Annotated in this window: 61 protein-coding genes (2 of these 61 running past the window's edge); 34 read left to right on the top strand and 27 right to left on the bottom strand. The window is 41.7% G+C overall.

Annotated elements, in window-relative coordinates; translation table 11 throughout:
* Together C6Y03_RS05935 and C6Y03_RS05930 are read right to left on the bottom strand one after the other, a co-directional pair.
* On the bottom strand, window positions 1–475 hold the 5' portion of the coding sequence (locus C6Y03_RS05935) for a bifunctional glycosyltransferase family 2 protein/class I SAM-dependent methyltransferase (RefSeq protein ID WP_106038997.1). 923 nt of this gene lie to the left of the window's left edge; only the first 475 of its 1398 coding nucleotides appear in the window; it begins with the start codon at window positions 473–475; the stop codon falls past the left edge of the window.
* A 137-nt stretch (window positions 476–612) separates the two neighbouring features.
* Window positions 613–1977 carry a sugar porter family MFS transporter gene (locus C6Y03_RS05930; protein ID WP_095285705.1) on the bottom strand — a complete coding sequence of 455 codons (1365 nt, stop codon included), beginning with the start codon at window positions 1975–1977 and terminating at the stop codon, window positions 613–615.
* Window positions 1978–2248: 271 nt separating this feature from the next.
* Between C6Y03_RS05930 and C6Y03_RS05925 the strand changes: the two genes are divergently transcribed.
* Both C6Y03_RS05925 and C6Y03_RS05920 read left to right on the top strand, forming a co-directional pair.
* On the top strand, window positions 2249–3214 hold the full coding sequence (locus C6Y03_RS05925; protein ID WP_034660205.1) for an LCP family protein: 966 nt from the start codon (window positions 2249–2251) through the stop codon (window positions 3212–3214).
* 400 nt (window positions 3215–3614) lie between these two features.
* Window positions 3615–4496: a Cof-type HAD-IIB family hydrolase gene (locus tag C6Y03_RS05920; protein ID WP_106038996.1), complete on the top strand. Its 882-nt coding sequence runs from the start codon at window positions 3615–3617 to the stop codon at window positions 4494–4496.
* A gap of 56 nt (window positions 4497–4552) precedes the next feature.
* Here C6Y03_RS05920 and C6Y03_RS05915 read toward each other — a convergent pair whose 3' ends face one another.
* From C6Y03_RS05915 to pgsB, 5 genes are all read right to left on the bottom strand, one after another.
* The gene (locus C6Y03_RS05915) at window positions 4553–5776 is read right to left on the bottom strand and encodes a C40 family peptidase (protein ID WP_106038995.1); all 1224 of its coding nucleotides are present in this window, start codon (window positions 5774–5776) and stop codon (window positions 4553–4555) included.
* A gap of 106 nt (window positions 5777–5882) precedes the next feature.
* Entirely contained in the window at window positions 5883–6053 is a 171-nt protein-coding gene (gene edmS, locus C6Y03_RS19140) for an extrachromosomal elements maintenance protein EdmS (RefSeq protein WP_003213661.1), read from the bottom strand.
* Window positions 6050–7216, bottom strand: coding sequence for a CapA family protein (locus C6Y03_RS05910; protein WP_106038994.1), 1167 nt, complete (start codon window positions 7214–7216; stop codon window positions 6050–6052). The genes edmS and C6Y03_RS05910 overlap by 4 nt, the downstream gene beginning before the upstream one ends.
* An 18-nt stretch (window positions 7217–7234) precedes the next feature.
* Window positions 7235–7684 (bottom strand): poly-gamma-glutamate biosynthesis protein PgsC, encoded by a 450-nt coding sequence (gene pgsC / locus C6Y03_RS05905; protein ID WP_012011488.1) that lies wholly within the window; start codon window positions 7682–7684, stop codon window positions 7235–7237.
* 15 nt (window positions 7685–7699) lie between these two features.
* Window positions 7700–8881, bottom strand: coding sequence for a poly-gamma-glutamate synthase PgsB (gene pgsB, locus C6Y03_RS05900; RefSeq protein ID WP_034660210.1), 1182 nt, complete (start codon window positions 8879–8881; stop codon window positions 7700–7702).
* A gap of 747 nt (window positions 8882–9628) precedes the next feature.
* On the opposite strand from pgsB, the gene C6Y03_RS05895 reads away from it, so the two are divergent.
* The 9 genes from C6Y03_RS05895 (at window position 9629) to rbsB (ending at window position 19080) form a co-directional block, all read left to right on the top strand.
* On the top strand, window positions 9629–11110 hold the full coding sequence (locus C6Y03_RS05895; RefSeq protein ID WP_106038993.1) for a spore germination protein: 1482 nt from the start codon (window positions 9629–9631) through the stop codon (window positions 11108–11110).
* The gene (locus tag C6Y03_RS05890; RefSeq protein ID WP_060597449.1) at window positions 11100–12197 is read left to right on the top strand and encodes a GerAB/ArcD/ProY family transporter; all 1098 of its coding nucleotides are present in this window, start codon (window positions 11100–11102) and stop codon (window positions 12195–12197) included. Before C6Y03_RS05895 ends, C6Y03_RS05890 begins: the two co-directional genes overlap by 11 nt.
* The gene (locus C6Y03_RS05885) at window positions 12187–13329 is read left to right on the top strand and encodes a Ger(x)C family spore germination protein (RefSeq protein ID WP_106038992.1); all 1143 of its coding nucleotides are present in this window, start codon (window positions 12187–12189) and stop codon (window positions 13327–13329) included. Before C6Y03_RS05890 ends, C6Y03_RS05885 begins: the two co-directional genes overlap by 11 nt.
* 117 nt (window positions 13330–13446) lie before the next feature.
* A complete protein-coding gene (locus tag C6Y03_RS05880; RefSeq protein ID WP_106038991.1) occupies window positions 13447–14433 on the top strand; it encodes a LacI family DNA-binding transcriptional regulator in 987 nt (328 codons plus the stop codon).
* On the top strand, window positions 14430–15308 hold the full coding sequence (gene rbsK, locus C6Y03_RS05875) for a ribokinase (protein WP_106038990.1): 879 nt from the start codon (window positions 14430–14432) through the stop codon (window positions 15306–15308). The genes C6Y03_RS05880 and rbsK overlap by 4 nt, the downstream gene beginning before the upstream one ends.
* Entirely contained in the window at window positions 15305–15697 is a 393-nt protein-coding gene (gene rbsD / locus C6Y03_RS05870) for a D-ribose pyranase (protein WP_060597455.1), read from the top strand. Before rbsK ends, rbsD begins: the two co-directional genes overlap by 4 nt.
* A 15-nt stretch (window positions 15698–15712) precedes the next feature.
* Entirely contained in the window at window positions 15713–17194 is a 1482-nt protein-coding gene (locus C6Y03_RS05865; protein ID WP_106038989.1) for a sugar ABC transporter ATP-binding protein, read from the top strand.
* 1 nt (window position 17195) lies between these two features.
* Complete coding sequence (rbsC, locus tag C6Y03_RS05860) at window positions 17196–18149, top strand: ribose ABC transporter permease RbsC (RefSeq protein ID WP_003215300.1); 954 nt, start codon at window positions 17196–17198, stop codon at window positions 18147–18149.
* A 13-nt stretch (window positions 18150–18162) separates the two neighbouring features.
* The gene (rbsB, locus tag C6Y03_RS05855) at window positions 18163–19080 is read left to right on the top strand and encodes a ribose ABC transporter substrate-binding protein RbsB (RefSeq protein ID WP_095285700.1); all 918 of its coding nucleotides are present in this window, start codon (window positions 18163–18165) and stop codon (window positions 19078–19080) included.
* A gap of 37 nt (window positions 19081–19117) precedes the next feature.
* Here rbsB and C6Y03_RS05850 read toward each other — a convergent pair whose 3' ends face one another.
* Together C6Y03_RS05850 and alsR are read right to left on the bottom strand one after the other, a co-directional pair.
* Window positions 19118–19720, bottom strand: a complete 603-nt coding sequence (locus C6Y03_RS05850) for a flavin reductase family protein (RefSeq protein WP_375567733.1) — start codon at window positions 19718–19720, stop codon at window positions 19118–19120.
* A gap of 66 nt (window positions 19721–19786) precedes the next feature.
* On the bottom strand, window positions 19787–20683 hold the full coding sequence (gene alsR / locus C6Y03_RS05845; RefSeq protein WP_060597460.1) for an acetoin biosynthesis transcriptional regulator AlsR: 897 nt from the start codon (window positions 20681–20683) through the stop codon (window positions 19787–19789).
* A 150-nt stretch (window positions 20684–20833) separates the two neighbouring features.
* Between alsR and alsS the strand changes: the two genes are divergently transcribed.
* From alsS to chrA, 5 genes are all read left to right on the top strand, one after another.
* Window positions 20834–22534 (top strand): acetolactate synthase AlsS, encoded by a 1701-nt coding sequence (gene alsS, locus C6Y03_RS05840; RefSeq protein WP_060597461.1) that lies wholly within the window; start codon window positions 20834–20836, stop codon window positions 22532–22534.
* Window positions 22535–22569: 35 nt separating this feature from the next.
* The gene (gene budA / locus C6Y03_RS05835) at window positions 22570–23340 is read left to right on the top strand and encodes an acetolactate decarboxylase (RefSeq protein ID WP_060597462.1); all 771 of its coding nucleotides are present in this window, start codon (window positions 22570–22572) and stop codon (window positions 23338–23340) included.
* Between the two features lie 153 nt (window positions 23341–23493).
* Window positions 23494–23970, top strand: coding sequence for a chromate efflux transcriptional regulator ChrS (chrS, locus tag C6Y03_RS05830; RefSeq protein ID WP_106036452.1), 477 nt, complete (start codon window positions 23494–23496; stop codon window positions 23968–23970).
* Window positions 23971–24016: 46 nt separating this feature from the next.
* Entirely contained in the window at window positions 24017–24544 is a 528-nt protein-coding gene (gene chrB / locus C6Y03_RS05825) for a chromate efflux transporter ChrB (protein ID WP_106039026.1), read from the top strand.
* A gap of 21 nt (window positions 24545–24565) precedes the next feature.
* Entirely contained in the window at window positions 24566–25099 is a 534-nt protein-coding gene (gene chrA, locus C6Y03_RS05820; protein WP_060597737.1) for a chromate efflux transporter ChrA, read from the top strand.
* A 35-nt stretch (window positions 25100–25134) separates the two neighbouring features.
* Here chrA and C6Y03_RS05815 read toward each other — a convergent pair whose 3' ends face one another.
* Together C6Y03_RS05815 and C6Y03_RS19135 are read right to left on the bottom strand one after the other, a co-directional pair.
* Window positions 25135–26454: a UDP-glucose dehydrogenase family protein gene (locus tag C6Y03_RS05815; protein WP_066031633.1), complete on the bottom strand. Its 1320-nt coding sequence runs from the start codon at window positions 26452–26454 to the stop codon at window positions 25135–25137.
* Window positions 26455–26570: 116 nt separating this feature from the next.
* Complete coding sequence (locus C6Y03_RS19135; protein ID WP_003214884.1) at window positions 26571–26714, bottom strand: YwzD family small protein; 144 nt, start codon at window positions 26712–26714, stop codon at window positions 26571–26573.
* Between the two features lie 186 nt (window positions 26715–26900).
* Here C6Y03_RS19135 and C6Y03_RS05810 point away from each other — a divergent pair, with 186 nt between their 5' ends.
* Together C6Y03_RS05810 and C6Y03_RS05805 are read left to right on the top strand one after the other, a co-directional pair.
* Window positions 26901–28508, top strand: coding sequence for an SWIM zinc finger family protein (locus C6Y03_RS05810; protein WP_106038988.1), 1608 nt, complete (start codon window positions 26901–26903; stop codon window positions 28506–28508).
* Window positions 28495–31272: a DEAD/DEAH box helicase gene (locus C6Y03_RS05805; RefSeq protein WP_034660231.1), complete on the top strand. Its 2778-nt coding sequence runs from the start codon at window positions 28495–28497 to the stop codon at window positions 31270–31272. Before C6Y03_RS05810 ends, C6Y03_RS05805 begins: the two co-directional genes overlap by 14 nt.
* Window positions 31273–31342: 70 nt before the next feature.
* On the opposite strand, the gene ytvA is transcribed toward C6Y03_RS05805, so the two are convergent.
* From ytvA to C6Y03_RS05790, 3 genes are all read right to left on the bottom strand, one after another.
* Window positions 31343–32131, bottom strand: a complete 789-nt coding sequence (ytvA, locus tag C6Y03_RS05800) for a YtvA family blue-light photoreceptor (protein ID WP_034660232.1) — start codon at window positions 32129–32131, stop codon at window positions 31343–31345.
* A gap of 152 nt (window positions 32132–32283) precedes the next feature.
* Window positions 32284–33144 carry a Cof-type HAD-IIB family hydrolase gene (locus tag C6Y03_RS05795; protein WP_223260734.1) on the bottom strand — a complete coding sequence of 287 codons (861 nt, stop codon included), beginning with the start codon at window positions 33142–33144 and terminating at the stop codon, window positions 32284–32286.
* 401 nt (window positions 33145–33545) lie between these two features.
* The gene (locus tag C6Y03_RS05790; RefSeq protein ID WP_034660233.1) at window positions 33546–33902 is read right to left on the bottom strand and encodes a hypothetical protein; all 357 of its coding nucleotides are present in this window, start codon (window positions 33900–33902) and stop codon (window positions 33546–33548) included.
* 117 nt (window positions 33903–34019) lie between these two features.
* Between C6Y03_RS05790 and C6Y03_RS05785 the strand changes: the two genes are divergently transcribed.
* Window positions 34020–34430, top strand: a complete 411-nt coding sequence (locus C6Y03_RS05785; RefSeq protein WP_003215215.1) for a YwpF-like family protein — start codon at window positions 34020–34022, stop codon at window positions 34428–34430.
* 27 nt (window positions 34431–34457) lie between these two features.
* Here C6Y03_RS05785 and mscL read toward each other — a convergent pair whose 3' ends face one another.
* Together mscL and fabZ are read right to left on the bottom strand one after the other, a co-directional pair.
* Window positions 34458–34853: a large conductance mechanosensitive channel protein MscL gene (gene mscL, locus C6Y03_RS05780; RefSeq protein WP_034660234.1), complete on the bottom strand. Its 396-nt coding sequence runs from the start codon at window positions 34851–34853 to the stop codon at window positions 34458–34460.
* 126 nt (window positions 34854–34979) lie between these two features.
* On the bottom strand, window positions 34980–35414 hold the full coding sequence (gene fabZ / locus C6Y03_RS05775) for a 3-hydroxyacyl-ACP dehydratase FabZ (protein WP_012011512.1): 435 nt from the start codon (window positions 35412–35414) through the stop codon (window positions 34980–34982).
* A gap of 218 nt (window positions 35415–35632) precedes the next feature.
* Here fabZ and C6Y03_RS05770 point away from each other — a divergent pair, with 218 nt between their 5' ends.
* Window positions 35633–36688, top strand: a complete 1056-nt coding sequence (locus C6Y03_RS05770; protein ID WP_106038987.1) for a tetratricopeptide repeat protein — start codon at window positions 35633–35635, stop codon at window positions 36686–36688.
* A gap of 14 nt (window positions 36689–36702) precedes the next feature.
* On the opposite strand, the gene C6Y03_RS05765 is transcribed toward C6Y03_RS05770, so the two are convergent.
* From C6Y03_RS05765 to spoIIID, 4 genes are all read right to left on the bottom strand, one after another.
* Window positions 36703–37521: a flagellar hook-basal body protein gene (locus tag C6Y03_RS05765; RefSeq protein ID WP_003215031.1), complete on the bottom strand. Its 819-nt coding sequence runs from the start codon at window positions 37519–37521 to the stop codon at window positions 36703–36705.
* Between the two features lie 30 nt (window positions 37522–37551).
* Complete coding sequence (locus tag C6Y03_RS05760) at window positions 37552–38391, bottom strand: flagellar hook-basal body protein (RefSeq protein WP_003215293.1); 840 nt, start codon at window positions 38389–38391, stop codon at window positions 37552–37554.
* Between the two features lie 124 nt (window positions 38392–38515).
* On the bottom strand, window positions 38516–39517 hold the full coding sequence (gene mbl, locus C6Y03_RS05755; RefSeq protein WP_012011515.1) for a cell shape-determining protein Mbl: 1002 nt from the start codon (window positions 39515–39517) through the stop codon (window positions 38516–38518).
* A 184-nt stretch (window positions 39518–39701) separates the two neighbouring features.
* Window positions 39702–39980 carry a sporulation transcriptional regulator SpoIIID gene (gene spoIIID, locus C6Y03_RS05750; protein ID WP_008343327.1) on the bottom strand — a complete coding sequence of 93 codons (279 nt, stop codon included), beginning with the start codon at window positions 39978–39980 and terminating at the stop codon, window positions 39702–39704.
* Between the two features lie 338 nt (window positions 39981–40318).
* Between spoIIID and C6Y03_RS05745 the strand changes: the two genes are divergently transcribed.
* From C6Y03_RS05745 to C6Y03_RS05735, 3 genes are all read left to right on the top strand, one after another.
* Window positions 40319–40732 carry a MarR family winged helix-turn-helix transcriptional regulator gene (locus tag C6Y03_RS05745; RefSeq protein ID WP_060597470.1) on the top strand — a complete coding sequence of 138 codons (414 nt, stop codon included), beginning with the start codon at window positions 40319–40321 and terminating at the stop codon, window positions 40730–40732.
* A 15-nt stretch (window positions 40733–40747) separates the two neighbouring features.
* Window positions 40748–41935: an MFS transporter gene (locus C6Y03_RS05740; RefSeq protein WP_060597471.1), complete on the top strand. Its 1188-nt coding sequence runs from the start codon at window positions 40748–40750 to the stop codon at window positions 41933–41935.
* 104 nt (window positions 41936–42039) lie between these two features.
* A complete protein-coding gene (locus C6Y03_RS05735) occupies window positions 42040–42639 on the top strand; it encodes an undecaprenyl-diphosphatase (protein ID WP_034660243.1) in 600 nt (199 codons plus the stop codon).
* Between the two features lie 37 nt (window positions 42640–42676).
* Here C6Y03_RS05735 and C6Y03_RS05730 read toward each other — a convergent pair whose 3' ends face one another.
* Window positions 42677–44065, bottom strand: coding sequence for an MFS transporter (locus C6Y03_RS05730; protein ID WP_106038986.1), 1389 nt, complete (start codon window positions 44063–44065; stop codon window positions 42677–42679).
* 177 nt (window positions 44066–44242) lie between these two features.
* Between C6Y03_RS05730 and C6Y03_RS05725 the strand changes: the two genes are divergently transcribed.
* The 5 genes from C6Y03_RS05725 (at window position 44243) to C6Y03_RS05700 (ending at window position 48367) form a co-directional block, all read left to right on the top strand.
* Entirely contained in the window at window positions 44243–45130 is an 888-nt protein-coding gene (locus tag C6Y03_RS05725) for a transporter substrate-binding domain-containing protein (protein ID WP_066031628.1), read from the top strand.
* Between the two features lie 40 nt (window positions 45131–45170).
* Window positions 45171–45848 (top strand): amino acid ABC transporter permease, encoded by a 678-nt coding sequence (locus C6Y03_RS05720; protein WP_106038985.1) that lies wholly within the window; start codon window positions 45171–45173, stop codon window positions 45846–45848.
* A gap of 10 nt (window positions 45849–45858) precedes the next feature.
* A complete protein-coding gene (locus C6Y03_RS05715) occupies window positions 45859–46599 on the top strand; it encodes an amino acid ABC transporter ATP-binding protein (RefSeq protein ID WP_106038984.1) in 741 nt (246 codons plus the stop codon).
* Between the two features lie 193 nt (window positions 46600–46792).
* Window positions 46793–48001 (top strand): ammonium transporter, encoded by a 1209-nt coding sequence (locus tag C6Y03_RS05705; protein WP_066031626.1) that lies wholly within the window; start codon window positions 46793–46795, stop codon window positions 47999–48001.
* A gap of 18 nt (window positions 48002–48019) precedes the next feature.
* On the top strand, window positions 48020–48367 hold the full coding sequence (locus C6Y03_RS05700; RefSeq protein ID WP_034660252.1) for a P-II family nitrogen regulator: 348 nt from the start codon (window positions 48020–48022) through the stop codon (window positions 48365–48367).
* A gap of 81 nt (window positions 48368–48448) precedes the next feature.
* Here C6Y03_RS05700 and spoIIQ read toward each other — a convergent pair whose 3' ends face one another.
* On the bottom strand, window positions 48449–49345 hold the full coding sequence (gene spoIIQ, locus C6Y03_RS05695) for a stage II sporulation protein SpoIIQ (protein ID WP_106038983.1): 897 nt from the start codon (window positions 49343–49345) through the stop codon (window positions 48449–48451).
* Window positions 49346–49461: 116 nt separating this feature from the next.
* On the opposite strand from spoIIQ, the gene C6Y03_RS05690 reads away from it, so the two are divergent.
* Window positions 49462–49971 carry a GNAT family N-acetyltransferase gene (locus C6Y03_RS05690; protein ID WP_060597476.1) on the top strand — a complete coding sequence of 170 codons (510 nt, stop codon included), beginning with the start codon at window positions 49462–49464 and terminating at the stop codon, window positions 49969–49971.
* Between the two features lie 32 nt (window positions 49972–50003).
* On the opposite strand, the gene C6Y03_RS05685 is transcribed toward C6Y03_RS05690, so the two are convergent.
* The 3 genes from C6Y03_RS05685 to C6Y03_RS05675 are packed head-to-tail and all read right to left on the bottom strand — an operon-like array spanning window position 50004 to window position 52886.
* Complete coding sequence (locus tag C6Y03_RS05685; protein ID WP_060597477.1) at window positions 50004–50534, bottom strand: TlpA family protein disulfide reductase; 531 nt, start codon at window positions 50532–50534, stop codon at window positions 50004–50006.
* Window positions 50531–51085: a MauE/DoxX family redox-associated membrane protein gene (locus C6Y03_RS05680; RefSeq protein ID WP_060597478.1), complete on the bottom strand. Its 555-nt coding sequence runs from the start codon at window positions 51083–51085 to the stop codon at window positions 50531–50533. Before C6Y03_RS05680 ends, C6Y03_RS05685 begins: the two co-directional genes overlap by 4 nt.
* Before the next feature lies 1 nt (window position 51086).
* Complete coding sequence (locus C6Y03_RS05675) at window positions 51087–52886, bottom strand: ABC transporter ATP-binding protein (RefSeq protein ID WP_106038982.1); 1800 nt, start codon at window positions 52884–52886, stop codon at window positions 51087–51089.
* Window positions 52887–52983: 97 nt separating this feature from the next.
* On the opposite strand from C6Y03_RS05675, the gene C6Y03_RS05670 reads away from it, so the two are divergent.
* Window positions 52984–53493, top strand: a complete 510-nt coding sequence (locus tag C6Y03_RS05670; protein ID WP_106030608.1) for a thioredoxin domain-containing protein — start codon at window positions 52984–52986, stop codon at window positions 53491–53493.
* A gap of 45 nt (window positions 53494–53538) precedes the next feature.
* Here the strand turns inward: C6Y03_RS05670 and C6Y03_RS05665 are convergent, their stop codons facing one another.
* On the bottom strand, window positions 53539–53943 hold the full coding sequence (locus tag C6Y03_RS05665; RefSeq protein WP_106038981.1) for a hypothetical protein: 405 nt from the start codon (window positions 53941–53943) through the stop codon (window positions 53539–53541).
* Window positions 53944–54470: 527 nt separating this feature from the next.
* Here C6Y03_RS05665 and C6Y03_RS05655 point away from each other — a divergent pair.
* From C6Y03_RS05655 to rpsN, 4 genes are all read left to right on the top strand, one after another.
* Window positions 54471–54893 (top strand): DUF5362 family protein, encoded by a 423-nt coding sequence (locus C6Y03_RS05655; RefSeq protein WP_034660265.1) that lies wholly within the window; start codon window positions 54471–54473, stop codon window positions 54891–54893.
* 143 nt (window positions 54894–55036) lie between these two features.
* Window positions 55037–55186: a 50S ribosomal protein L33 gene (gene rpmG / locus C6Y03_RS05650; protein WP_003214771.1), complete on the top strand. Its 150-nt coding sequence runs from the start codon at window positions 55037–55039 to the stop codon at window positions 55184–55186.
* Window positions 55187–55267: 81 nt separating this feature from the next.
* Complete coding sequence (locus C6Y03_RS05645) at window positions 55268–56464, top strand: GTP-binding protein (RefSeq protein ID WP_060597482.1); 1197 nt, start codon at window positions 55268–55270, stop codon at window positions 56462–56464.
* Between the two features lie 16 nt (window positions 56465–56480).
* Window positions 56481–56750 (top strand): 30S ribosomal protein S14, encoded by a 270-nt coding sequence (rpsN, locus tag C6Y03_RS05640; protein WP_025093900.1) that lies wholly within the window; start codon window positions 56481–56483, stop codon window positions 56748–56750.
* A gap of 254 nt (window positions 56751–57004) precedes the next feature.
* Here the strand turns inward: rpsN and moaA are convergent, their stop codons facing one another.
* On the bottom strand, window positions 57005–57671 hold the 3' portion of the coding sequence (gene moaA / locus C6Y03_RS05635) for a GTP 3',8-cyclase MoaA (RefSeq protein ID WP_034660268.1). The gene runs 341 nt beyond the window's last position; the window shows 667 of its 1008 coding nt (coding positions 342–1008); its start codon lies beyond the right edge, outside the window — the gene reads right to left on this strand; it ends in the stop codon at window positions 57005–57007.

The raw sequence follows: 57671 nt of genomic DNA, 5'->3' as shown, positions 1-57671 counted from the left end.
CAAGCCGATGTACATATGTTCTCTGACCTTTTCTCGCAGCCGTATAATTTTTCGCAAAGGCTGGGAGCTCCTTCACATCTGTATACGATGGCTCGACCATTTGAGGACCGCTCACATAATTGGAGACAGGTCCTACCATCCCAATACGTTCTGATGCAAATAACGCCTCTTTTAATGGAGAAAGCCAGTTTTCCGTTACGATCGTGTCGTTATTTAAAAAGAGAATGCTATCTCCTGTCGCTTTTTTCGCTCCTTGATTACATCCCTTTGCAAAGCCTTGATTCTCTGTGTTTTCAATGAAAATCACATCTTTCAGTTCTCTCACATATTTCTTCGTACCGTCGGTTGACGCATTATCAACGATGATGAGTTCATATTGGTCACTTCGGGTATGGTGCTTGATGCTGTCGATACATTTTTTCGTTAAATGCAGTTCATTGTACGTCAGCATGACAATGCTCGTTTTCCCTTTCATCTTATTTCCACCTTTCGCTCGCCTGTTCCATATGTATGTCATATGCAGCACGTTCAGAAGATGAGAGATTGTCCTTTCTTGATTAAACGTTTGTTTAACAAAGAAAAACCAGCTGCATGCGGGCAGCTGGTCGTTGTTCACACCGTTTTTCCTTCCTCACCTGTGACGGCACGGTTCCTCTTTTTTAAATCTTCTTCAATTTCTTCAAGACTTTTCCCTTTCGTTTCAGTCACCATATATTTCACAAACAAGAAGGCGCCTACGCCGATGACCGCGTAAATGAGAAAAAGATTACTGATACCCATCGCGCTTAATAGAGCTGGGAATGTAAGCGAGATGATTAAATTCCCTGTATGAAGGAGGAAAGTAGAGACGCCTGTACCGATTCCTCTTACATGTACCGGGAACAGCTCCGGAAGCATCACCCAAACGACTGGACCCCAGCTGACAGCAAAGATGACGATGAAGAGTCCTAAACATATAATGGTTGTCCATCCTGCAGCTGTTGACCCCTCGAAAAATCGATTGACCACTGACAGGACAATTAAACTTAGGACCATGCCAGCATTTCCAAATAAGAGCAGCGCTTTACGCCCTACACGGTCAATGATTTTAATCGCCACAAACGTCATGACGACATTCACTGCCCCAATTCCGACGGTTCCTAAAATTGCCGCTGAATTACCAAAGCCAACGCTTGTGAATGTTTTTGGTGCATAGTAAATAATTGTATTGGTTCCGATAAACTGCTGTAAAAAGGCAAGACCGACACCAGCAATTAATGCTGGGCGTACCCATGGCTCAAATAATTCCTTAAAACCGCCTTTTTCTTCACTTTCTGCCTGTTGAATATCTGAAATTTCTTCTTCAACTTCTTGCTTACTCTTTCTGAGTTTAGATAATATCTCTTTCGCACGGTCTGCCTGTCCATGGACAAACAGCCAGCGGGGACTTTCCGGCATAAACAAAATCCCACATAATAAAAGCACAGAAGGCACGACCGCAATTCCAAGCATCAGGCGCCATGCCTCTGCATCCGCTAAAGCGTAGTTCACAATATAGGCGAGAAGAATACCAAATGTGATCATGAGCTGGTTTAATGAGGACAGTGCACCTCGAGATTCCTTTGGAGCAAGTTCAGATAAATATAAGGGAACAATCGTTGTCGAGCAACCGACAGCAAGCCCTAGTACAATTCGGAATAAGACCATCACTTCCGTATTCGGAGCAAGGGCTGTACCAAATCCGCCGATAATAAACAAAATCGCTGCGGCGATGATGGCTTTTTTCCGCCCGAATTGGTCTGTCAGCTTTCCAGAAAGAGAGGAACCGAGCATCGCCCCAATTAAAATCGAGCTGACAACAAGTCCCTCTGTAAACGCGTTTAACCCTAAATCCTCTTTCATAAATAAGATGGCGCCAGAAATGACACCTGTATCATAGCCATATAAGGCGCCGCCAAGTGCGCCGAAGAAATAAAGCCATCCATTCCGATTTTTCATGTTCATAACCCCTCTTTTGTTCTGTATGTACTGGATGTTTCTCTATGGAAAATCATTTTCCTCACTTCCTGTCATTTCAAACATTTCGATGTTTTATGACAAATATATTTCATTTGCGTATCATTGAAACTTTTTAAGATAAGAAAACGTCAATTAAGCGTTAGTGAAAAAAATGTCGCACTATATCCCGTTTTAAGGTATATTTGTTTTAGTTTGTAAGCAAAAAGAAGGACATCTTTACTATAAAAATCATAGCGAGGGTTTAAAATATATGGATCAATCAAGAAGCAAACGCAAAGGAAAAAAGCGTTTAAAGCCATGGGTGAAAGTCACTCTATTTATAGTCGGTATTCTTTTACTGACAACCGCTTCTGTCACAGGCTATGCCTACTATAAAGTGACAAGCGCTGCCAAAAAAGCGCAAGTATCTCTGGATCGCGGTGCACAATCTGTGAAACGGATTGAAGCATTCGATCCCGGGAAAGACAGCTTTTCTGTCTTGCTGCTTGGCATTGACAGCAGACCGGGCGAAACAGTGAAACAGGCACGAAGCGACGCAATGGTCTTAGCAACAGTCAATCGTACAAATAAAACCGTAAAATTATTAAGCATTCCAAGGGACTCATATGTGAATATTCCAGGGCATGGCTATGACAAAATTACACATGCACACGCATTTGGCGGTGCAGATTTAACCTTAAGTACAGTCGAAGATTTACTAGATATTCCGGTTGATTTTGTGATCCAAAGTAATTTCAAAGCATTTAAAGAGATCGTCAATGAACTAAACGGAGTCTCTATTAACGTCAAGGATGAATATGTGGTCAAACAGGTTCTAAAAGATACAAAGGGCAAGGTACAGCTTCAAACAGGAACTCATACACTAGACGGTGATCAAGCTCTCGCATATGTGAGAACAAGAAAGGCAGATAGTGATTTAATGCGCGGACAGCGTCAAATGGAAGTATTAAAAGCCATTTTTGATAAATCAAAATCGTTAACATCTATTCCGTCATATGACAATATCATTGATACACTTGGTGAGAATGTCTCAACCAATCTTTCAATGAAAGAGCTAGTCGGGCTGTTCCCGCTTCTGACGTCATTGAAATCGGTTGATACCATTCAGCTAAAAGGCTCTGATTACCAGCCAAACGGGGTTTATTATTACCAATTGGATCAAAACCAGCTAAACGAAGTGAAGACTGAATTGAAGAAACAGCTTGAATTATCATAAACAGAAAGCGTCCCTAAGGGGGCGCTTTCTGTTTGTTGACAAAGGGCTAAAATGGTTTTTATTTTAGCTCTTTGTCTTCTTTTCAGCGTAATTGAAAACCTTGAATTCTAGGAAGGACGAGCACTGGCGCGGAGCGAATTTGACATTCATGAGCACCAGCGCGCAGGACTGACAAAGAATGCAAGGGTTTGTCTACACGCTGAAAGCGTCCCTAAGGGGGCGCTTTTCTACTTGTAGACGATGATGTAGATTTTAACCCTTTGGCTTATTCCCTTGATCATTCGATCATTTTTGTTTAGCCTTGATAGAGAGGAACAAGCATCCCATTGCTCATGAGAATGAAGGAAATCGTACATACTTTAAAAAGGCTATTGCATGCGTGAAGGAGGATTTGACAGCGATGAAAAAAATGATTGCGATTGATTTAGACGGTACACTTTTAAATACAAAAAGTGAAATATCTGCTCAAAACCGGGAGGCATTGATTCGTGCGAAGGAAGCGGGATATATTGTCACCATCTGTACAGGGCGGGCGACTTTTGATGTAAAGGAACTGCTTGGCGATTTGGACATCCCCATTATTGCAGCAAACGGCGGAACCGTTCATACCGAAGGATACGAACTTTTCAGCCGTATCACACTTGACCAAGAAGCAGGAAAACGAGCGGCTAAGGCATTAGTAGAACGAAACATTTACTTTGAGGTCTATACGGACGATGCGCTCCTCTCTCCTTTTGATGGAAAAGAGAAGCTGAAAGCAGAATTTGATGTCATCAAAAGTGCGAACCCAAATGAAGATGTAGCTGATTTATGGGAAGGAGCGATGACTCAATTCAAACAATTTGGCATCAAACCAGTAGATGATATTCGCCAGATTTTTGAGTCGAATGAAGCGACCTATAAATTACTCTGCTTCTCATTTGATATGAACAAACTACAGGAAGCACGAGATCTTCTCGCGGAAATGCCTGAGCTTTCATTGACCTCTTCTGGAAAACATATCATTGAGGTACTGCCAAAAGAGTCTGGGAAAGGACATGCTCTCAAAAAGCTCGCAGCTCATTATGGCGTAGACCGCTCACATATTTATGCGATTGGCGACAGCCCCAACGATCTATCCATGTTTGAGGAAGCAGGCCACCGCATTGCAATGGGGAATGCCGTAGATGTTATTAAAGAAAAGAGCACCTACATCACAAAAGGCAATCATGAAGACGGTGTTGCTTACTTTATTGATCTGCTTATACAAAATCAATTCCACGAAAAAAAGACGCTAGTCTGATCAGCGCCTAGAGAGAAGTCTAGAAGTCCGATACGAGCGTGGATCGGGCTTTTTCTTTATTTTTTGATTCTAACAGCCGTCTCATACTTATCCTTCCAGTACGTACTTGTTTTCATATTCGTAAGCACGACACCATTTGAGACGGTCACATGAATGACTTGATTTGACCCTGCATAAATCGCCGGCATCAATGACGTTCCACTAAAGAAAACGAGATCTCCCGGCTTCAGCTCCGAACGTTTCACAGGCGTACCTGTCTTGACTTGACCTGACGCATAGCGAGGCAGATCAATACCAAGCACTTCTCGATACACGTATTGTGTGAACCCTGCTGTGTCAAATCCCTCTTCTGGATTCGTCCCGCCTTTGACATAAGGGACTTCCCCAATATACGTTGCCGCTTTTGAGACAACCGGATCTTCTTTTGATAATTTCAGATCCGTTAATCGTTTCGCACCTGTCCATTTCTCGCGCCAATACGATTCAGACAAATAAGAAATCGTGACACTTTCCGAACGGCTCGCATGAATAAAACGATCGCCCCCAATATACATCCCTACATGAGAAATACCTGGCTTATATGTGTTGCTAAAAAAGACAAAATCCCCTGGACGTATATCCGCTAATGCCACTTTTTCTCCAACCATCCACTGCTGTTCAGCACTTCGAGGTAAATAAATCCCTAGTGATTTTTCAAATAAATATTGTAAAAAGCCTGAACAATCAAAGCCAACCTTAGGGTCTGCTGCACCAAATACATAAGGAATACCTAAATATTTCATCGCATCTTTCACAAGACGGTCATCAGAGATTTCCGGTGTACCGGGCAGTCGTTTGACTGCATAAAATCGGTCTGTCCAGTATTTGCTTTTGCTGACATCTGTTTTCACCACACCTTGACTGAGCGTGATGTGGATGACCTGATCGTTACCAGCGTACAACGCCACATGTGTCGGGATATCCTTTGTTTCTTCAAGGCTGCGGAAATATACAAGGTCACCGGGCTGCGCTTTGTCCCATGATACCTTTTTTCCAATCTGATATTGGTCGATCACCTTCCGCGGCAAATCAAATGCTCCTGATGTCTTGTACACATATTGAATCAATCCAGATGCGTCAAAGCCCGTTTTTGGATCGGTTCCTCCTTTATGATAAGGTGTTCCGATCAGCTTTTCCGCTTGCTCCAAAGGAGACGCTGTTTGAGCAGATACTTCTGATTGAGACATGAACATCAGCCCTACGAGCGCACACCCACCAATCAATATTTCTTTCCATTTCATGATCTTTCCCCTCCTTTCTTCTATAGTTTCGGCATGACACCTTTCATTTTACACCTTTTTTCGACAAAAAAGAGCACGCAATGCGCGCCCTCTATGCTCTTTAAAATTATTTACTTGCTTCCGTTTTTGACTGCTTTTGCTGTTCGATTTTCTGCATTTCAACCGAGATCTTTTGTTTTTCATGATCTGTGAGGCTGTCACTAAATTTAAAAGCAGACATAAAGACAAAGACTAAAATTAACGCAACAAACGGCCAGCTTGCTTTTAGGAATTTCATTTCTTCTCTTTCCCTCCGTTTTCTTTTAATTGTTTAACTTTATCAGCGTGATCTACTTCAAAGAAAATGTGTCCGTCTTTTTCTTTCCAATCCGCATTCGTACCATTTGTCAGCATACGGATAATGGATTTTGATTCAAAAGATCCTGCTTTAACCGAAGCAGGTGTTGCTTCCTTGATGTACATTGGGACAACTTCAAATGTCGCTTTTCCATCTTCATTCAGATGATACTGAACAAGTGCAGAATCACGTGTTCTTGACCAGCCTTGGTCAAAAATAAAGTTCCCTAAGCTATAGAAGATCGCCGTGCCGTTATAGACTTCCATTGGCTCAAGAACGTGCGGATGAGCACCGATAATGATATCAGCACCAGCTTTTGACATCGCTCTTGCCAATTCTCTTTGTCTATCGTTTACCTCATTGTTGTACTCCTGTCCCCAGTGAGCATGAACAACGACGATATCTGCCTTTTCAGCAGCCTGCGAGATCATCGGAATAAAGATAGATGGATCGGCTGGCAAGATACCCGCCTGGCGATTCGTTGCTTTAAAATCTTTCCCATACACATCAGTAAAACCAAGTGTAGCGATTTTGACACCATTTACTTCTTTGTACGAAATGTTCTGCTTCGCATCCTGAAGGTTACGGCCTGCGCCTGTATAATCCATGCCAGCATGTTCAAAGGCATCAATCGTGTTGTTCAGCCCTTTTTCACCATAGTCTGCCGCATGGTTATTCGCAAAGTTTAATACAGAGAAATTCAAATCCTTCAATGCTTTGACAGAATCTTCGTCTGTTTTCAAATGAATATTCTTTTGTGCCGCTTGTTCTTTATCTGATGCGACTGGATGCTCAAAGTTACCAGTCACATAATCTGACACATCAAAATATGGCTTGGCGTAACGAAAGAGATGCTGTTTTCCATAACGGTCTGTTACTTTCTCTACGTTTCTTCCAAACATAATGTCACCGACAAACGAAGCGGTCAGGATGTTTTCTGGATTCTTTTGTACAGTTGGCACTTGTGCTTTCCCGATAAACGTAAATAGAAATGTACAAGCAATGACAATCGGTAAAGCAATCAGTACGTGTTTATTCGTCTTTTTCTTTTGGTTCTTTGTGATTTTCAGCAGCTTTTCCTGAAAGCTCAATTTTTTATTCATCATTGGACACACCTTATCTTAAAATAGATAGTAAACATACATGATGGCAAATGTTGCACCACTTAGAAGTAACGTGCTTCCAAGGGTAATCGTAAGACCTTGCTTTTGAATCGTATTTGCAATCAATCCAGGAACGATAATACCGATTCCGCGGAATTCTGCTATTTCAAATGGAACCACTGGATAGAAGAAATCAAATACAAGCTTTAAGGCGATCCCTGTAATTAGCATCGCAGCAAACTTTCTGCGTCCGTATAAAATCATAAATTTCGATAGACCAAAGCGAACGATGACATACGTAAGCAAGCTGACAGATAAGACGACTAAAATAAAGACTGGCTGGTTAAATACAAGCGCCAGATAACCTGGGACAACAAGTCCAGCTGGTACGATTCCTGTTTTTTCTGCAAAGATTAAACTAAGTAGAACACCTAAAATTAACGAGATATAAAGATCTGATCCGAACATTTTCTATATTTCCTCCTAGCTGACAAGCTGCTTAATTTTGTATTCTTGAATTTTTTCGATTAACGGTTCAGCGGCACCATGAATATTGCCGACTCCATAAACCACTCGATTATGAAGCTTTTTCTCAAGCATATTCATAATTTCTTCTGTAGATTGATATTCAAGGTTGTGTAAGTGGTCAGCCGGAATTTTCCCATCCTCATATGCCTTCACAATTGGATCTGTTGTTTCACCAATCAAGACAAGATCACTTGCTTCAATATAAGGAAGTACATCCTCCGCAAACTGGATCGTTCTATCTACACGATCCGCACGGCAGTTCATGATAATAATCGGTTCATCTGTTGGATATCCAATCTCTTTCACACGCTTCCAAATGTTCAATGTAGATGATGCGTCATTTGCCGCAAAACCATTTACAAAGTGTCCAGGTGTTTTCGCGTCCATTAATGGAAGAATTCTCATCGCTCCTGGATCAGGTGGCGCATTTAACATTCCTCTGAATGCCGTATCTTCATCAATTCCTAATGCCTGTGCAACACCAAGTGCAAGTGAGGCATTATCTGGGAAGACCATGTACTCAAATTTCCGTAAATACTCATCAGAAATCTTGGAATTATCTGCAACAATGACTTCTGTGTTGCGTTTTTTCGCAATCTCTTTAAAGAATTCCGTATATTCACTATCCGTAATAACCAAGTGTCCATTGTAAGGAATTGTCGCTGTAAAGGCTTCTGCTATTTCATCAAGTGTCGGCCCCATTACGTCCATATGATCTTCAAGAACGTTTACGATCACGCCAATATTCGCTTGAAGCAGCTCTTCCTGAAAGATAATTTGGTAATCTGGATTTACTGCCATACATTCACTGACGATGGCATTTGCTCCTCTTTCAACGGTTTCTCTCATAACTTCCTTCTGCTCACCGATATTCGGTCCTTGCGGTTTCCTTTTAATCGGTTTCTCCTCTGGCGTATCCCAATAAATCATTCTTGCATCTGTTCCCGTTGTTTTGCCGACAGTTTTATAACCTGCCTCCATTAAGATACCGGTTGTCAATCTTGTAACGGTAGACTTTCCGCGAATACCATTAATATTGACGCGCACCGGCAAGGCATCGATATTTTTCTGGTGACGCTTCTTTTCAATAAAGCCAATCCCTAACATGATGACACAGGCTATAACGATTAACCACATCGCTTATCTACATCTCCTTTTTTTATGAGTGTGATATGTAAATTCAATCAACAGTATATAGGTTCAGCATAAAATCACAATCGGTATTATGTAACATAATCTTTCACTTCCTCGTATGCCAAATTCCTCTAATCAGAAGGCGGATTTGCCTAGCTCTTCTTTAAATGAAAAGGCCAAAAGGCGGACAAAAATTGGTATGAATTTCAGCTTCAATCAAGAGAAAGCGTTACCATCAAGCATCGGAAAATCTTTTGTCCTTTTCTCCCTAAATTTTTTGACAATTATTAAGATGTATTTTGAATCAATGTTTTAAAGCCCTTTAAACTCTATAACATCAGTCATATCAGCGCTTTAAATGAATAGTGCGTGTTTTGGAATGTTTTCGATTTTTGAAGGAACAGGTTAGAAAGTCATCCTCATCGGTCAGAATGCTACGCGTTGACCTATGACAAAGGTCACCTCTAAAAAAATCAAGTCATATGCTTATTTTCGGGTCACAAAAAATTGGGATAAGATGTAAACTATTGATCATTTCGGAATACCTGCTTTTTACGATATTCGCTCCTTATGACCTAAACAATGAAACATTATTCATTTGTTTTTATCAAGATTCATCATTTCTTAACATTTTTAATATGATTTTAGTTGAAAGTTGTCAATTCATGTCATGCTTTCCCCAAAGATGACGAATAAAATCAGCTTCTCCGCTTACACTAAGGTTAAAAAATCTGTGAGAGGAGGCTAGAGATGCCAAACGCCAATGAGCAAACACGCTTGCATTTTTTATCAGGCAGCTTCGAGGAAAAAATCCGGATTCTGAAAAAGACATTTCAGCAAAGCGGGGATTTTGAATACCGAGAGTTAATGGTGAATGAAACGAAATCTGTCCTGTTTTTTATTAAAACAAGAGTAGATGAAGGCAAACTAAATGATTTCATTATCGGCAACTTGTTAGGTCCTCCTGGAAAGCAGGAATATACGAAATCTCTCAGCACACTCGAAACAGGTGACTTGACGCTGATCACTGACAGTATTATTGCTGGAAGCATTGCGTTTCTTGATGAAAATTCCTCACAGATCAAATTGTTTTCTGTCGGTCAGCCGCCGCTGCGCTCTATTTCTGAACCTTCATCTGAAAGTATTATTGCTGGAGCACATGACGGATTTGTTGAAAGTCTTGATACCAACATCTACTTACTGCGTTCGCATTTAAATGATCGAAAGCTCGCCATTCAGTATCATAAGATTGGTACAAAATCTGAAACAAAGCTTGCGACTGTTTATATATCTGATATCGCTAATCAAGAAAAGGTAGAAGAGGTAAACAAACGGATTTCTTCTATTAAAGTAGACACGCTGCTAAGTCCTGGCTCTATTGTTGAGGCGATTGAGGATGATTCATTTTCTATTTTCCCGCAGCTTATTGATACAGAGCGCCCTGATAAGGTGAGATCTGCAATCCTTGAAGGGCGAATTGTGGTGATGATGGATGGCAGTCCGATGGCCATCATTCTTCCTGTCACCTTCTTTAGCTTCTTTCAATCACCTGATGATTATAATAGCCGCTGGATTCCGGCTACGTTTATCCGTGTTCTCCGCTATCTTGCCTGTATCATCGCAGTCATTTTGCCATCTTTTTATATCGCTGTCATTGGCTTTCATTATGAGGTCGTCCCAGATGAATTAGCCATAACGATGAAAAATTCAATTATCGGTATCCCATTTCCTCCTTTGATAGAAGCGATGCTAATGGAAATCACCATTGAACTCATTCGTGAGGCAGGGGTGCGTCTGCCTAGACCAATTGGTCAAACCATTGGTATCGTAGGTGGTTTGGTCATTGGGGATGCTGTTGTACAAGCAGGACTCATCTCAAATGTTCTTGTCATTGTAGTCGCTGTGACCGCTGTCGCTTCATTTGTACTTCCGTCATTTGAAATGACGGCCACCATTAGGATGCTACGTTTCCCGCTCATGTTCATGGCATCAATGTTTGGTTTTATTGGCATTTCATTTGGATTATCCATCATTCTCATGAATTTATGCCGCCTTGAATCACTAGGGGTGCCATACTTATCACCTGTTGCTCCATTTAACTGGCAGGATTTAAAAGATACTGTAATTCGCCTCCCAATGTGGATGTACAAAAATCGCCCTGTTTATTTAAATGCGCAAAAGAAAAAGCAAATTGAACATTTGAGAGGATGGAAAAAGAAAAATGAAAAATAAAATATCTCCACCTCAAGCTGTCTTTTTTCTCATTCAATCTCAAATTGGTGTCGGTATTTTATCGCTCCCCCACTTTTTGATGAAAGACATGGGACACGATGGCTGGATGGCGATCATTGTCGCCTGTTTTTTTATCCAAATCATCAATACAATTTTCATTTACATCATTCATAAATATCCAGAAACATCATTCTTCCAAGCATTAATTGATGTATTTGGTCAATGGATTGGGAAATTACTGATTGCACTGTATATACTGTATTTTGCCTCCGTCTGTATTGTCGTTTTATCCATTTTCACCAGAATTATTGGTATGTGGGTTCTGCCGCTGACGCCAAACTGGGTCATCAATCTATTACTCATTACTTCCATTGTTTATATTGCGAAGGAGCAAATTACAGCCATTGTCAGGTTTAACTTTATCTTAACTCCCCTTCTCCTTTTGCTTTCCTTGCTGATGTTCTATTCATTAAAAGGGACCAATATCGATTATCTGATGCCTTTTTTTCAAACAGACATTTCTCAGTTTCAGCTTGGGCTGAAGGACGTCGTCCTATCGATGAATGGATTTGAGATGATCCTTATTCTTTCTCCCTTTATGAAAGGCACTATTAAGGAACGGTATAAAATCATGACCATTTCAAATATATGCACGACGCTTTACTACCTATTTATTACATTGATTTGTTTTATGTTTTTTAGTCCAATTGAGCTTGATGTGATTCCCAACCCTGTTCTTTACTTATTAAAAACCATTTCCTTCGGTATCATTGAGCGGACAGATTTAATTTTTCTTAGCTTCTGGGTGTTTATTATTCTTGCCACATTGAGTAACTATCTGTACTTTTGTGCAAATGGCATTTCCAGTTTACTGAAGAAAAAGGATCACAAAAAATATGTTTATTGTTTCGCCATTCTGATATATGCGTCTAGCTGTTTTTTGGCAGTCGATAACTTTCGCATTCAGCGTTTCAATGATTTTACAACGATTGCTCAGTATTCGTTCATTTACACACTTCCAGCATTCATGGCGATCGTTATCTTTATCAAACAACGTAAAAAGAAGGTGAAATCACATGCGTCATAAATATGTCCTGACTCTCCTCATGTGCGTGTCTCTCACCATGATGCCTGGCTGCTGGGATCAAAACCTATTAAAAAACATCTCCCTTGTCCTTACTTCCGCCATTGATCAAGGGGAAGATGATAACGCAAAAGTATCGATTACCTACCGAAAAGTACAACAGTCTCAAAGTGTGCAGCAAGGAAGTTCAGGTACTTATTCAACCACTGTATTGACAACCAATGCTCCAACTTTACGTAAAGCGGGAACAGACTTCGGCCGAATGGTTGACCAAAAGATTGATATGTCAAAAATGAGGATTTTACTGATCGGTGATGAATTCTCTCAAAATCAACTTCTTCCCTACTTAGACATGTTCTATCGCGATCCGAAAAGTCCTTTGCTTGCCAATTTAGCCGTTGTGAAAGGCGGTTCAAGTATTGATGTCATCAACAAATTACTAAAAGAACAGCTCATTGTCAGTGACTATTTAAACAATCTCATTACAACTGCCTCAAGAGGTTCACAAGTGACCGCTGGAAATATTCAAAGCATACGCTCAAAGATGCTCCAAACAGGAGAAGACTTTACCCTGCCTTTAATTGTATTTGATCAGTCTAAACAACTAATCAAAGTAGCAGGTGTGGCTTTATTCGATAATGAGAAAAAAACTGGTGAGCTTTATGGTCAAGATGCCATGCTTCTCAATCTCATGAATAATAAAATCGGGAAATATGCAAATTTCACTAAAAAGATCAGAAATGATATGGAGTTGAAGGGAAATAACTATATTACCATCCAAGTCACCGACTTAAAACGAGATATTCGTATTCTCAATTCTGATCATCGCAACGTGACAATTGGGCTAGATTTCGAATTCAAAACAGCTGTCGTTGAATATCCGAAAGACAATTTAGATAGTACGAAAAAGATCGATGAACTAAACAAACGATTATCAGCTATTTTCACAAAGGAAGCAGAAAAAGTAATCTCTGTTTTGCAGAAATCAAACTCCGACGTGTTAAGTCTTGGAAGAAAGTATCGCGTTAAAAATTATGATGAATATGTAAAAATGAATTGGAAAACTGATTATCCAAATGTAAAAATCATCCCAAAAATCAAAGTGAATATTACAGAAACAGGGATTACTAGTTAATAAAAGGAAGATAGCATCTTTCTTTTATTTTTTTATTTTTTTAAGATTGTCATTTTAATGCTTTCATGATAATCTATCTGTGTAAACGGTTACACATTCACGAAGGGAGGCACTCCATTGGCTACAATTAAAGATGTTGCAAAAGCTGCACAAGTGTCTGTTGCCACTGTTTCACGCGTGCTTAACGATACTGGATATGTCCATACAGATACGAAAACCCGCGTGACACAAGCGATGCAGGAGCTGAACTACTTTCCCAATGAAGTGGCTAGATCCCTTTTCAAAAGAGAATCACGCTTAATCGGTTTGATTTTACCTGATATTACGAATCCCTTCTTCCCTCAGCTCGCTAGAGGCGTTGAGGACGAAATTCATGCGCATGGTTTTCGGTTATTATTCGGAAACAGTGATGAAGATCGAGAGAAGGAAATGGCCTATTTACAAACCTTTAAACAAAATCAAGTGGTCGGTGTCATCGCTGTCACAAACGAACCTGAATCAGATATATACAATGATAATGAATTACCGGTTGTGTTCTTAGATCGAACCGTTCCACATGCACCTTCTGTGTTTGCAGATGCTGCAGCTGGCGGGAAAATGGCCGCGATGGAATTAATCAGGCGCGGCAGCCGGCAGATCACACTGCTGAAAGGACCTGCCCACCTTCAAACAGCGAGGCAGCGATTCAAAGGTGCACTCGATGTACTAACCGAAAAAGGCGTCGACTTCCATGTGATGTCTAATGCTTCATTTTCCTTTCAAGAAGCCCGTAAGAGTGCCAAGGCTCTTTTCCAGCTGTACCCTGAAACAGATGGCATCATTGCCAGCAATGACATCGTCGCAACAGCGGTCATACACGAAGCGCTTCGGATCGGAAAAGCCATTCCAGATGATGTTCAAATCATTGGGTTTGATGATATTCCGCAAAGCGAGCTGCTCTTCCCTTCCTTATCTACGATTAGGCAGCCTGCCTATGAGATGGGAAAAGAAGCGGCACAGCTGTTAATCAAAGCGATTCAGAAACAACCTATAGATCAACCAGTTATCCAAATGCCCGTCTCTTTTATTGAACGAGAGACCACAAGAAAGGTGGATTCACAATGAGTCATATTGTCGTAGTAGGAAGCTGTTCTATGGATTTAGTCGTCACATCGGATAAACGGCCAAATGCCGGTGAAACGGTGTTAGGCGAATCATTTAAAACCGTCCCAGGGGGAAAAGGCGCCAATCAAGCAGTCGCAAGTGCCAGACTCGGTGCAGATGTATACATGGTCGGCCGGGTCGGTGATGACGCTTATGGTCAGGATATTGTCAGCAATCTACAAGATCAAGGGGTCCGCACCCCATATATGAAACCGGTTACCGAAATGGAAAGCGGCACCGCTCATATCATTTTAGCAGAAGGTGATAACAGCATTGTCGTGGTCAAAGGAGCAAATGACGAGGTCACTCCTGACTATGTTAGAGAGGCACTTTCTACAATAGATGATATTGGGATAGTTCTCGTTCAGCAGGAAATACCTGAAGAAACAGTCGAAGCTGTCTGCTCCATTTGCAGCGACAAAGAAATCTCTGTGATTTTAAACCCTGCACCTGCCCGCAAAGTATCGCAGCAGGTTTTAGACCAGGCTGCCTATATTACACCGAATGAGCACGAAGCTGTTCTCATGTTTGATGGACTCCCAATTGAAGACGCCTTGCGTCAATACCCTAACAAATTACTCATCACATTAGGGAAAAATGGGGTTCGATTTTTTGACGGATTGAAAGAAGTGCTAGTTCCAGGCTTTCCTGTTGAAGCAGTTGATACAACAGGAGCAGGCGATACCTTTAACGGAGCCTTGGCTGTAGCCTTAACAGAGGGCAAATCTCTCTATGACGCACTTGCCTATGCCAACCTTGCAGCATCAATGTCTGTCACAAAGTTCGGTGCACAAGGCGGCATGCCAACAAGAGAAGAACTGGAGAAAAAGAAATGAAAAAAAACGGCATCTTAAACAGTCATATCGCCAAGGTACTTGCTGACCTTGGTCATACAGATACAATCGTCATCGCAGACTGCGGTCTTCCTATTCCAGAAGGTCCAGTCAAAATCGACCTGGCGTTATCAATCGGCACACCGTCCTTTCAGGAGGTCACCTCCCTCCTTCTTCAGGAAATGGCGGTTGAACACATTACTGTGGCTAGTGAAATCAAAGAAGCCAATGAACGAGATCATCTATTTCTAAAGAAAGCGTTCTCACAGCCATTACATGATGTAGACCACGAGACGTTCAAAAACATGACCAAGCAGGCAAAAGCAGTCATTCGCACGGGTGAAGCCACCCCATACGCAAACTGCATTCTTCATGCCGGTGTCATCTTTTAAAAGGAGGAGCCAGATATGAACATTGAGATGCATAACATCCATAAGGCCTTTGGAAAAAACACCGTTCTTTCCGGGGTCTCCTTTGACCTCGTCACAGGTGAGGTCCACGCGCTCATGGGCGAAAATGGCGCGGGAAAATCAACTTTAATGAACCTGCTCACAGGTCTTTATTCATTAGATCAAGGAACGATTCAAATCGACGGAAAAGAAACCGCTTTCAAAAATCCGAAGGAAGCGGAACAACACGGCATCGCCTTTATTCATCAGGAGCTCAACATATGGCCGGATATGACCGTCTTGGAAAACCTATTCATCGGGAAAGAAATCTATACGAAGTTTGGATTGCTAGACACAAAGAAAATGAAGGTTCTTGCCCAAAGCCAGCTGGACCGATTGTCTGTGAACCTCTCGCTTGATCAAGAGGCAGGCAGCTGCTCTGTTGGACAAAAACAGATGATTGAGATTGCAAAGGTATTAATGACTGATGCGAAGGTGATCATCATGGATGAGCCAACAGCAGCTCTAACAGACCGTGAGATTGAAAAGCTCTTTCAGGTCATTGAATCTCTCAAAAAAGAAGGCGTATCCATTGTCTATATTTCTCACCGTATGGAGGAAATCTTTGCGATCTGTGACCGGATTACAATCATGCGCGATGGGAAAACAGTCGATACGAAAGCCATACCTGAAACGAATTTCCATGAGGTCGTCAAAAAAATGGTCGGCCGCGAATTAACAGATCGATACCCTGAGAGATTGCCTTCTCTAGGAGATATTGTCCTTGAGGTGAAGCAAGCGACAAGAAAAGGACAATTCCATGATATCAGTTTCTCAGTCAAAGCTGGAGAAATCGTCGGTGTTGCAGGCTTAATGGGCGCTGGCAGAACCGAAATGATGCGGTCGCTGTTTGGTCTTGATCCTCTTGATCAAGGTGAAATCTGGGTCCATGGGAAAAAGGCTGTCATTAAAAAACCAAGTGATGCCGTCAAGCTCGGCATCGGCTTTATCACAGAGGATCGCAAAGATGAAGGACTCATGCTGGATGCATCCATCCGAGAAAACATTGGACTGCCAAACTTAGAAAGCTTCTCTCCAAAAGGACTGATTGATAAGAAAAACGAACAGGATTTTGTCGACCTGCTCATCAAAAGACTGACAATTAAAACGGCTTCCTCTGAAATTTCTGCTCGAAGTCTCTCTGGTGGAAATCAGCAAAAAGTCGTCATCGCCAAATGGATCGGCATCCAGCCGAAGGTCTTAATTTTAGATGAACCGACAAGAGGTGTCGATGTCGGAGCGAAACGAGAAATCTACCAGTTAATGAATGAACTGACTGATCGAGGTGTTGCCATTTTAATGGTCTCCTCTGAGCTCCCAGAAATTCTAGGGATGAGCGATCGAGTGCTTGTCATTCATGAAGGAACCATCAGCGGAGAATTAAATAAATCAGACGCAACACAAGAACGAATTATGACACTAGCTACAGGAGGGAAGTAACATGAAACCACTTACTTCAAATGGACGATTTGACAACATCATGCAAAAGCTTGGGCCATTCTTAGGACTCATCATCCTTGTCGCCATTGTTTCTATTTTAAACCCAGCCTTTTTAGAGCCATTAAACATCTTAAACTTACTGAGACAAATCTCCATTAATGCCCTCATTGCCTTTGGAATGACGTTTGTTATTTTAACCGGAGGAATTGATTTGTCTGTCGGTGCCATTTTAGCACTTTCTAGTGCTCTGACTGCCGGATTTATCGTGTCTGGTATGGACCCGATTTTAGCTATTATCGTTGGCTGTATCATCGGCGCTATTCTTGGGATGGTCAACGGTCTTTTAATTACAAAAGGAAAAATGGCTCCTTTTATCGCAACACTTGCCACGATGACCATTTTTAGAGGATTAACACTTGTTTATACAGACGGAAACCCGATTACAGGACTCGGTTCTAACTATGCCTTTCAGTTATTCGGCCGCGGGTATTTCTTAGGCATTCCTGTTCCAGCAATCACGATGCTTCTCACCTTTATCGTACTTTGGGTGCTGCTTCATAAAACACCTTTCGGCAGAAGAACGTATGCCATCGGCGGAAATGAAAAAGCTGCGCTCATTTCAGGAATCAAAGTACCGCGCGTAAAAATTATGATCTATTCACTGGCAGGTTTCATGTCTGCTTTAGCGGGTGCCATTTTGACCTCTCGCCTAAACTCAGCTCAGCCAACAGCTGGCACATCCTATGAGCTTGATGCGATTGCTGCTGTTGTACTTGGCGGGACAAGCCTGTCTGGCGGAAGAGGGCGAATTGTCGGCACACTGATCGGGGTGCTCATCATCGGTGTCTTGAACAATGGTATGAACTTACTTGGTGTATCATCATTCTATCAATCTGTTGTGAAAGGGATTGTCATCTTGATTGCAGTCCTACTAGACAGAAAGAAATCTGCTTAAGGAGGCAGCTGCTATGAAAAAATATCTCATTCTCATTCTGACTCTCTCATTATTCATGCTTTCTGCCTGCTCGCTAGAACCGCCAGAGTGGGCCAAATCAACAAAAGATGGAAAGAAAAAAGACATCAAAATCGGGCTCTCGATCTCGACCTTAAATAATCCATTTTTCGTTTCTCTCAAAAATGGTGTGACGAAAGAAGCGAAAAAGCTTGGCATCGAAGTGGTCATTGCAGATGCACAAAATGATTCAGCTAAACAAACCAGTGACGTAGAAGATTTAATTCAGCAAGGGGTTGACGCATTACTCATCAACCCAGCGGATTCATCTGCTATCTCAACCGCTGTCGAATCAGCGAATGCTTCAGATATTCCTGTCATCACATTAGACCGTTCAGCAGAAAGCGGTAAGGTAGAAGCACTGGTCGCCTCAGATAACGTCAAAGGCGGCGAAATGGCAGCTAACTTTATCATCGACAAGGTCGGTAAAGGAGCAAAAGTCGCTGAACTAGAAGGTGTACCAGGCGCTTCCGCTACACGTGAGCGCGGAAAAGGATTCCATCAAATAGCGGATAAAGATCTAAAAGTGACAGCAAAACAAGCGGCTGACTTCGACCGGACAAAAGGACTGAATGTCATGGAAAACCTCCTTCAAGGAAACCCTGACATCAAAGCCGTTTTTGCCCATAATGATGAAATGGCACTTGGCGCTCTAGAGGCGATTCAAAGCTCTGGAAAAGACATTCTCGTCGTTGGCTTTGACGGAAACGAAGATGCACTCAACTCGATCAAAGCAGGAAAACTATCTGCCACAGTCGCCCAGCAGCCAGAGCTGATCGGGAAACTGGCAGTCGGCGCTGCAAACGACGTCCTAAAAGGGAAAAAAGTAGAAAAGAACATCGCAGCTCCACTGAAACTAGAACAGAAAAAATAAACACAAAACCCCCGATAGCTCTCGGGGGTTTTTCCTATTATTCCGGTCTTTTCAACACAAATGACGTCCCTAAATGGGCGTAATCATTTCCCGCTAAACGGGCGACTGGCTTTAGTTCATGAGTCGAAACATATCCTTTTTCTGCATCATACACATCCTCATCTAAATGCGCACACACAACCCGGCCAATGATATGATCGACCGTGATCTCTCCTTCATCATTTTGAAAGGTAAGATGCTTTTCAAGCTGACATTCAAAGCGAATACGTGCTTCCTGAATTCCCGGCACTGACACGACATGGCTCTTTACTTGATGAAGACCGGTTCGATCCAGCTCACTCTCTTCCTGTGGCAGCGTAGCAGCTGTTTCGTTTATATCTTCTATTATCGCTTCATCACTCACATGGACCACAAATTCTCCCCTGTCAATCATATGCTGCGCTGTATCTTTCATCTGACCTTCGCGTCGTCCGATAGAAACTGCGAGGAGCGGCGGGTGTCCGCTGATGACATTAAAGAAACTAAATGGTGCGGCATTGACGACATCATCTTTAGACAGACTTGTAATAAACGCAATCGGTCGTGGAACAATAGAGCCCGATAATAATTTATATGCTTCTTTTCTTGATAGCTGATCCATTTGCAACGTAATCAATTCAGACACGCCTCCTTTTGGTGTATCGACATCATACCATACCCCTTTTTTCTATGCCTCTGATTCCGGCTCGGTGCGATGCAGGATATGGTGGACAAGATGAAATAAAGCAGGATTATGATTCTCTCGTCTATAGGAAATCGTCCATTCCGCCAGAAGCTGTTCACCTTCAATGGACCGATATACAACATCTAGATTAAATAAACGCCGGGCTGATTTTGGAATGACCGCAATACCGATACCAGCTGTGACAAGGCCAATAACCATTTGATATTCCGCTGCTTCCTGCACAATATTCGGAGAAAATCCGTACTTTTCACATAGCAGGACAAAGTGTTGATAAAGGGACGGCCATGATTCCTTTGATAAAGAAATGATCGGTTCATGCCGGATATCTTCGATCGTGACCGCCTCTTTTTTCGCCAGCGGATGATTTTTCGGAATCGCAAAAATACATTCACTTTGCTTCATCAAACGGCTGACAAGTTCTTCATGCGGAGATGTAGGATGTAAAAAACCGATATCAATCTCCCCATTTAAAAGCGCCCCTAGCTGCTGCGGAACAGAAAGCTGCTTCAGCTCAATACTGACAGAGGGATACAGCTCTCTGAATTCGCGTACAACTGGCGGCAGAATATCATACGTCGCTGTTCCAACAAACCCTATGATGATTTTCCCCAGCTCTCCTCTTGCTGTATGCCGTGCATGATCAACGGCTTTATCAAGCTGCTGCAGCACACCACGCACCTCATGTAAAAAGACCTTTCCAGCAGCTGTTAACTCCACCACTCGCTTCGACCGGTGAAACAAAGGAAACCCCAATTCTTCTTCAAACTGCTTAATTTGCTGACTAAGTGGAGGCTGTGTCATATTCAACCGTGCGGCTGCTCTGCCAAAATGCAGCTCCTCCGCTACTGTGACAAAATACTGCAAATGTCTCAGTTCCATCCTTTCACTCCTCGCACACTTATTCGTGAAACATATTAAAACCACGTTAAACATATATTGGAAAATTTTCTTTTTGAAATGTATAGTAAATCATATCATGAAAATATATTTTCATAAAAAATTTTACTTGCCGAAAGGAGTGCGGGGTAAATGAATTCTCAAGCACAACCCCTAACAAGACGAGGAGCAGAATTGATTGTCGATACGCTGATTGCTCAAGGTGTGACCCATGTTTTTGCGATTCCAGGTGCAAAAATTGATGCCGTATTTGATGTATTAAAAGACAGAGGTCCAGAACTTGTCCTATGCAGACACGAACAAAATGCAGCCTTTATGGCAGCCGCTGTCGGCCGCTTAACCGGCAAACCAGGTGTTTGTCTCGTCACATCAGGTCCTGGCGCATCTAATTTAGCAACAGGTCTATTAACAGCCAATACAGAAGGTGACCCTGTTGTCGCAATCGCTGGAAACGTCATTCGTGCGGATCGGCTGAAACGAACACATCAATCACTCGACAATGCGGCATTATTCAAACCAGTCACAAAATACAGTGTTGAAGTACAAGACGTTCATAATATACCTGAAGCCTTAACAAATGCTTTTCGCGCGGCACAAAAGGGGCAGGCTGGAGCAGCATTTATCAGCTTTCCACAAGATGTCGTGACAGAACACACCACACAAACACCAGTGTCTGCTCACCCTTCTCCAGAACTAGGTCCTGCACCGGATGCTCTCATCAGTTCGGCCATCGCCAAAATTCAAAATGCACACTTACCTGTTGCGATTGTGGGAATGAAAGCAAGTCGTCCAGCTGCTGCAAACGCCACTAGAACATTATTGAAAACACTTGGGATTCCATTTGTCGAAACGTACCAAGGAGCCGGCGTTCTCTCAAGAGAGCTTGAGTCTCAATATGTAGGCAGAATCGGCTTATTCCGGAATCAGCCGGGGGATCTACTCATTGAACAAGCAGATGTCCTTTTGACCATCGGCTTTGATCCAATCGAATATGATCCGAAGCATTGGAATATTCAGCCGCAGCAGCGCCAGATCATCCATGTGGATGACATGCAGGCAGATATTGATCATTTTTATGAGCCAGCGCTTGAGCTTGTAGGCAATATAGCTGAAACCGTTAAACATCTAGCCCATGACAGTGTTCCACTTTCTCTATGCAAAGAACAAATTGATTTAGTCACTGAATTACAGGAGCTGTTAAGCGACATTGAAAAAGCACCAGAAAGAGACAGTCATCTATCTCACCCGCTGAATGTCATTCATACATTAAGACGCCTAATTCCTGATGACACGAAGGTCACGTGTGATATCGGATCTCACGCGATTTGGATGTCGCGTCACTTCCGCGTCTATGAGCCGAACACATTCCTGGTGAGCAACGGAATGCAAACATTAGGCGTCGCCTTACCATGGGCAATTGCGGCTTCCATACTGAATCCAGATGAAAAGATCATTTCGGTCTCAGGTGATGGCGGTTTTCTCTTCTCTGCAATGGAGCTTGAAACAGCCGTCCGCATGAAAACAAATCTCGTTCACCTTGTTTGGAATGACAGCACATACGACATGGTGGCGTTTCAGCAGGAAATGAAATATGACCGCACATCCTGCGTTGAATTCGGACAGATCGACTTAGTGAAATATGCGGAAAGCTTTGGAGCGACTGGATTACGGGTTAACTCACCTGAAGAGCTTTCAACTGTCCTTCAAAAGGGTATAAACATAGAAGGACCCGTTATTATTGATATTCCGATTGACTATCAAGACAACCCAGACCTCGCCAGTCAAAAATGGCCAGAAGTCTTTCGTGAAAAACACACATTGAACGTCAGATAAGATGTCCATACATTACATCAAAGGAGTGAGCGGATATGGGTATGATGCACCCAATGAATCAACAGAACGACACAAGACAACATGACAAACAGCAAGAGGTTTATCAAGTATCGACGATGACCTCTTTGCTGGAAGCCGTATATGATGGAGATTTCTCCCTTGCACATATTCCCAAGCACGGTGATTTCGGCATTGGTACATTCAATCAATTAGATGGAGAGCTGATCGGCTTTGACGGCGCATTTTATCGACTGCGCTCGGATGGAACAGCGACACCGGTTACCGATCAAGACTATTCACCATTCTGCTCTCTAGCATTCTTTGAAACAGATATCGTTCATCGAATTGATGCAACCATGACGTCCAAAGAGCTAGAAGAAGAAATCGACCGCATTTTACCTAGTAAGAATGTTTTTTATGCGATCCGCATTGATGGATCATTCAAAAAGGTTCAAACACGTACGGTCGAAAAACAGGAAAAACCTTACGTTCCGATGGTGGAAGCAGTCAAGTCACAGCCTATTTTCGATTTCGAGGATATTCAAGGAACGATCGCTGGTTTCCGTACACCGCAGTACGCACATGGTATTGCGGTGAGTGGATATCATCTTCATTTCATTGATGATGATCGAAGTGTCGGCGGACACGTATTTGATTACACCGTTGATCAAGTGACCATCCGCATTTCTCAAAAACGTCATATGAATTTACATCTGCCAAATACGCAGGAATTCTTCCAAGCAGACATTGATCGAGCTGACCTTGCACAACAAATTGCCAGTGCGGAAAGCAGCCCAGATCAATAAAATGAAGACACCCCGTTGATTCCGGGGTGTCTTTTTATGCAAAAAGATTATTTATCACTCCATGATATTTCTTTTCGTTAGTAAATTGAAATTCATTCATTCTATTCGTAACGAAATATGATAAAATACCAACAGAAGAAAGGTGGTTATACGGTGTCAAACGACTATAGCATTCCGAACCTAACATTAGATGAAAGGGATAAACAAATTTTATCCCTATTACACGAGGACGGGCGTATGTCCTATACAGATCTCGGGAAACAAGTCGGTCTTTCACGTGTAGCTGTGCAAGCCCGCATTCAGCAGCTGATTGAAGCAGGCGTCATTGAACGATTCACCACTGTGATTAACCCTGCTAAGATCGGCATTCACGTCTCTGTCTTCTTTAATGTAGAAGTGGAACCGAAATTTTTAGAAGCAGTAGCCCTTCAACTTGAGCAGGAAACAGCTGTCACAAGCCTTTATCACATGACAGGGCCAAGCAAGCTGCATATGCATGGCATTTTTCAAAATGAACAGGAAATGGAGGCATTCCTGACAAAAAAGCTATACCCGCTAGAAGGCGTCGTGAGTGTGGACTGCCAAATGCTCATTAAACGATACAAAAGCCGAATGGGCATGAAATTGTAGACAGGAGTTGAAGCACTTGCAATCATATATTGAACTCATCATCGCTATGGTGCGAACCGGTATTCTCGGTTTTGGCGGAGGCCCTTCCGTCATACCGCTCATTCGCCATGAAGCGGTGGTGAAATATCAATGGATCAATGATGACGAGTTTGGAGAAACACTCGCCATCGCCAATGCATTACCAGGTCCGATCGCGACCAAAATGTCGGCATATCTCGGCTATCGATTGAAGGGCGTATCCGGCGCAATTGTCGCAACAGCTGCTCATATTTTACCGACATGTCTCGCCATGGTGGCACTCGTCACACTTGTCAGCGTCTTAAGCTCCTCACAAATCATTCAAAATATGATTGGCGCCGTGACACCAGTTATTGCCGTCCTGCTCGGGATCATGGCATACGAGTTTGGACAAAAAACGATGAAAGGCTTCGGAATGATCTTCGGTATCGCTCTATTCCTTCTTGCCTTTATCGGACTGCAGGTGCTGTCCATTCATCCAGGAATCATTGTCATCATCTTTTTATTCTATGGCGCCTTTCATTTCAAACTGACAACGCTGGAATCGAACAAATAAAGAGAAAGGAGTGTCTTCATGATGCTGATTCTCTTTTTATTCTGGGCATTCTTCTTGTCCAATCTATTAGGATATGGCGGAGGGCCTGCATCCATCCCGCTCAATTATGAAGAAATCGTCAATCATTTTCATTGGATGACGAACGAAGGGTTCTCCAATATGCTTGCATTAGCCAATGCACTGCCAGGACCAATTGCTACGAAGATCGCGGCATATGTAGGCTATGACGTCATGGGCTGGCCGGGCTTTATCGTGGCACTGCTTGCAACTGTACTGCCATCAGCCATTGGATTGATTTTATTGCTCAAGCTGATTGACCGCTTTCGCCAATCCCCTGTCGTAAAAGGCATGACCTTATCCGTACAGCCCGTCATTGCGATGATGATGCTTTTATTAACATGGGAAATCGGCGGAGATGCAGTGAAAGCCATCGGCTGGACGCAATCATTCGCCATTGCCGCGATCTCCTTTTTCTTTATGACCAAATTCAAAATGCACCCCGCCTTTCTCATTGTGGCTGCCTTTTTATATGGCGGATTCATTCTGCCGCATTAAAAAAACCGATAACATGGCCTGTTATCGGTTTTCTTTTACATATAAATTGGAGAAACCGGTCTGCGCCCAATCGAATGATACTCGATCCCTGCTTGTTCTGCCGCTTCAAGCGTGTGACAGTTTCGCCCATCAAAAATAAGCGGCTGTCTCATCCATTCCTTGTAGGACGTGAGCGGAAACGTCTGAATCTCCGTCCACTCTGTTAATATACAAACTGCATGGACATCCTTTATCGCTTCTTCAATCGTTTGAGCAAACAAGACTTGATCCGGCAGTTCACGAGCGGCATGACGTGTAGCAACAGGGTCATAAGCCACAAGCTCCGCGCCTAATTGATGGAGTTCATGAGCGATCGGAACCGACGGCGCCTCCCTCATATCGTCTGTATTCGGTTTAAAGGACAGGCCAAGAAGCGCAATTCGCTTCCCTTCAAGATTTGCCCCCAGTCTCTCCTGAATGCTTCGGATAAAACCAGCTCGCTGCTCATTGTTTACTTTAATGACAGCCTTTAGCAGCTCAAAATCGTGGGACACATGCCCTGCGATTTGGACAAGTGCATTTGTATCCTTTGGAAAACAAGAACCTCCGTAGCCAATCCCCGCCTTGAGAAACGAAGAACCGATCCGCTGATCGAGCCCCATTCCCCGCGCAACCCATTCAACATCAGCACCTGTTTTTTCACAAATGGAAGCAATCTCATTCATAAAGCTGATTTTAGTCGCAAGAAAAGCATTTGATGCATACTTGATCATTTCGGCACTTTTTCGGTCTGTTTTGACCACTGGCAGGTGGAAATCAGCATACATCTCCTCTAGCTGGTCTAATACGGCTTTTGTTTCAGCCCCAATGACAAGCCGATCTGCCCTCAAAGTATCTGAAATGGCAGAGCCTTCCCGTAAAAATTCTGGGTTAGATGCAATAGATAACGGCTCATTCCGTCCTAATTCTTGATGTATCATCTGATCGATTTGATCACCCGTTCCGACAGGCACCGTACTTTTCACCACAAGAACCGCACCTGATTTCGCTTTTGTGCCCATCTCCTTTGCAGCCCGAAACACATACTGTAAATCAGCTTGGCCGTCTGCCTGCTGCGGGGTGCCGACCGCAATCATTAACACATCAGCCCGCGGGTAGGCTGCCGCTCCATTTATGTAAAATTGAATTCGTCCTTGCTCAAGATTGCGTTTCAGCAATTCTTTTAATCCTGGCTCATACATTGGTGGATGTCCTTGTTTCAGCTGCATGACCTTTTTCCGGTCAATATCAATACACGCCACATTGTGCCCTGCCTCCGCTAAACACACACCTGTGACCAGCCCCACATATCCACAGCCTGCAATTGCAATATTCATGACACCATCAGCTCCCCATACGCCTTATGCTTGTAATGACATCGTATGCCGGGAGCTTTCGTTCCATTCATAAAAGCATACAAAAACCCCCTGCCATCACTAGCAGGGGGTCACTTTTATGAAACAAGACCATTTCGAATATGAGCAATCAGATTTTCAAGCATTTCTTTTGTGGTGACATCATTTGAATTCTCACCAATATCATGAGCGTACATCAAAATTTTTAAAAACTCTTCTTGATTTAAACCCTTATTGTCCATGTCTGTATCCTTTCGATTCCACTAATTTCATTATTATATGCTGTATGGTTGGTTTATGCAATACTCTAATACATCATTCGACAGCTTTTGAAATTTATGACCATTTTCATGAAAAACTTTTTTATAAATCACCATTGAGCTATAATAAAAGAATTGGAATCTTTTACTTGGTTAGGAGCGGATCAAATGCTTCAGCACAACATCAACGAAGAAGAAATCAAACAAACAGCCGAACAGCTCAAAGAACTTCTTCCTGCAACAGATGAAAACAAACAACTCATCAAAAAAGCATTGATTACTTATAGACAGGACAGTGTATATCGTCTCAAGCAAGAATCTGATACGGAATGGTCAGCTTATGTACATGATGTCGTGGCAGCAAGAGTCCACCTTCATGTGCTGTTTCCTGTGAGAAGCAGCTGCTCATGTCCGGCAGATGGACTTTGTAAACACATTCTCGCTGTCTTCTTTTCGCTATACGCTCAAGTAGAGAGTGTGACCGGATTTACAGAAAATTGGTCAGAAAAGGATGAATTACAACGTAGCAAAGAATTGATTCGCCAGCACTTCCAAGTGAAGCGCCCAGACGAACAATCACTCCAAAGCTGGCTGAATTTTTTCCAAGAGGAATTTAACCTCTGGCTGAAACGGACACCAAAGCACCAGCAAACACCGCAGCATTTGTATTACGGCTATTTATCAATCCTAAAAAAACACGCACCTCATTCACCTGAATTCAAGAGTTTGTATGCGATTCATACCTCAATCGATGTGTGGTTAAGGATTCATCAATTGATCGACCTCGACCGGCTTGATGCCGAGAAGGATTTTTATTCCATGAATCCATATGTAGAACAGCTCATGAACACCATTTTCGATTCAGTGGATCACTTGAAGACATACGCCCTTTCCTTTTCCCTCGATCCGTTTCTTGAAAACACACCAACTGCCGTTCGGGCACTTCTTCAAATAAACGGACCTTTCCAGCATGAACGAGTAGCGGTCTTTATGGAGATTTGGGGCACCATATTAAATAGAGGGAAATGGGTTAAAAAAGAAACAGAATTACTGAAGAACGCTCAGCAGCAAGAACAAACGGTTGAACGTACCATCGGGCTGATGCACATGGATTATTTACAGAAAGAAGACGAAAGCCTCTTTCAGCAATTACAGCTGCTCAATGCAGATATGCTGCCAAATGTGCTCAATTGGCTGAAGGATCTCACAAACCGCAAGGACTGGAAGCGGCTCAAGCTCTGGTATCATGAGATCACCTATATTTTAGAGGAATATTGCCAGCTCGACCTTTCCTATAGAGAACTGCGAGGAGCCGTCAGTGATTTCTTCTTTTATTTAGACGCATACTTTAAGCAGACGAAGGATCATCATTTATATGAACGCTACCTCCAAATCTGCATGCCCTATGCGTTTACTGAATATAGTCAGCTATTATATGCACAGCAGCGTTATGCAGAATGGATTGAGATTCACAGCCTTGTTGGTTTCTCCATCAGTGAACTGGAGAAGGATCTGATCAAACAAATTGCAAAAGAGGAGCCTGAAGCGCTCATTCCATCGTACCACCGTGAAATCTCACTGCTTCTCGATCAAAAGAATCGAAGTGCTTATCGAGAATCTGTGAAAATGCTAAAAAAACTGCGCTCCCTTTATCATAAAACGAAAAAAACCGCGATTTGGGAAAGATATGTCAAGCAGCTGCAGGATTCAACGAAACGGCTGCGTGCGTTCCAAGAGGAAATGAAGAAAGGAAAATTAATTGATGACACGCCATAAACAAATTGTCATTCATGCAGAACAAACAGAAGATTTCTCTTTCACCATTTCAGCGCAAGCAGAGGACGGACACCCTGTTCCACTTAATGAAATGAAGAGGCAGCTTTTCCAATGGCACGAATCGTCTTTTTACGGAACATTTTTAGAAGATGTGAGCTTTATTGGCACACCTGCCTTCCTGTTAAGCCCTTGGATGACCGTTGAATTGTTAGGAAAAAATTCATTTAATACCTTTAGTCATGTGACATTAACGGATGAAACGGAACCACTGATGAAGACAGCCTCCACCATTTACGAATTCATCGAGGACGAAGATTTCATTCCCGATTACGAGGCGTGGACAGAAGGTGTGCTTCGGTTTAAAGACAAAGAAGGACTATTAGATGGCTATACGGCTGATTGGTTCTCCTTTGCCGTACAGGATTACATTCAATATGATGATGCCTTGCAGCACAAATGGAACCGCATGACAGCACAATCGCCTGCGCTCTCATCCTTCCAAGGACACTTTTTAGATGAGCAGGATTTCTTGGAGACGATTGGCTGGATTGATGACGAGACGCCTTTCACTGTCGGCTTGCGCTTAAATGAACCGGATTTCGACGGAGATGATTGGAAAATCGAATTGTTTTTGCGTGATAAGAAAAACAGCGACCTTCACTTTTTTGAGGGTATCCGTTCATTGAAAAGGTCTTGGCATCCGTATCAAGATAAAATCTCAAGAGAGCTGGAGCGATTCAGTCAAATTGTACCTTGGCTCTCTTTCACATCTGGCACCACGCTCATGTCAGAAGACGAAGCATGGCTCTTCCTGTCTGAAGCAAGTGAAACACTTGTGAATATGGGCATTGAGATCCTGCTCCCATCGTGGTGGCAAATCGTCAAAGAAAGCACCATGATGCTAAAAGCAAGGATTTCCTCTACCCCGCGAGGCGAGTCGCATGTCGGAATGGATGCCTTGATGGACTTTAATTGGCGCTTTGCTACAAACGGCATCGAACTGACAGAAGATGAGTTCAACGAGCTTGTCCAAAGTAAACGGCGCCTTGTCAACATTCGAGGGCAATGGATCAAAATCGATCCAACCTTCATCCAGCAAATGAAAAAATGGATGGAGCGCGCCGAAAATGAAGGGCTGCACATGTCTGATATTTTGTCACGCGAGCTGGCAGATCAAGAAGCATCCTCTGAATCGATACCAGAACTGCTAGACAGCTCAGCATTTGCACATATTCAATTTGAACTTTCGTCTCAATTAAGAGGACTTGTCCATCAGTTAAATGATACGCATGAGCTGCCTTCCTACGAAATGAGTGAGTCCTTCAAAGGCACACTAAGGCCGTATCAGCAGCATGGTGTCAACTGGCTGTTATTTTTAAGATCTCATGGATTCGGGGCTTGTTTAGCAGATGATATGGGCCTTGGAAAAACGATTCAAATGATTGCGTATTTCACATATCTGAAAGAGCAGAAGCAAAATGCCGCTCCATCTCTCATCATTGCGCCGACCTCTGTTTTAGGAAACTGGCAGCGAGAGCTTGAAACCTTCGCACCACATTTGAATGTCGCTCTGCATTACGGGCCATCGCGCCCTCAAGGGGAACACTTTACAAAGGCATACGAGTCAACAGATATTGTCCTGACGTCTTATGGACTCTCACATTCTGATCGTGATGAATTAACGTCAGCAAAGTGGGATACGATTTGTTTAGACGAAGCCCAAAACATCAAAAACGCCCATACGAAACAATCGAGAGCGATCAGACAGCTCAAAGGGCAGCATCATATTGCCCTTAGCGGGACACCTATGGAAAACCGTTTGACAGAGCTTTGGTCCATTTTCGACTTCGTCAACAAAGGATATCTCGGCAGCCTGACGAGCTTTCATAAGAAGTTCGTCCTGCCGATTGAAAAAGACCGTGATGAAAAAAGAATTGAACAGCTGCAGCAGCTGATAAAGCCCTTCCTATTAAGAAGAACAAAGCAAGACGAAGAGGTCGCCCTGAACCTGCCTGAGAAACTCGAAGAAAAAGAATTCATTCCGCTATCCGCTGAGCAGGCTTCTTTATATGAACAGCTCGTGAAGGATACATTCGAACACATGGCTTCGTTAACAGGAATGCAGCGGAAAGCCATTATTTTAAGTATGCTTGGCAGACTCAAACAGATTTGCGATCACCCGGCTCTCTATTTAAAAGAGAGTGGAACAGATGTGAAACTGCTGAAACGTTCATTAAAAATGGATAAACTCGCAGAGCTATTAAAAGCAATACATGAGCAAGGAGAAAGCTGCCTCATCTTTACGCAGTATATTGGAATGGGGAACATGATCAAGCAGCTGGCGGAAAAGATGTTTGGAGAACCAGTTCAATTTTTAAATGGCAGCCTGTCAAAACAGGAGCGGGATAAAATGGTGGATCGCTTCCAGAAGAAAGAATTCAACATCTTAATTCTCTCTTTAAAAGCAGGAGGAACAGGACTTAACCTAACTGCCGCAAACCATGTCATTCACTACGACAGATGGTGGAATCCTGCTGTGGAAAACCAAGCGACAGACCGTGCTTATCGGATCGGACAAAAACGATTTGTTCACGTCCATAAGATGATCACAACGGGCACGATTGAGGAAAAAATCGATCAAATGCTCGAAACAAAACAAACGTTAAATGATCAAATTATCCAAAGTGAAAGTTGGATTACTGAGCTATCGACGAACGAACTAGAAGATTTATTCACATTAAGTGCGGCCGCTCAATCATCTTAATCCCAGCAAAAAGAGGACTTTTCTCAAACATGATGAAAAGTCCTCTTTTTTCATTTCATATGAACATAGGTTAAATGTGCAGCTTTTTCAATGCAGATTTCACGTTCATATACGTATTCAATTCACGGAAGTCCTCTCTCATTTCTCCCATTTTCATCGCAAGATTCGGTTTAATTCCTGTCACAATGAGTTCAGTACCAGTCATTAAAATTAAATCGTTCAGCTTAAAAATTGCATCTGCCACAAATGAATCCACTTCTAATAAACCAGACAGATCGACAATAAAATAATCGTCCTTGGATTGAGAGATATAGGTGGAGACTGTTGAGATAATTTTATGAAATCTTGGCGCTGTTAACGTACCAATGATCGGTAACACAGAAATACCATCTTTCACAGGAACAATTGGAACAGAAATATTCAGCACTTCATCAATCGATTGCTCAAGAAGCTCCTGCTGTTCCTTCTCTTTCGTGACATCTTTTTGCAGACCAACGAAATAAAGACGTTTTCCTTCATTTTCGTCAATCCAAAGAGGAGCCACACTTAACTCATTCCAAAACATCTGTCCAGATTTTTTATAATTTTTCAGCTGAACAGTGACAGCCTCTTTGTTCTCAATAGCTGTTCTAATTTGATTGAGAGCGATTTGCTCGGTTTCATTTCCTTGAAGGAAACGACAATTCTTCCCCAATACCTCGGGTTCTTGATAGCCTGTCATATCTAAAAAGCCCTTGTTCACATATATTAAAGGATTATCAGGTAAAGACGGGTCCGTCACCGTCAGGCCAACCTGAGTATAATCTAAGGCTTCCTTGATTAAATGCAGATTTTCGGACTTATAAGATTCCAGCGCCATTCGTTTACTCTCCTTAATTTCTTACAAGCGGGTTATGTTCATAATTAAATTATATGATGTTCCACATCAGGTGTAAATAGAAGTAGTTCTGAATTCCTCTTTTGTAGAATGCGCTTTATCCTATGTGATTTATACAACGACATCCGATTCATCTATTTCAAAAGGTGTCGAATCATATGCGCCACACCATGTTCATCATTTGTTAACGTGACATGATCAGCGATTTCCTTCATATCCTGTCTCGCATTGCCCATCGCAACCCCAACACCAGCTGCTAGAAGCATCGATTCGTCATTTAAACTGTCTCCTACAGCCGCTGTCTGGCTTAAAGGAATACCAAGTCGTTCTGCCAGCCTTGTTAATGCCTGCCCTTTAGATGCTTCCTTTGAACCAATTTCAAAGTTATGATCGGCTGAACTAACCATTGTGACATCTGAATCATCACCAAACATATCCCATCCTGCCTTCAATCTGTCTTCAAAGAAAGAGAAACCTAAGATATTGTAGAATGAAAGCTTTTGATCCTCACGGAACAATTCTTTATATGTATCAATATAAGAAAAACCTGACTGACTGTATTGAACTTCTGCCGCTTGTTTTAAAATATTTCGATCCGTTTTTGGATTAGCACTTTTTAAGCGGTCCATTTCAATCGCAAGAAGCTCTCTGCCGCGATTCGGTGTGAAAATGGCTTCGTTTGTAAAAACTTCATAATAATAGTCACGTTCTTCAAGCCATGACAATATAAGTTTGGCCTTTTCTTCGTGTAAAACAGCTGAATGGTACACTTGTCCAGCCGGATCATGAATCACAGCTCCATTGGCACTAATCACCCATGTATTCATACCAAGCTGATCAAAAATAGACCTCACATCAAAATACGCTCTTCCTGTTGAAACGACAACTTCCATTCCATTCGCCGCTGCTTCCTTTAATGCCTGCTCATTTTCCCGACTCACTTTGTGTTCACTGTTCAATAAAGTTCCATCTAAATCCGTTGCGATCAATTGAATGTTTGTCATCGTTCTCTCCTTTTTGTCTCCATTTTCGGCTATCATACCGCTGATAAAATCCATCATCATTATGAAATGAGTATCCACTATTTGCAAGAGGTGATCGGTTTATCAGTGAATAAAAGGGTACCCGGCCACGCTACATGACCGGATACACACAAGGGGATTTACAGGGGACACATGACCTATACAAAGAAGCTATGGTTCTATTACGCAGTGTTCTTATGCACAAGGCAGCGTCTATCAGCTTTAGCTAGAGGGGGGCTGTCAGATGCTAGACGTTACCTTTTGTTTCAGACCGTACCTCCTTTCCTTTCAACTGCCCTTAGTCTACTGAGAAAGGTCGTATGTGACAAAACATGAAAATGACAAAATGATCTCTCAAATTCTCTATTTCCTCTTTAATTTCTGTTTTTTACTGCTTGAGTATAAAACATCATCTTGTTTTGTTTGATGAAAAACTTATTTTTCATAAATTGATAAAAAACGTCTGAATGAATCCAATTACTAGAAGGCATGTGAATATAATCAGAACCGTCCCACGCAAACCAATAAAAACAAAGCTGCCCGTCATGAATCGACAATTGAAATTCAAAGCAGTCCATTTGATCCTCGGTGACGTATTGAAACGTGAGTGACTCGCCTTCTTCCATGTACACATCACAAAATGAAAGAATGTCTCCCCACGAATAAACGCGCATTGTGCTCTTTGCCTTCTCCTCGCCAATATGTATGTTTCGCAATTGATAGGACTCCATAAAACATCTCCTTTCACTCATATACAGCTCGTTCTAAGCAGGCAGCGGTTTCATTTATACAGATGTTGTATGCTATAATAATACTTACGAATAATGAACGCTTGTGAGGTGATAAATATGAAAACCTTTAGGCTGATTGATTTAAAAATCGAACTTGATCCAAAGCAAGATAAAATGTCCAGCATTCCCCTTCGTGACGGTTTAATCATTAATAAAGAAGATGGTGAAAATCACTGGATGATCGAGGCACTCATTCCAAAGAAACATAGACAGGTGTTTGAGGTGCTTTTTCAGCAGCACACTGAAGTGAAGATTCTTGTGACGATCACAAAAGAAAACAACCGCCCTGTTCATCTATCTGTCCAAGTCAAAAACATTGTTGCTTTAGAAGAAAACATTTCTGTGCTGCTCGATGGTAAAATGATTACAAACCGTTACAGAACAGAAACCGAAGAAGTACTAAAAGACCTCGTCAAAGAGGGGCTTTCCGGAGAAAAACTGCTGGATGCATTTAAACAAAACACATAAAAAAGAGCGGGATTAGCCGCTCTTTTTCTATTGCACATCTTTCGATTGGCTTTGATTTTTCAATAGATCTCTAATTTCAGTTAGTAAAACTTCCGTTTGATCCGGCGTTTCTACAACCTCTTCTTCCTCTACCTTTTTCCGTTTTAATTTATTCAAATAACGAATAAAGATAAAAATGGAAAACGAGATAATCAAGAAATCAATCACTGTTTGAATGAAGCTCCCATATAAAATTTGAGCAGATCCGATCTTAATAGATAGACTGCTAAAATCATGTCCCCCAATAATAATACCGACGAGCGGCATGATCAAATCATTCACAAGAGAAGTGACAATTTTGCCAAATGCTCCCCCAATGATGACACCTACAGCCAAGTCAATGACATTTCCCTTGACTGCAAATTCTCTAAATTCTTTCAGCATCTTTTATCACCTTCATCTTTTTTTGTCTAATATGACGTTTTTTTGTCAAAAATGCAAGTCCTGATCCGTTCAGGCTGGTCGTTTCCATATAAAAAGCGATTCATCCTTGATGAACCGCCAGGCAAATCATGATACTTTAGGACCGATAGAAAATGTTAGTTCTGCTTCACATGCAACTTCGCCATCTACTGTAGCTACTGCTTTTCCTTTTGCAACCGGACCTCGGAGACGCGTCACTTCTACCTCTAAACGAAGCTGATCGCCAGGCTTCACCTGTCTTTTGAAACGGCAGCCGTCAATTCCTGCAAACAAACCAATTTTCCCTTTGTTTTCTTCTTTACCTAACATAATCACCCCAAACACCTGTGCAAGTGCTTCTACAATAAGCACACCCGGCATGACTGGGTATCCTGGGAAATGACCATTAAAAAATTCTTCGTTCACTGTGACATTTTTAATCCCAACCGCTCTTTTCTCTCCCTCAACCTCTAAAATACGGTCGACCAATAAGAATGGATAACGGTGTGGAATAATGTCTTGAATTTGCTGAGCATCAAGCATATCTTGATCTCTCCTTTTTTCTATATCGATGATCTTCATTTGATTCCTATAGAAGTATATTATGAATGCTCGTATTTTTCAACGTCCGCTCTGCATATATGGTAAAAAATAGAATATATCATTACCTATTGTCATCAAATATAATCCACACTACACTCATTGTTTTTTCACAAATATGGTAATATATATTACATCATTGATTGAATAAGAGGGTAAAAATGAATTTTATGAGTGATAAATCCATTAAAAAACTTCTCCATTCGTGGTATACAATGCTGAAGCATCGACATTTTTCGAAGGCTGAAGAAATCAAAACAACTCTATTAAAGCATAAACGTAAAATATCAAAAAAACAGGAACTCTATTTACATTATCAGCTGATGCTTTTTCGCCATCAGCTCTGGATGAATCAGACAGAGGACCTAGAAAAAATCAAACATGAACTGATGCAGCACAAAGATGATATGAACGAAGAACTGGCCTATTACTTTCACTTCTTTCTAGGGCTCTACGAAGCTTTAAACAGCGATCAAAATGATGCGATCTACTATCTCGAAAAGGCGGAAGAACGCCTGTCATTCCTTAACGATGAGCTGGAGGAAGCAGAGTTCCATTTCCGAACAAGTGGTGTTTATTATAACAACCGCTATTCGTTGTTATCAATTCGTCATGTTCAAAAAGCCATGGATATCTTTGCAAAGCATGGGGATGATCATAGCCTCTATCGTTGTAAAATTGTGCTCGGCCTTAATTATAGCGATCAAAAAAAATATGAGGAAGCAGAAGCTATTTTTATTGAGATCATCGAATACGTGAAAATCATTGATGATCAAGAATTGCTCGGTATCGTTTATTATGACGCTGGCTTTATTCAGTCGAGACAAAATCGTCACAAGAAAGCGCTGGAATACTTTAAAAAAGCACTTCGTCTCCCAGCATACCGGAAGTCCGCACACTCCTATATATCGTGCCTCTACGAAACGGTGCGTTCTTGTTATAAAGAAAATTTAACCGATGAAGGAATGAAGTATATTCAAAAAGGATTAAAAGAAGCCGTTGTTTCTCAGTTTGATATTTTAAGAATCAAGTTCCAAATCTTATTTCTTCTCTACAGCCAAACGCCAAAGGCAGATGAGCAGATCGCAAGGCTCGTCACATGTCTTGAACGAAAAGAAGCTTGGATTGATCTTGAGGATCTGCTTGCCGATGTCTCAGATTTTTATAAAAAAAAGGGCGACTTTGAGCGAGCCGCCTTTTTTATCATGAGAGGCTGATGTCAACCTGCTCATTATCGAATTGTATTCACTAATCCAAGCATCTGATCACCCATCGTAATCGTTCTTGAGTTCATCTGATAGGAGCGCTGTGTTGTCATGAGATCTGTTAATTCTTTAGACATGTCCACATTCGACGTTTCAAGTGCACCTTGCTGAAGTTGAATCGCTTGGCGGTTTGCTCCATTTAGTGCCGTTAATGCACCTTGATAAGTACCGTCAACTGAGAACAAATTATCTCCTTCAGAGACAAGTGCTGAAGAGTTATTGACTTGTACAACACCTAGATTCACTTGCTGATTCGGTTGATTATCTCTTGAAATGGCTGTCAGACGTCCATTTTTATCAATTGAAATATCACGGAAATTCGCATTTAAGACGATTTCATTTCCGTTTTCATCAAGAATCGGATGGCCTTCGCTAGTGACAAGCTGCACTTGATTACGATTATTGCCTGGCTGTAAGTAAAGAGAACCATCTCTTGTATAACGAATATTACCGCCGACATTGACCTGCATATACTGAGATGGCGCTCCAAATGCAACATCAAGATCACGGCCTGTTTCTTTAATCGAGCCTTGCAGCGAGTTAATGGACGCATTGACCATCGTACCCGTACCAAGCCTTAGTCCATCAGGTGTCAGACGACTGTTTGCCACCTGCGCATTTTTTTCATCCACCTGGTTGAACTGTTGTCTGATCAGCTCTGAGAAACGGGTATTTTTCGCACGGTACCCTGTTGTTTCACTGTTCGCGATGTTATTACTGATAATATCAAGCTGCTTTTGCACTTCGTTCATTGATACAGCTGCATTGATCATCGTTCTAAGCATGAGAATCCTCCTTTCTTTGTCATTTCTTGATTAGTACACTCTGCCAATTTCATTTACTGCTTTTTCTAAGCTTTTATCATACGCCTGAACCACTTTTTGGTTTGTTTCAAATGCTCGATAGGCGGTTGTCATTTCTGTATATGATTTTGTCACATCCACGTTCGACAGCTCCGATACACCTTGACTTAACGTATAGGACATTTGACCGTTATTGACTGCGCTTGGCAGGGGCTGGTTATCAGCTGTACGGTATAAATCATTTCCTTCTCTCGCTAAGTTCCTTGTATCCATCGCAACACGTACATCAATTTGCCCGAGATTTTGTCCATTTTCACTCACAGTTCCATCTGCGTTCACTTTGAAATTCTCACTCTGAACCGTGATTGGCTGACCTGTCACAGAAAGAAGGGCACGCCCATTGATAGTCAACTGATTTTGTGCGTTCATTGTAATTGAGCTGCTTTTCGTATAACGAACGCCTTCTGGGGTATTGACCGCATAAAAGAGCGCTGATTTCTGATTGGTCTCCGGATTGATCGGCACATTATTTTCGACTAGTGCTACATCCGTTGTTTGATCTGTTGTTTTTAAAGTTCCTTGTGTAAATTGAGGGATTAGTTCCTGCATATATGTTCCCGTATTAATGCCGCCAATCGGCGTTTGCTGCGGAACACTAAAACCTTTTCCTGAGGAAGTTTGAAAACGTCCTGACTCCATTCGGCTTAGCAGCATTTCTGGAAATGCCCGCATGGTCCCCTCATCCGCTTTATATCCTGGCGTATTCGCATTTGCGATATTATTTGAAAGCATTTCTGTCCGCCGCTCTTGAGCGATCATGGCAGATGTTGCGGTGTATAGTCCTTTTAACACGTGCTCACCTCATTAAAATTCTTTCACATGACCTAAACACAATCTTCTATGAAATATATCGGCATATTTGCAGGGTTCTTTAATAAAAATCCCCCATTCTTTCGAAAAAGAATGAGGGACATCATTAGCTGAGTTTACGCTTTGGCAGCTTGTCCATATTATCAAGCATGACGCCAGTACCAACAGCTACACAATCCATCGGATTCTCGGCAACGAAAACTGGTACTTTCAGCTCTTCTGCAAGCAATTGATCAAGCCCGTTTAGAAGAGCTCCGCCACCTGTAATGATGACGCCGCGATCAATAATATCAGCTGATAATTCAGGCGGTGTTCTCTCAAGAACTTGCTTCGCAGCCTGAACAATCGCAGATACAGATTCACGCAATGCTTCTTCTACTTCTTTGCTTGTGACGGTAATCGTTCTTGGTAATCCTGTCACCATGTCTCGTCCACGAATTGAAATCTCTTCGTGACGTGCGTCTGGGAATACCGTTGCAACTTGGATCTTAATATCCTCAGCCGTGCGTTCACCGATCAACAGCTTGTACTCTTTTTTAATGTAGTTGAGAATTTCCAGATCAAATTTGTCTCCAGCCATTTTAATAGAAGAGGCGGTTACAATGTCACCCATTGAGATGACAGCGATATCTGTCGTTCCGCCTCCAATATCTACGACCATGTTTCCACTTGGCTGAAAAATATCCATACCAGCACCAATAGCTGCTACTTTTGGCTCTTCTTCAAGAAATACATGCTTACCGCCGCTTTTTTCAGCAGCTTCTTTGATCGCCTTCTGCTCAACAGATGTAATGTTTGTCGGGCAGCAGATGAGCATACGCGGCTTAGAGAACAGCCCTTTCACATTTAATGAATTAATAAAATGCTTGAGCATCGCTTCAGTTACTTCAAAATCAGCGATTACGCCATCTTTTAATGGACGAATCGCAACAATATTCCCAGGCGTACGTCCAACCATACGTCTAGCCTCTTCTCCAACAGCCAAAACTTTCCCGCTGTTTTTGTCAAGAGCTACAACAGATGGTTCATTTAACACAATTCCTTTTCCTTTGACATGAATCAGTACATTGGCAGTACCAAGATCAATTCCAATATCCCTAGCAAACATCTATATATATCCTCCTTGAAAATCTGTTTCCATAGCAAATACCACATTCTGCCCTAATTATATATTCTATCATAATTTGCAGAAAAAAAGATATTTCTTTACAAAAGTCTTTACAAAATTTGTGGTTAGAAACTACCGATATGAGGAAGATATATATGTCATGTTTATGAACAAAGAACTAAGCTTACTGTTTCACAGGCTCGCCTTCTAAAATTTCTTCTTTTTTATACTTTAATTTAGTGGCTTCTCCTCCTCGCAAGTGGCGGATTGATTTATGATAATCCAGTATCTCCTTCACTTCATTAGCCAGATCTGGATTAATTTCTGGCAGTCTTTCTGTTAGATCCTTGTGTACAGTACTTTTAGAGACTCCAAATTCTTTCGCAATTACACGAACGGTTTTCTTTGTCTCCACGATATACTTTCCTATCTTGATTGTTCGCTCTTTGATGTAATCGTGCACACCACTCGACCTCCCTAAAATGGATGTGAGAAGTGTGAAATGAGATCCGTATCAATATTATCCATTTTCAGGGGCGCTTGTTCGTCTTAATTTCTCATCCATTAGGTAGTAAATGCCAAACACGATCCCTCACCTCAAACACTCTCTTTGTCAGGTTTGTAACAGTGTATTAGCATTGCATAGGGAATATGCTAAAAATGAAGATGGGACAAGGGATTTATCAGAAAATGCAATCATTTCGAGTGGCGAAAATTTTCACTTTACAAGAATGGGTCGAGCACGTAAAATAGGAAAGGTGATTTTATTTACCTAGCTAAATATTTAAAAAAGGTGAGCATATGGATACGTTAAATAGAGAGTGTTTACATCAAATACACCAAAGCGCCAGGTTGCTGTCTAAAAAGGCGAACGAAGCGCTTGTTGCTTATGACTTGTACATGTCCCAATGGACTGTACTTTTTTGTTTGGATACATTCGGCCCGAAAACCCAAAAAGACATTTGGACATATTTGAACGTCGAAGCCCCAACCATTACCCGAACCGTAACCCGTCTAGAAGCTAATGGCTGGGTGAAACGTGTACAAGGAAAAGACAAACGTGAAAATCTGATCGTGATGACAGATGATGCTAAGGCCCGATTTGAAGAAATCAAACGTACGATGGAACAATTTGAAGAAGAATGTCTTTCAGATTTCACCCACGAAGAAAAACAACTCCTCCATACACTTTTACACAAATTATCAACTGAATAGGAAGTGACATACATCATGAACGAACGCATTTGGACAAGAGACTTTATCATGATTGTCCTGGTGAATTTATTTACGTTCACCTCTTTTTATGCCCTTTTGACCTTGCTGCCTATTTACACAATGGATGAACTAAATGGAACAGAATCACAGGGTGGCCTTCTTGTGACGGTTTTCTTATTGTCTGCTATTGTGACAAGACCGTTTTCTGGAGCCATTATTGAGAAATTCGGCAAAAAACGGATGGCGATTTTCTCGTCAACGGCATTTGCCTTACTCACTTATTTATACATTCCGATTGATCAATTCCATACGCTTCTCATGCTGCGTTTCGTGCAGGGCATCTTTTTTAGCATTTTGACGACAGTAGCCAGTGCCATTGCGGCAGATATGATCCCGAAACATAAACGCGGGGAAGGACTCGGCTACTTTGTCATGTCCATGAACCTTGCTGTGGTTATCGGTCCATTTATTGCATTGAATCAAGTAGGAAAAGTAGGATTCCATTCCTTATTCCTTCTCTTTTCCATTATCGTTACCATCGGTGCCGCTTTTACGATGCTGATCAGACAGCCAGAGCTTGAAGATGGGGGTAGTGTCGTCTTTCGATTTACTTTTTCCCACCTGTTTGAAAAAGGTGCATTAAAAACAGCGGCAGTCGGCATCATTATTTCCTTCTGTTATTCGCCGATCATTTCATTTATTTCAGTCTATGCCAATTCCCTTCACTTGATGGGGGCAAGCAGTTATTTCTTTATTGTGTTTGCGGCAGCCATGCTTGGATCACGTCCTTTTACAGGCAGACTTTTTGACCGAGTAGGACCTCACATTGTGATCTATCCTTCGATCGCTCTTTTTGCGATTGGTTTATGGATGCTGACAGCTACACATTCAGCTACAATGCTTCTTTTATCAGGTGGTGTCATTGGACTTGGCTATGGATCGCTAGTACCATGTTTACAAACACTTGCCATTCAGCACTCACCAGCTCACCGTACAGGCTATGCGACGGCTACTTTCTTCACTTTATATGATACGGGGATTGCTGCTGGCTCATTTGTATTTGGTCTTCTTGTCAGCTTCACCGACTTTTCAAATGTATATCTCATTGCAGGTATTGTTGTCTTGCTCAGTATGATTGTTTTTTATTGGAGCGAACGAAAGCCCCAAGAAGCAAAAGCACAGAAGGTCTCCCTATCAGAATAGGATACTATTTTAAACTTCATCGGAAACATGCTAAAATATAGGATATTTCAAATAGACGATTATTTGAAAAATAGTTGGCATTAAGCGAAGGTATAGGTGATGTTTTGAATTACGAATTGTTTAAAGTCATACACGGGATGGCTCATCATTCTGAGTTTTTAGATCAGGCCATGATTTTCATTACGAAAAAGGCCATTCTTGTGTATGCCCTTGTCTTATTGATTTGCTGGTTTTTAGGTAATCACAAATTTAAGAAGCATGTCTTCTTTTCGGGTGTAACGGGTATCGCGGCACTTATCGTCAATTTTGCGATTACACTGTTTCATTATGAGGAGCGACCGTTTGTGGCGCATAAAGTCGACACACTCATTCCGCACTCAGCAGACGCTTCCTTCCCAAGTGACCATACAACAGGTGCACTGGCTCTTTCACTTGCCATTCGATCTCGTAATAAAAAGCTTGGCAACATCTTGCTCGTCTTTGGATTACTCACAGGATTCTCCCGCATCTGGGTCGGTCACCATTATCCATTAGATGTCTTAGGCAGCTTAGTCGTATCGATCGTGGTTGTCTTTATCATGAATAAATTATGGAAGTTCTTTGACTCTCCAATTGACCGCATTGTCACTTTCTATGAGACAATTGTAGGGAAAATATTCAGAAGGAAGCAAAAGGATCAGGGCTCTGACCTGTCTAACTCTTAAGCGGCTTGCGATAATGTGATGAAGAATCTTCTTCCACTTATCGCGCCGCTTTTTTTATTGGCTGTCCTCCTCTGACCTTGTTCGAAAAATAAAGACTGACACCGATGCCGGTAAGGGAAATCATGATCAACGTCCAGCCTAACTGCTCAAAATGAGGACCAGCAATTTCATCCCCAAACAGCATACCGAGGACAGCAGACGACAGAATGGAACCAAGGTAACGGCATGTTTGAAAAAGCCCAGAGGACGTGCCAATCATATGCTGAGGACTTGCCTTGAGCATCGCAGCTTGCAGCGCAACATTCCCAATCCCGTAACTCAGTCCAAGCAGCGCTAGAACCACCCCTTTTCCCCATAATGGTGCCGGAATAAAAAAGAAGGTCATCGCAGACGCTCCAGCCAGCATCAATACCGCACTGGCTAATACTGGATGACGTTCATCCCCGCGGTCCACCCACTTTCCTGTTAGCGGCGACACAATGATGCTCACCCCAGACATGCACAGCATAAAAAGACCCGTCATTTCCACACGCCAGCCTAATTCATCCTGGAAATAGCTCGGCAAACCAAAGAAAAGACAATAGAAAAATATATTTAAAATGATAAATTGCACATACACAAGTGACAGCCGCTGCTCCTGTCTGAACATTCGAATTTGAATAAACGGTTCATCCACCTGATACTCCCACCAGATAAAAGCGCCTGCACTCACGAGACAAAGAATCCCCTGTACATATTGAATCCCATCACCTAGTGATAATAAAAACGAAAGCAGAAGGACAATACAAACTGTAAAAAGAAGCATCCCTGGCAAATCGAGCTTCCGTACCGTTTCACCTAGACGAAGCTTTCTCTTTTTCTGCTCCTTTGGAAACAAAGTTAGTCCAAGAAAGAAGCTGATCAAAATAAAAGGCAGGTTCACTAAAAAGATAGCCGGCCAGCCGCCGATTGTCATCAAAAAGCCGCCAAGCGTCGGTCCAAGTGCCGTCATCGCCGAAGCAAAAATGGACAATACCGCTAACGCCGAAGCCTGCTTTTCCTGAATATGATCCCGAATGAGTCCGACACCAGAAGGATAAATGGCACTGCTCCCAATCGCCTGCAGCAGCCGGATCACAATCAGCACTGCAAACGTTGGGGCAAACGGCGCACAGATGGCTGACACCGCCACAAGACCTAGCCCGAATAAAAATAATGTTCTCCGGCTCATCACATGATCCCCAATCCGGCCGCTCACCGGCTGCGTCACCGCACTTGCTAAATAAAAAGACGAAATAAGCCAAGATACAGTCGTAAATGACAAACCGAATTCATGCTGAATTTGATGCAAGGCCAAAGAAATCATCGAGGAATTCAGTGGATTTAACATCGTTCCAAAGGCAATAGCAGTTAAAAAAACCTTTCGGCTGTCTCTCCACTTGTTCATACACCGACCCCCTTTTTGTGATCTGGCATGTTTTTTGCCAATCCTTCCGTTATTATGAGATTCATTTCCCTTTTTTACCCTAATCAATTCAAGTTCTCTCTCGGAAAAGCAAGACATACATTTTAAAAAGGGCGAGTGTTGGAAAAACACATATAAAATTGAGAATATGAGGAACAAATGGTAAGATGCTACACATATTTAAAAGCCTACTTTCTCCTTATATGGAGAACGGCTGAAAAGGAGGAGAAGCTTATTATTAAAAAAAGACGGTTTTGGGTCCCAGCCCTTTTCTCGGTTGCAGTATTACTTCTGTCTTCGTGTGGTTCAAATGAAACAAATGGGAACGGAGATAAACGTAATTCTACAGCGAAAGGGTCGCCAATTTTGGAGGATGGAAAATTTATATTTGCAGCATCAGGTGAATTTCACCCGTTTAGTTACATGGATGGAAATCAGATGTCAGGCTTTGATATCGATGTAGGCAATGCGATTAGTGACAAACTAGGCCTCGAGCCTATACAGAAAAAATATAAATTCGCAGGCATCGTCGAAGGTGTGAAAGCAGGAAAATTTGATGCGGCAGTTGCAAGTCATACCATCAATGAGGAACGAAAAAAACACGTCCTTTTATCTAAGCCCTATTACTACTCTGGTCCGCAAATTTTCACAAGACCTGGAGCAGACATTCAACATGCTGATGACTTAAAAGACAAAGAAATCGCTGTATCAAAAGGCTCGTCCTACGCTGATATTGCAAAGGAACATAGCGGGCAGGAACCAAAATATTACGACAGTGATGTAGTCGCTTTAGAAGCACTAGCCAACGGAAAACACGATGCAGTCGTGACGGATTTCGCCACAGGTGCAGAAGCCATGAAGAAAAAATTAAAAATCGAAGCGCAGGAAAGACTCGGACAAAGCGAGCAGGCAATCGCTGTATCAAAAGAAAATAAACAGCTCATAGAAGAGATCAACGATGCGATTGACGCACTAAAAAAAGACGGAACATTAAGACAAATTAGCGAGAAATACTTTGACGAAGACATCACGGTCAAACAAAATTAAAACCACGATTGTGCGCCTTTCTTAGGCGCACTTTCTTCAAATGGAGATGATTGTTTTGCCTACTCTATCACATTTTTTTCAGACGCTGATTGATTCTAGAGGTATTTTTTTAGAAGGAATGCTGCTCACCTTACAGCTCACTGTGATCAGCATCTTCATCGGCATGTTCATCGGACTCTTCTTTGCTTTATTGAAAATATCACGCGTGGCTGTCTTCGGTTATATCGCCAACGCCTATATCTTCCTTGTACGCGGAACACCACTGATTGTTCAAATTTTCATCCTATATTTTGGACTGACCGAATTAAATATCCCCGACTTCTGGGCTGCTTCCATTGCGCTCGCCTTTCATAACGGAGCGTATATAGCAGAAATATTCAGAGGTGCCATCCAATCAATCGATCATGGGCAAAAAGAGGCTGGACGCTCTCTTGGCATGGGACGTTTTCTAACAATGAGACGCATCATTCTCCCGCAAGCGATGCGGCGCGCCCTCCCCCCTCTTGGCAACCAGTTCATTATCGGCTTAAAAGATTCATCACTCGCCGCCTTTATCAGCGTCAATGAACTATTTAACGTCGCCACGACCCAAGGCTCAAACAGCTTTGACAATATGACCTATTTACTTGTTGTAGCCGTCTATTACTTAGTTCTTGTCCTGCTGTTAACATTTGCTGTCCAAACCTTTGAGAAGAAATTATCAGTCAGTGACCATTAGGAGGAGAAACATGACAGAATCAAAGGAACTCATTCGTGTTGAAAAACTCAATAAACACTTCGGAGAACTGCATGTTTTAAAGGATATCGATCTCACTGTTTATGAAAATGATGTGGTCGTCTTAATTGGAGCCAGTGGCTCTGGAAAAAGCACCTTGCTCCGCTGTATGAACTTTTTAGAAATAAAAAATGATGGCCAGATCATCATTGATGGGAATCCAGTACATCCAAAACGAGATCAATTAAACGAGATGAGGCAAAAAATAGGCATGGTGTTTCAGCATTTTAATCTCTTCCCGCATAAAACTGTGCTTGAAAACATCATCGAAGCGCCTGTCATGGTGAGAAAAACAAAAAAGGCTCAAGCTGTATCAGAAGCCAACGTCCTGTTGGAAAAGGTCGGACTTGCGGATAAGGCCAACGTATATCCTTCTAAATTATCAGGTGGTCAAAAGCAGCGTGTGGCCATTGCAAGAGCTCTCGCCATGAAGCCAGATGTCATGTTATTTGACGAACCTACGTCGGCCCTCGATCCAGAGCTTGTAGGCGAGGTACTGCAAACAATGAAAAGTCTCGCAAAAGAAGGCATGACGATGGTCATTGTCACACATGAAATGGGCTTTGCGAAAGAAGTCGCCGATCGTGTCGTCTATATGCACGAAGGCCGCATCGTCGAAGAAGGCATCCCATCAGAATTGTTCGATTCTCCTCAAGAGGAACGAACCAAGCTGTTTCTCAGCTCCATTTTATAGGTCAAACGCCCTTTATTTTTCGTGCTCAATGCACGTTTTTTCTCTTTTTTTACGAACTTTTCATCCATTTATATTGAATATAACCAAAAACCATGTAAGATTAACTTACACGGTTATGTTATATATGACTTTTCTCTCTATAATGAAGAATTAAGAAATCAATTAATTCTGAATGATTCAGGGGGAATGCAGCATGCAAATGGGTGATACAGTATTTATGTTCTTCTGCGCACTACTCGTGTGGTTAATGACACCGGGTTTAGCCTTATTCTACGGAGGACTCGTGAGAAGTAAAAACGTCTTAAGCACAACCATGCACAGCTTAACTTCACTAGCAATCGTCTCCATCGTATGGATCATGTTTGGCTATTCCTTGGCTTTTGCGCCAGGCAATGCATGGATCGGAGGCTTAGACTGGATTGGACTAAAAGGCGTTGGCTTTGAACCTGGTTCCTACAGTGAGACCATTCCACATTCATTGTTCATGATGTTCCAAATGACCTTTGCCGTCTTAACAACAGCCATCATCTCAGGTGCCTTTGCTGAACGAATTCGCTACTCAGCGGTCGTCGTGTTTACACTCCTTTGGGTCACATTTGTATACGCGCCAGTCGCACACTGGGTATGGGGCGGCGGTTGGATTGGCGAAATGGGTGCACTTGACTTCGCTGGAGGAAACGTGGTTCACATTTCATCTGGTGTTGCGGGTCTAGTCGTGGCGATTGTGCTCGGGAAGCGTAAAGAAGCAGCAAACTCTTCTCCTCATAATTTGATCTACACCCTTCTTGGCGGAGCTGTCATTTGGTTTGGATGGTTTGGCTTTAACGTTGGAAGTGCCCTTACATTAGACAGTGTCGCGATGTATGCCTTTATTAACACTAATACAGCTGCTGCTGCAGGAATCATCGGCTGGCTGTTAGTAGAGTGGATGATCAACAAAAAGCCGACCATGCTCGGCGCGATTTCTGGAGCCATCGCAGGTCTTGTCGCGATTACACCTGCCGCAGGTTTTGTCACCCCATTTGCTTCTATTATCATCGGAATCATCGGCGGGATCGTGTGTTTCTGGGGAGTCTTCTCACTCAAAGCCAAATTTGGCTATGATGATGCACTGGATGCATTCGGGCTTCACGGAATTGGCGGGACTTGGGGAGGTATTGCAACTGGACTTTTCGCAACAACCTCTGTCAATGACGGCGGAGCCAATGGCTTATTTTACGGAGATGCCAGCTTACTTTGGAAGCAAGTAGTCGCTATTGTTGCCACCTACGCCTTTGTAGCCGTTGTGACATACGTGATCATCAAAGTGGTCAATCTCTTCTTCAAGCTTCGTGCAACCGAAGAAGAAGAATCAGTGGGCCTTGATTTAACCATGCATGGTGAAAAAGCCTATCAAGATTAAAGAAAAAGGGGTGTCTCGATGAGCAAAATGTATAAAGTGGAGATTGTCACACGTCCAGCCAATTTTGAAACATTAAAGGTGGAGCTTGGAAAGATTGGTGTCACCTCAATTACCTTTTCGAATGTGCACGGCTGCGGCCTACAAAAGGGACATACAGAGCTATACCGCGGCGTCAAAAAGGAAAGCAATGTGTACGAACGATTAAAGATTGAAATCGTCCTAAGCAAAGTACCTGTCGAACTGGTCGTAGAAACAGCTCAAAAGGTACTTCGTACAGGCGAACCAGGGGATGGGAAAATTTTTATATATGAGATAGAAAATACAATCAACATTCGGACAGGTGAAGAAGGACCTGCCGCCCTATAAACCATCCTCCGCCAAGTGCGGGGGATTTTTTTAAGACAGAAAAAAACCTCTGCATAATTCATACACAGAGGTTGCAAGGCTTTAAGATTGTTTTGTTTCTTCAGATTGACTGCTGTCTTTAGAGGAATCAGAAGACTTTTCTTGATCAGAGGATTTCCCCTTCTCATCAGACTTTTCTTCAGATTTTTCTCCAGCAGGCTCTTTGGCCTTATCTTCACCAGCAGGTTCCTTCGTTTTTTCATCAGCTTTTGGCTGAGCAGGTTCTTTTGCTTCTTCCGTCACTTCTTGCGCGGCCTTTTCAATAGTCGAAACAGGCTTGTCAATGAAGCTAAGTGGATTAAGCGCTAAACCTTCCATACGAATTTCAAAATGCACATGGTTGCCGCTTTCAGCACCATAAAGATTTTTACCAGAAGCACCGATGACATCATTCTGCTTAACTTCATCGCCTTCTTTGACACTCACTTGTGACAACGATTGATAAACAGTCGATAATCCATCTTCATGTTCAATTTCAACGACGTGACCGAGAACTGGATCTTTTTTCGCTTGAACCACTGTTCCACTAAGAGCAGCTGTGACATCAAACACTTTGCCATCTTTATCTGCAAGATCAATACCTTTGCTCAAGGTATAGGTGTTATTATAGTTTACAAGTGCTGCTTCTTTTTCTTTTTGATCAGCATCTGCTTCATAGAACTTTTTCACGACAGAAACATTATCAGAATTCTGGACCGGCATTGCAACATTTTCAATTGGCTTTCCAACTTCAACGGCATCATCACGCTGTTCTTGCCCTGTTTGATTTCCATCAGATAGTTGGTCTTTCACATCTTTTGATACAGCTTGGTACCAAAGAACAGCTGTTAACACGACCGCTGCGCTGACCAAGTAAATAGCAGGGAATACCCAGCGCTTACGGAAAAATTGCTGAAATTTTGTGATTTTGGAAGTACGTTTCTTTTCTTCCTCTCTCATTTTTCATCACCTCAGCAACATTCTGAACACTTTTCAAAAAATATATACACACGAAATCATTTTTCTTTTTATTTTGCGCAATCGCACCAATAATATGTATGATGAATGAAAAAAAGATGGGGGACTTTATTGTGAAAACTTTCAACCGCATAGCAACAGAAGATGATCTCAAAGCGATCGTTGATATTTACAATTCAACCATTGCTTCAAGAGAAGTAACCGCCGACACAGAACCAGTTTCAGTTGAAGACCGCCGGCAATGGTTTTTGAATCATTCAGAGAAAAGACCTCTCTATGTGAAAACAGATGAGGATGGACATATCTACGGCTGGCTCAGCTTTGAAACGTTTTACGGAAGACCTGCATACAACGGGACCGTTGAAATGAGTATTTACTTAAACCAAGACGATCGAGGGAAAGGCTTAGGGTCACTTTTCTTACAAGAGGCCATTGAGTTGGCACCTTCATTAGGCATTCGAACGTTACTTGCCTTTATTTTCGGGCACAACGAAGCCAGCATTCAATTATTTAAAAAGCACGGCTTTGAGACATGGGGTCACCTGCCACGTATCGCAGAAATGGACGGCAGCAGGTACGATTTAGATATTCTAGGAAAAGAATTATAAAACGAGCGTCTCTCCAACAAAGAGACGCTTTTTTATGAAGCATGTAACAGCTGTTCAAACTGTTTCGCATTTTGAAGAGATTTTCTTTGCAGGATGATGCCATGTTCATCCATCAGAATCGCTTGCGGAACAACAGTTACCCCATACAGCTCCATGATTTGCGAAGAGCGCACATACACAGCTTGATCAGGCAGCAATTGAAGAAGCGATGCATCATCTCCTTGTTCATCTCCATTGATCAAAATGAATTGAGTATCGTCGCTAGAGATGTGCTGCTTCATATCAGACAAAATGCTTTTGCATGTCATACAAGTAGAGTTCACAAATAACAGCATCACGGCTCTTCCGCTCTGCAAATATTCCTTTAAAATGACCTTATCCCCTAAATGTGTATAGCTTCGAAATAACGGCGCCGCATCACCAACATCCGCTTCCTTTAATTCAATCCCATCAAGAGTTTTGATTTTATTCATAAATTTTCCGATAAAGCGGGCAAGCAAAAACACCACAGCCAGCTGAGCAATGACAATGAATAACACAATAATCAGTAGAATATCTGTCATTTCACTTGGTCTCCTTCTATAAATGATTCAAATTGATTCCACTTTCTTTTGAACATCATGATGTCTTTTCCCACCGCTATAATGAAACAGACAGCCACTGCAATCAGAAAACAAATAATGTGAAATTGCCATGGAATTGTTTCTACATAGGGATGCACATAAAACAAGCCAATCACAAGAGCCAGCATCGACACATTACGAATCACAATTCCCCAGTGAAGACGGTCATTTTCAAGTAAACCTCCACAGCCGCATGAAATGTTACGATGTCCTCTCAATAAATTGAAAGTGACCGCTCCAGTATAGGTACATAAAAGTGCTGTAAGACCAATCGCAGGTACAAGAGACATGTTCCATACGAACAATAGACCAGTACAAGCCAATTCAATAGTCAAAAACAAATAAAACATTGGCGCCGTGAGCGCAGAAGGCAGCAGCCGATAAGCATTCATCTGTTGCATATGCGCCGTTTGTTTTCTCACTTTATCAAGCCATGCACCTGCAAAGATGATTCCTAAGAAATAGACACCTATAAAATAAAAGACACTCACCTTACGCCATCTCCTTTTGTTGAAATAGTTGAGATTGTGCCTCATAAAGCCTTTTGTACTCTCCACCTAGCGCCATCAGCTCTTCATGGTTCCCTTCTTCAACGAAAGCACCATCTTTCATCACGATAATGCGGTCTGCTAAGCGGGCCGCTCCCATACGGTGTGTGATAAACAAGACCCCTTGATCCTGCGTATGATCGAATAGCTTTCGAATGAGTGAAATCTCCGATAGCGGATCAAGAGCAGAAGTCGGTTCATCTAAAATGATAAAATCACTTTCTCTAAAGAAGGTTCTCGCCATCGCAAGCTTTTGCCATTGTCCGCCAGACAGTTCATGACCTTCTTCAAAAAACCGGCCAAGCTGCGCATCGTATGTTTCTTCCATTTGATGAATTCTTTTCTCTATGCCTGCTTGCCGCGCAGCTGACACCATGCGCTCTTCCTCATCTATTTCGTCGATACGGCCAAATCCAATGTTTTCTTTCACAGTGAATTCGTACTTCATAAAATCTTGAAAAAGGACAGCCATTCTCGCATGATATGATTTTTTATAAATGGTCGAAATAGACTCACCATTGACCTTTTGCATATTCGGCTTGTCTGGATCATATAAACCGGTCAAACATTTAATCAAGGTCGTCTTACCTGATCCGTTATCCCCCACCAATGCAATGCGTTCACCTTTATTGATATGAAAATGTATATGCTCAATAGCAGGCGTTTTCATATTCGGATAGGTAAAAGAGAGGTTTTCTAGCGTAATGGACTGAATACACTCAATCCTCCGAAGCGATGCCCCTTTCTCTGTCTGTTCATCAATTTCTTCTTCTCTCTTTTGAAAAGTTCTCATTTCATCAATATAGAGACTCGTTTCATATAAACTAGAACATTCCCTCGTTAAGTCTTGAAAACCACTTTGAATATTTTGCACAGCTTGGAGCACAGCGACAAACGTACCCGCTGCTAATTTTTTTTGAAAGATAAGAAAGACAATAAAAAGACCGCAGCACACATAGGCAAATGTCATAAGCAATCCGCCCGCCATCTCCCAGCGAACCTGCCGTTTTAGTAATTTATATTTTTCATCTGCACTTTTTACATAATGACCTTTCCATTTTTGAAGAAGATAATGTCCTATTCCATATAAACGGATTTCCTTCAATGAATCTCGCTGTGCAACAAGGTCGGACACATACATTTCTCTTCGATCGTTAGCAGTTAACATGCGGTTTAGTTGATACCGTGCGCCTCCAAAGAAGAGCTCAATCCACAAGACAGGCAGGGTAAATAAGATCAGAATGACCGCCAAACCCCAATGGATACCGATCATATAAATGAGAAGTGATACAACAGTAATCAATGCGCTCATGATTGTAAAAATACTTCTAACCATACTCAGAACATGCTGATGACTGTTCATCACACGTTGACTTTCATTATAAAAAGACGGATGTTCAAATGTAATATATGGCAGCCTGATTGCCTTTTGAAGCAATTCACCCTTCAAATGCAAACCAATCAAATTTGTCGCTTTTTGCTGACTAAGTTGAAGAATGAATTGAAGCCCATATCCTAAAACCACAATGACCATTTGCAACCCAAATAACCTTAAGACCTTTTGAATGTCTCCTGAAGAAGTCATGAATAAAATAATTTCATTAATCAATGTTTGAATAATCCAGACACTAGCCAAAGGCATAAAACCAACGATCACTTGGATCAATAGAGTTAACAGAAGATATGATCGACTTCTTTTCCAAGTATAGGAGATTGTATATAAACAATGGTTCACTGTACTCATCAAACGCTCCACCTTACACCATTTAGTATAATTGACATATTTTTGATATTTATATTATGATAGCTCTGCGTAACTTCATTCTGAGAGGACGATAACGATGAATTCAATCTTACTTTTACAGCTCACTCTTATTCTTTGCAGTCTTTTATTGACGATCGGAATCATCATCTATTTAAAACACCAGATGGAATTAATCATCTTACCGATCCAGCATGTCGGACAAAAACTTGTTCATCCGCTAATTGAAAAACCATCACCTATTCAAATGAATGATTTGCTGCAAACCAATCACAAGCAACAGCTGCTTATATTCACTGACACAGCATGTCCGCACTGCATCCCATCACTGGAACAATTCCTAGAAACGAAAAGGCAGCGTCAATTAGACATTTCTTTTAGTATTTTGCTAAAGAATGGGCAAGAAGAGGATCAAGAATTATATCGTGATAGCCAAACCATCATGCAAGTTATCTCAGTGGACGAACAAATGATAGGCGCCTTCCAGATTGAAGAGTTTCCATATTACATCATGGTAGAAGAAGATGAAACAATCTCATATGCAGCCCCTTTTCCGGATGGTCTTTATTCAAGGATTCCTGCAAAATAAAGATAAATGAGGCATGTGAAGACAACAAACACACGCCTCGTTTTTTTATTGGTGTGGATCTGCCTGAACATCCTGATCCTTTTCCCTTGCGGCAATTTCACCTGCTTCACTTGAAGCTGCCGCTTGTTCCTCAGCTTGTTCAAACTCACTGCGAGCCTCATTTGAAATGTCTACTTGGTCACCATGCAGATTCACAGTAACAGACGAAGAAGACGATTCTTTTTGAACCTCTTTCTCTAGTTCCTTTAATTTAGACACATGAAGCTCCAAATCTTTCCCTTGCTGAACTAGAGTCAGTTGTTGAAATAATGCCTTTCTCTCTTCTGGAGAATGGTCGCCTTGAACAATTTTCGCAGCTTGGTTTAAAAAAGAATTTGATGTTTGACCCGCTTGACGACTGTTTGACATCTGCACAGCATTTGTTAAAAATGAAATTGAAGATATGCTCATGCGTTCACATCCTATTAAATAAAATCCTTGAATTTAGCAGCCACATCTAACGCGTTCTTGGCTAGTACATATCTCACCTGTATCACGATCCACGTAGTAACGGAAAGTTCCAACACCTTGAAGGAAACAAGTTGGCGCTGATTTACATGAAGTGACTAATTTTTGTAAAATACATCTTGAAGCTGCAGGTTGAACATTGGTCATTTTGTTTAAGAAACGATCTAACATATGAATTCCACCTTCCAATTTTTATGGTAATACAACACAATAATAACCAATTACAAGACAACTAACAACATATTTTGATAAATTTACTAATTATTTTTAACTACTAATCTTATTTATGACATAAATTGTCGTTAAAATTTATAGTAAATGTTACTTTTTTCTTATTTGAAGATAATTTATTTATCCATAAATAGTAAAGTGAAGATAGAAATATTTTTTAATTGCTCTACATTCACTCTTCCTAAAGTACTACTTGCTCAAGTATGATAAAGAGTGAATACATAAAGGAGTGAACACCATTGCAACAAACTGAGAAAATCATTCAATCTCTTCATTCGATCACAAAGTGGGGAAAAGTTGGTAGTATATTTCTCTATATTTCAGGCGGCCTAGCTATTCTTATTGGTTTTTGGCTTGTTCTTCCTGCTGCCCTTGGCGTCTTCCTCATTATGATGGGAATCCATGTACAAAAATCTGTAAACGCAGCTGAACAATTAATTCAAGCTCCTGATACTTCTTATGAAGAGTTATTAGAACAATATGCTAAGATGATGAAAATGCAGACGCTATTTGCCATATCAAGTATTGTCACAGTCATTCTCTCATTCATCGCCATTATCTTGATGCTGATATTAGGTGGCCTAGCCTTTCTTCAAGAAATTCCTAGTGACGTCCAGCAATACGAAGGTGAATACGAACAAGAGCTTGGAGACTTTTATTAATGGAGAGGGGTATCAATGAACATTCGATACCCCTTTTGTTTGATCATTTGGCATTGTTCATCCTACTAAGCTTGACATTCCGCCTTGATCATTTTAAAATACAAATCGTAACCATTACGAATTAAAGGAGGATCCTATTACTGATGCGCGTAAAAATTACCTTAGCCTGTACTGAAACGGGTGACAGAAACTATATCACAACAAAGAATAAAAGAACGAACCCGGACCGACTGGAGTTAAAAAAATATTCTCCTCGGCTAAAGAAATATACCCTTCATAGAGAAACAAAATAATTTTTTAGATTTTAAATCGTAATCATTACTTTTTAAGTGAGGCGGAAATCAAAATGAGTATGGTTAAAAGGACAGAAAGAAATGAATAAGCGAATACCTGTTACAGTATTAAGCGGTTTTTTAGGTGCAGGAAAAACAACAATATTAAATCATGTCCTACAAAATCGTAAAGGGTTAAAAGTAGCTGTGATTGTCAATGACATGAGCGAAATTAATATTGATGCAGAACTAGTCAAACAAGGCGGTGAGCTCTCTCGATCAGATGAGAAGCTAGTTGAATTGTCTAATGGTTGTATTTGCTGCACATTGAGAGAAGATTTGTTAATCGAAGTAGAACGCCTGTGTAAGACTGGTCATATCGATTATATTGTCATTGAGTCAACAGGTATTAGTGAACCAATTCCAGTCGCGCAAACTTTCTCTTATATTGATGAAGAAATGGGAATAGATTTGACACGCTTTTGCCGGTTAGACACGATGGTCACTGTTGTAGATGCGAATCGTTTCTGGACCGACTTCCAGTCAGGAGAAAGTTTATTAGACCGTAAACAAGCCGTTTCCGATGATGATGAACGAGAAATTTCCGATTTACTTATTGATCAAATTGAATTTTGTGACGTGCTGATTATAAATAAATGTGATCTAGTATCAAACTCAGAATTAGATCGACTTGAGCGCGTGCTGACCACACTTCAACCAGAAGCATCTATCATCAGAACCTCAAAAGGTAAAGTACAGCCAAGTGACATTTTGAATACTGGTTTATTTGACTTTGAAAAATCCAGTGCTTCTGCTGGCTGGATCAAAGAAATCAACGCCGGGCATTCTCAGCATACGCCGGAAACAGAAGAATACCAAATCTCATCTTTTGTTTATGAAAGAAGACTCCCCTTCCATACTGGCAGGTTAAATAATTGGTTAGATCAGATGCCAGAGCAAATAGTTCGCGCTAAAGGATTTACATGGCTTGCCACACATCATGATTTAACCATTTTAATTTCACAGGCCGGAAAATCTGTTGCGATTGAACCAATTGCATACTGGATTGCTGCCTTGCCTGAGCAAGATAAGGCACGGATATTAAAGCAAGAACCAGAGCTTCTTGACGAGTGGGACGCAGAATTTGGTGATCGGCATACAAAACTTGTGTTTATCGGCGTAGATTTGCCTAAAGCAGATATCATTCGCACACTAGATCAATGCTTACTCACACCTGAAGAATTTGATCAAGATTGGACTACATTTGAAGACCCCTTTCAATGGAAAATCCAACATTAAAAAAGGAGGGTTTTAAGTGGCAAAGAAATCTAAGATTGCTAAAGAAAAAAAGCGGCAGCAGCTTGTATTGAAATATGCAGAATTAAGAAAAGAGTTAAAAGAAAAAGGTGACTATGAAGCTTTACGGAAATTACCTAGAGACTCTTCCCCTACCCGCTTAAAAAACCGCTGTGAATTAACCGGCCGCCCTAGAGGTTACTTACGAAAATTTAAAATGTCTAGAATTGCTTTTCGTGAGCTTGCCTATAAGGGCCACATCCCAGGAGTAAAAAAATCGAGCTGGTAAAGATTGAGTTGATCTTATCACAGCTCTCATAAAAGTAAAGTAGCAAAAAATGTTTAAAATTCTATTTTCCAGGCATATCTAAACCTTTTTGAGCTACAAAATAACATTTTAAAAACCAGCAGAATTTCTGCTGGTTTTTTATAATGACTGGATTCATAAGATGAATAGACCTATTTCCAAAAAAAGATTGTCAACAATGATTATGACTTTTTCTCTTCTTTTCAAAAATACATGATCATGATACTTTGTTGTCACTACCCACCGATGTATGACATTTCAACTTTTTTCTGATCTTTCTTCTGTTCTCTCTCGGCTGAATATTGATCATGTCTATTCGACCATAGTTCCTTCAATATATTCTTTATATCTTCATTATCTTTAGCCGAGCGAATCACCCGTTTCAGATCAAAACCCGACGATGCAAAAAGACATGTAAACAATTCACCGCGAGCAGAAAGCCTCGCTCTGTTACATGTTCCACAAAAAGCATCTGAAACAGAAGAAATAATGCCTATCTCTCCTGAACCATCTTTATAAAAGAATCGGTTGGCTACTTCACCTGGATATTGAGGAGGTTCTGGTTTGATAGGAAATGTTGAATCAATTAGACCAATGATCTCTTTCTTTGTCATGACATGCTCTAGATTCCATTTGTTCGTATTTCCAACATCCATAAACTCGATAAATCTGAGAACATGTCCTTCTTTTTTAAAGTAAGCTGCCATTGGTAAAACATCCTGATCATTCACACCTTTTTGAACAACCATATTGATCTTAATAGCAAGTCCAGCTTTTTTTGCAGCCTCAATCCCATCAAACACTTTTTGGATAGAAATATTCCTTCCGTTCATTTGCATAAAACGGTCAGGATTTAATGAATCCAAACTAATGGTGACTCTCTGAAGACCTGCTTTCTTTAAC

The sequence above is a fragment of the Bacillus sp. LNXM65 genome, assembly GCF_002998575.1.
Lineage (GTDB): Bacteria > Bacillota > Bacilli > Bacillales > Bacillaceae > Bacillus.
This window is presented reverse-complemented; position numbering and strand designations above follow the sequence as displayed.

Bases quoted from the DNA above. Each gene is read 5' to 3' on its own strand.
- C6Y03_RS05675 (WP_106038982.1), bottom strand. From the start codon at position 52,886: ATGAGTACAGTGAACCATTGTTTATATACAATCTCCTATACTTGGAAA.
- pgsB (WP_034660210.1), bottom strand. From the start codon at position 8,881: ATGTGGTTAATCGTTATAGCCTGTGTCATCATGTTAGGGATTGGCTTT.
- alsS (WP_060597461.1), top strand. From the start codon at position 20,834: ATGAATTCTCAAGCACAACCCCTAACAAGACGAGGAGCAGAATTGATT.
- rbsB (WP_095285700.1), top strand. From the start codon at position 18,163: ATGAAAAAATATCTCATTCTCATTCTGACTCTCTCATTATTCATGCTT.
- spoIIQ (WP_106038983.1), bottom strand. From the start codon at position 49,345: ATGAGAGAGGAAGAAAAGAAACGTACTTCCAAAATCACAAAATTTCAG.
- C6Y03_RS05690 (WP_060597476.1), top strand. From the start codon at position 49,462: ATGGGGGACTTTATTGTGAAAACTTTCAACCGCATAGCAACAGAAGAT.
- C6Y03_RS05740 (WP_060597471.1), top strand. From the start codon at position 40,748: ATGAACGAACGCATTTGGACAAGAGACTTTATCATGATTGTCCTGGTG.
- mscL (WP_034660234.1), bottom strand. From the start codon at position 34,853: ATGCTGAAAGAATTTAGAGAATTTGCAGTCAAGGGAAATGTCATTGAC.
- C6Y03_RS05730 (WP_106038986.1), bottom strand. From the start codon at position 44,065: ATGAACAAGTGGAGAGACAGCCGAAAGGTTTTTTTAACTGCTATTGCC.
- C6Y03_RS05770 (WP_106038987.1), top strand. From the start codon at position 35,633: ATGAATTTTATGAGTGATAAATCCATTAAAAAACTTCTCCATTCGTGG.
- chrA (WP_060597737.1), top strand. From the start codon at position 24,566: ATGCTGATTCTCTTTTTATTCTGGGCATTCTTCTTGTCCAATCTATTA.
- C6Y03_RS05745 (WP_060597470.1), top strand. From the start codon at position 40,319: ATGGATACGTTAAATAGAGAGTGTTTACATCAAATACACCAAAGCGCC.
- C6Y03_RS05910 (WP_106038994.1), bottom strand. From the start codon at position 7,216: ATGAATAAAAAATTGAGCTTTCAGGAAAAGCTGCTGAAAATCACAAAG.
- C6Y03_RS05930 (WP_095285705.1), bottom strand. From the start codon at position 1,977: ATGAAAAATCGGAATGGATGGCTTTATTTCTTCGGCGCACTTGGCGGC.
- chrB (WP_106039026.1), top strand. From the start codon at position 24,017: ATGGTGCGAACCGGTATTCTCGGTTTTGGCGGAGGCCCTTCCGTCATA.
- rpmG (WP_003214771.1), top strand. From the start codon at position 55,037: ATGCGCGTAAAAATTACCTTAGCCTGTACTGAAACGGGTGACAGAAAC.
- C6Y03_RS05865 (WP_106038989.1), top strand. From the start codon at position 15,713: ATGAACATTGAGATGCATAACATCCATAAGGCCTTTGGAAAAAACACC.
- C6Y03_RS05850 (WP_375567733.1), bottom strand. From the start codon at position 19,720: ATGGATCAGCTATCAAGAAAAGAAGCATATAAATTATTATCGGGCTCT.
- C6Y03_RS05805 (WP_034660231.1), top strand. From the start codon at position 28,495: ATGACACGCCATAAACAAATTGTCATTCATGCAGAACAAACAGAAGAT.
- C6Y03_RS05920 (WP_106038996.1), top strand. From the start codon at position 3,615: ATGAAAAAAATGATTGCGATTGATTTAGACGGTACACTTTTAAATACA.
- C6Y03_RS05685 (WP_060597477.1), bottom strand. From the start codon at position 50,534: ATGACAGATATTCTACTGATTATTGTGTTATTCATTGTCATTGCTCAG.
- rbsD (WP_060597455.1), top strand. From the start codon at position 15,305: ATGAAAAAAAACGGCATCTTAAACAGTCATATCGCCAAGGTACTTGCT.
- C6Y03_RS05815 (WP_066031633.1), bottom strand. From the start codon at position 26,454: ATGAATATTGCAATTGCAGGCTGTGGATATGTGGGGCTGGTCACAGGT.
- C6Y03_RS05890 (WP_060597449.1), top strand. From the start codon at position 11,100: ATGAAAAATAAAATATCTCCACCTCAAGCTGTCTTTTTTCTCATTCAA.
- C6Y03_RS05785 (WP_003215215.1), top strand. From the start codon at position 34,020: ATGAAAACCTTTAGGCTGATTGATTTAAAAATCGAACTTGATCCAAAG.
- rbsC (WP_003215300.1), top strand. From the start codon at position 17,196: ATGAAACCACTTACTTCAAATGGACGATTTGACAACATCATGCAAAAG.
- C6Y03_RS05665 (WP_106038981.1), bottom strand. From the start codon at position 53,943: ATGAGCATATCTTCAATTTCATTTTTAACAAATGCTGTGCAGATGTCA.
- C6Y03_RS05720 (WP_106038985.1), top strand. From the start codon at position 45,171: ATGGAGATGATTGTTTTGCCTACTCTATCACATTTTTTTCAGACGCTG.
- C6Y03_RS05645 (WP_060597482.1), top strand. From the start codon at position 55,268: ATGAATAAGCGAATACCTGTTACAGTATTAAGCGGTTTTTTAGGTGCA.
- alsR (WP_060597460.1), bottom strand. From the start codon at position 20,683: ATGGAACTGAGACATTTGCAGTATTTTGTCACAGTAGCGGAGGAGCTG.
- C6Y03_RS05670 (WP_106030608.1), top strand. From the start codon at position 52,984: ATGAATTCAATCTTACTTTTACAGCTCACTCTTATTCTTTGCAGTCTT.
- C6Y03_RS05765 (WP_003215031.1), bottom strand. From the start codon at position 37,521: ATGCTTAGAACGATGATCAATGCAGCTGTATCAATGAACGAAGTGCAA.
- C6Y03_RS19135 (WP_003214884.1), bottom strand. From the start codon at position 26,714: ATGGACAATAAGGGTTTAAATCAAGAAGAGTTTTTAAAAATTTTGATG.
- rbsK (WP_106038990.1), top strand. From the start codon at position 14,430: ATGAGTCATATTGTCGTAGTAGGAAGCTGTTCTATGGATTTAGTCGTC.
- ytvA (WP_034660232.1), bottom strand. From the start codon at position 32,131: ATGGCGCTGGAATCTTATAAGTCCGAAAATCTGCATTTAATCAAGGAA.
- pgsC (WP_012011488.1), bottom strand. From the start codon at position 7,684: ATGTTCGGATCAGATCTTTATATCTCGTTAATTTTAGGTGTTCTACTT.
- C6Y03_RS05790 (WP_034660233.1), bottom strand. From the start codon at position 33,902: ATGGAGTCCTATCAATTGCGAAACATACATATTGGCGAGGAGAAGGCA.
- mbl (WP_012011515.1), bottom strand. From the start codon at position 39,517: ATGTTTGCTAGGGATATTGGAATTGATCTTGGTACTGCCAATGTACTG.
- fabZ (WP_012011512.1), bottom strand. From the start codon at position 35,414: ATGCTTGATGCTCAGCAAATTCAAGACATTATTCCACACCGTTATCCA.
- C6Y03_RS05915 (WP_106038995.1), bottom strand. From the start codon at position 5,776: ATGAAATGGAAAGAAATATTGATTGGTGGGTGTGCGCTCGTAGGGCTG.
- C6Y03_RS05700 (WP_034660252.1), top strand. From the start codon at position 48,020: ATGAGCAAAATGTATAAAGTGGAGATTGTCACACGTCCAGCCAATTTT.
- edmS (WP_003213661.1), bottom strand. From the start codon at position 6,053: ATGAAATTCCTAAAAGCAAGCTGGCCGTTTGTTGCGTTAATTTTAGTC.
- C6Y03_RS05725 (WP_066031628.1), top strand. From the start codon at position 44,243: ATGGTAAGATGCTACACATATTTAAAAGCCTACTTTCTCCTTATATGG.
- C6Y03_RS05925 (WP_034660205.1), top strand. From the start codon at position 2,249: ATGGATCAATCAAGAAGCAAACGCAAAGGAAAAAAGCGTTTAAAGCCA.
- C6Y03_RS05705 (WP_066031626.1), top strand. From the start codon at position 46,793: ATGCAAATGGGTGATACAGTATTTATGTTCTTCTGCGCACTACTCGTG.
- C6Y03_RS05810 (WP_106038988.1), top strand. From the start codon at position 26,901: ATGCTTCAGCACAACATCAACGAAGAAGAAATCAAACAAACAGCCGAA.
- C6Y03_RS05895 (WP_106038993.1), top strand. From the start codon at position 9,629: ATGCCAAACGCCAATGAGCAAACACGCTTGCATTTTTTATCAGGCAGC.
- budA (WP_060597462.1), top strand. From the start codon at position 22,570: ATGGGTATGATGCACCCAATGAATCAACAGAACGACACAAGACAACAT.
- C6Y03_RS05885 (WP_106038992.1), top strand. From the start codon at position 12,187: ATGCGTCATAAATATGTCCTGACTCTCCTCATGTGCGTGTCTCTCACC.
- C6Y03_RS05715 (WP_106038984.1), top strand. From the start codon at position 45,859: ATGACAGAATCAAAGGAACTCATTCGTGTTGAAAAACTCAATAAACAC.